We start from the raw sequence: 55377 nt of genomic DNA on the forward strand, positions 1-55377 counted from the left end.
TGTTCGCATGCCCATGGCCACAGCCATGGCATGACTGCGTTCGCCATCTGCGAGAATTGTGGTCAGGTGACGGAATTTTCCGACGACGAAATCACCGCACGGGTGCGGGAATGGACAAGGGCCAGCGGCTTCAAGCCATCGAAGACCACGATCGAGATTCGCGGCACTTGCGCAAATTGCGCCGCCGCCTGACCTAGCGCTTGCGATAGGCCTTGAGGAACATATCGACGCCGGACGTAACGGTTTTCCGCACAACTTCATCCGATGGCGGGTCGTCCATGCAGCCGAAAAGCCGGCGCTTGAAAATGCCACTGACCATCAGATCGGACAATTGATAGGTCGCAAGGTCGAGATCGTCGATTTCGAGGTCGCCTGCCGCGACACGCTTTTCCAGCCATCCCCGCACGAGGGCCTGCCCGCGCTTCGGGCCCTGCTCATAGAAGCTGCGGCTGAGCGAGGGCATGCGTTCGGCGACGCCGATGACGACCCGCTGCGCGCGAATGACGACGTCCGACGTGACCTTCATCGATAGCGCCATCCCGAAGGCGATCAGGGCCTCCCGTATGTCGCGCTCGCCCTCCAGCGCGGAGTGGACGCCGCTGAAGAACTTGTCGCGATACTGGATGCAAAGCTCCATGAAGAGCTCTTCCTTGCTGTCGAAATAGACATAGATCGTGCCCTTGGACACGCCCGCTTCGCGCGTGATGTCGTTCATGCTGGCTGCATCGAACCCCATCTGCGAAAATACCCTGTCGGCCCCTTCAAGAATCTGCTGGCGCTTGGCGGGGTCCTGCCCCGCACCCGGGCGGCCCTGCTTTTCGTTGGCCATCGCTTCTTCAAGCGCACATGCGAGAAGATGGGGCTTTGCCTGGGTCTTCGTTGAAGACATTCCTTTTCGTTTCCTCTTATTTATTTCGAACCAGCCGGTTCGATCCACTTGATATGCTCTTTCATTTGCGCTATGTCAACGATCGAACCGAACGGTTCAGTCATTCAACTATGAGTGCACTCCCAAGAAAGACGCCGAAAATGCCTGCAACCAAAGCTAAGAACGAGGCGGAAATCCGTCCGTTTCCCGCACCCGCAGCCAAGACAGAGACCCCCGCGCATGCCGAGGCTCCGCAGCACGATGTAACGACTTCCGCCCCGCCGGCGCCGCCGAAGCGGTCGCGGAAGCGCCTCATCCTGACGACGATCCTCGTCGCCGCCCTCGCCGGAGGCGCCTGGTTCGGATATGACTACTGGACCACCGGCCGCTTCATGGTATCGACGGACGATGCCTACATCCAGGGCGATATCACGACAATTGCGCCGAAAGTCACCGGTTATATCGATACGATCAACGTCGTTGCCAATCAACGCGTAAAGGCAGGCGACCCGCTGATTACGCTCGACAGTGGCGATTATACGATAGCGGAAAAGCAGGCAGAGGCCCAGATCGTCACGCAGAAGCTCTCGCTTGATCGCATCAAGGCGCAGACCGATGCCGCGCGTGCCTCGCTCAAGCAGGCAGAGGCGGGCAAGTTGAGCGCGCAGGCCGTCCTGACCAATGCGCAGGCCGCTTCCGTGCGCGCCAGCCAGCTCCACACCACCAAATTCGCTTCGCAGTCACAGCTGGACGAGGCAACGGCAGCGCTCGACCAGGCCAAGGCCAACCTCGCATCCGCTGACGCGCAGATCGCCAGCGCCACGGCCAATATTGCCGTTCTGGAGGCCCAGTACCAGGAAGCGCAGAGCGCAATAGCATCGCTCGAGCTTTCGAAGGACAAGGCCGCGCGCGACCTGAGCTTCACGGTCCTGCGCGCCCCCGTTGACGGCGTGATCGGCAATCTCTCCGCCAAGAAGGGCGATCTCGTCAGCTCCGGCCAGAGACTTGCGGCCCTCGTGCCCGTCAATGCGCTCTATATCGATGCGAACTACAAGGAAACCCAGCTTCGGGATATCGAAGTCGGGCAGAAGGTTCACGTCCGGGTCGATGCCCTGGACGGCGATGAGTTCGAAGGCACTGTCGCCTCGGTCGCCCCCGCTTCAGGCGCGGTGTTCTCGCTCTTGCCGCCTGAAAACGCCACCGGCAACTTCACCAAGGTCGTGCAGCGCGTTCCCGTCCGCATTGCCTTGCCGGAAGACGCCCTGGCGAGCGGCAAGCTGCAGGCCGGCCTCAGCGTCATCGTCGATGTGGATACCCGCACGACACCGGCGAAATAAGGCACCGGCACACAAGAAAAGCGCGGCATTGGAGCCAGGATCATGGCAGACGCAACGACGGCAGGTGGAGGCCCGGTCTCCCCGGCCATTCCCGAAGACCGCATTGATCCGAAAAAGGCTATCGCCTTTCTCGCCATGGTCTTCGGCATGTTCATGGCCATTCTCGATATCCAGATCGTTTCCGCCTCGCTTGCCGAAATCCAGGCGGGGCTGAGCGCCAGCTCGGACGAGATATCCTGGGTGCAGACGTCCTATCTGATCGCCGAAGTGATCATGATCCCCCTGTCCGGCTTCCTCGGACGGCTGGTCTCCACGCGCATCCTGTTCTCGGTATCCGCCGCCGGCTTCACCGCCGCAAGCGTTCTCTGCGCGACCGCCACCAATATCGATCAGATGATCGTCTACCGCGCCATACAGGGTTTCATCGGCGGCGGGATGATCCCGAGCGTGTTCGCCGCGGCATTCACGATATTCCCGCCTTCCAAGCGCTCCATCGTATCGCCGATGATCGGCCTCGTGGCAACGCTGGCGCCGACGATCGGCCCGACGGTCGGCGGCTATCTCAGCCACGCCTTTTCCTGGCACTGGCTCTTCCTCGTCAATGTGATCCCCGGCATCGCGGTCGCCATCGCCACCTGGAACCTGATCGATTTCGACAAGGGCGACCGCTCGCTTTTGAACAAGTTCGACTGGTGGGGCCTGGCCGGCATGGCAGCCTTTCTCGGTTCGCTTGAATATGTGCTCGAAGAAGGTCCGCGCAATGACTGGCTCCAGGACCATGCCGTCTATTATTGCAGCATTGTCATGGTCATCGGCGGCATCGTCTTTTTCTACCGCGCCTTCACCGCGGAGCAGCCAATCGTCGATCTTTTCGCCTTCAAGAACCTGAATTTCGCCTTTGGCTCGGCCTTCTCCTTCGTGCTCGGCATCGGGCTCTACGGGCTGACCTACCTTTACCCCGTCTATCTCGGCCAGATCAGGGGCTACGACGCCCTGATGATCGGCGAAGCCCTGTTCGTCAGCGGACTTGCCATGTTCATGACGGCGCCCATCGCCGGCTTCCTTTCCGGGCGCATGGATCCGCGCATCATGATCATGATCGGTTTCATCGGCTTCGGCGTCGGCACATGGACCATGACCCATCTGACCGCAGACTGGGATTTCTACGAATTGCTGGTACCGCAGCTGTTCCGCGGCGTGTCGCTGATGCTGTGCATGGTGCCGATCAACAATCTTGCGCTCGGGACGCTGCCCCCTGCCCGGCTCAAGAACGCCTCCGGCCTGTTCAACCTCACGCGCAATCTCGGCGGGGCCGTAGGGCTTGCCGTCATAAACCAGATCCTGACGGACAGGAATGCGATCCACTACGCCCAATTGTCGGAGAATGTCCGCTGGGGCAATCCCGAGGCGGAGGGTATGATGGAGACCATGTCGCGAAACTTCGCCTCCCATGGCCTTGATGGCGACCTTACCGCCTTGAGCAGGATCTCCGGCATGGTGCATCAACAGGCATCCATTCTGTCATTCATGGACGTGTTCTATATCCTCACCTTGCTCTTCGCGTCGCTCGCCGTATTTGCGGTGATGATGCGCAAGCCCGGCGCCCCTGCCGCCGGTGGCGGCGGAGGCCATTAGAGCCGTTTTCGTGCGGGCGCTTTCGAGGGCGAAAGCAGCCCGCATGATCGCGCGGCCAAATCCTCCGGCATGCGGACAAAAATCACCGCCACGCGCGGACGCCTTATCGGAAAAACGTTCGCCTTCCCAGACACATAGCTTTTAGCATAGAGCCGAATTGCTAAGCCGCCGAAAAAGTGGTTCACTCCTCTTACTGCTCAGGGAGAGTTCGCGTTCCCACTCGTTATAGGTGTGTCATCTAATTGATACGAGAGACCTATATCGGGTGCTGGCGTCGAACCAGAGCCAATGACGTAAGCTTAAAGGGGTGTAAAAAAATGATTGCCAATTCAAGGCGCTTCACCGCGCTGACCACTGCCGTACTCTTCGCAAGCACATCGATCGCATTTGCCGACGCGCCGGCCGAGCTTGTCGAAGCCGCGAAGAAGGAAGGCACGCTGACGACGATCGCCCTTCCGCATGACTGGTGCGCCTATGGCGACATGATCGCGGGCTTCAAGGCCAAATACGGGATCGAAGTCAATGAGCTCAATCCGGACGCGGGTTCGGGCGACGAAATCGAGGCCATCAAGGCAAACAAGGACAATAAGGGCCCGCAGGCTCCCGATGTGATCGACGTCGGTTTCGCCTTCGGCCCCTCCGCCAAGACCGACGGCCTGACCATGCCCTACAAGGTCAGCACCTGGGACTCCATCCCGGAAAACGTGAAGGATGCCGACGGCCACTGGTATGGTGACTATTACGGCGTTCTGTCGTTCCAGGTGAACACCGACATCGTCAAGACCGTTCCCAAGGATTGGTCGGACCTGTTGAAGCCCGAATATGCCAATGCCGTTGCTCTGGCAGGCGACCCGCGGGCGTCCAACCAGGCGATCCTCGCCGTATCGGCTGCGGGTCTGTCCACTGGCGCCGCTGCCGGCAAGGCGGCCGGCGAAGCCGGCCTCAAATATTTTGCCGAAATGAACAAGGCGGGCAATTTCGTTCCGGTCATCGGCAAGTCCGGAACGCTGGCGCAGGGCGCGACTCCGATCGTGATCAATTGGGATTACAATGCGCTTTCCGGTCGCGATACGCTGAAAGGCAATCCCCCGGTTGAAGTCGTCGTTCCGGCTTCGGGCGTCGTTGCCGGCGTCTATGTCCAGGCGATCAGCGCCTACGCGCCGCACCCCAACGCCGCCAAGCTCTGGATGGAGTATCTTTACTCCGACGAGGGCCAGCTGACCTGGCTGAAGGGCTATTGCCACCCGATCCGCTTCAACGACCTCGTCAAGAACAACAAGGTCCCGAAGGAACTGCTCGACAAGCTGCCACCGGCTGCAGCCTACGAGAAGGCCATTTTCCCGACGCTTGATGAACAGGCTGCCGCAAAGGAAGTCATCACCAAGGAATGGGACAAGGTCGTCGGCGCCAACGTCAAGTAATGATGGAGCGAGAACCCCGTGAAAGCGGGGTTCTCCGTTTCTGAACCCAAGGCGGACATGGCCCGGCACGTCAGGCGTGACTGGCCGTTTCCGCCATTTGGCAATCGAAAGTCAGCACCGGAACCATGAGTGCAGCTACTGAACTGGATGCTCCAGCCCCGCCGCCGGTACCAAGGCGCAAGCGCATGTCGCTTGATTGGCTTGGCGTCATGCCCTTCATCATTTTTGCCGTTCTTTTCCTCATCTGGCCGACAATCTACCTCGTCGCCGGTGCTTTTCAGGACAATGAAGGCGGTTTCACCCTCGCCAATATCATCAATCTGTTTCAGCCCTCGATCCTTGACGCCTACTGGATCTCGATCCGCATTTCACTGGCCTCGGCAATTCTCGGTGCGGTCATCGGCTTCTGCGTCGCGGCCGCCGTCACTCTCGGCGGGCTTCCCGGCTGGATTCGCGCGCCATTGATGACTTTCTCCGGCGTCGCTTCCAATTTCGCCGGCGTGCCGCTTGCCTTCGCCTTTCTGGCTACGTTGGGACGGACGGGGCTCGTGACCTCGCTGCTCTATAATGTTTTCGGCTTCAATCTCTATGCCCATGGCTTCAACCTTTTGAGCTTCTGGGGCCTGACGCTGACCTATCTCTATTTTCAGATCCCGCTGATGATCCTCATCATCACGCCCGCGCTGGACGGGCTGAAGAAGGAGTGGAAGGAAGCGGCGCTCATCCTCGGCGCCACCGGCCCTCAATATTGGCGCATGGTCGCCTTCCCGATCCTGTGGCCCGCCCTGCTCGGCACCATGCTGCTGCTCTTCGCCAATTCCTTCGGCGCGATAGCAACGGCTTACGCCCTCACGGGGTCTTCCCTGAGCATCGTGCCGATCGTCCTTTTCGCGCAGATCCGCGGCGATGTCCTTCAAGACCCCCATCTCGGCTACGCTCTCGCCTTCGGCATGATCGTGGTGACGGGCCTTTCCAATGCGGTCTACATCTGGATGCGCGCCCGCAGCGAACGGTGGCTGAAATGAAGGTCAATCGCTTCTGGTCCTGGCTGGCGCTGGCATTCGGCATCGTCTATTTCGTCGTTCCGCTCATCGGCACGCTTGAATTCTCCCTGCGGATGCGGCGCGGCGCCTATTCCCTCGACGCCTATTGGGTCATCCTGAGCGATCCTCGCTTCCAGGCCACCTTCGGCTATTCTGTCGTCATGGCGCTGGTGACGATACTGGTCGGCGTGCTGCTCGTGGTTCCGACCGCCTATTGGGTCCGCCTGCGCCTGCCGCGCTGGCGGCCATTCCTTGAATTCATCACGCTGCTGCCGCTCGTGATCCCGGCGATCGTCGTCGTCTTTGGCTATATCCGCCTTTACAACACATCGTCGCTCCTGCCGCTCACCGGTTCGGCGATGGGCACGAACATATTGCTGGTCTTCGGCTACACCATGCTCGCCATGCCCTATATGTACCGCGCGGTCGATACCGGCCTCGGCGCCATCGATATCCGCACCCTGACGGAGGCGGCGGAAAGTCTCGGCGCAAGCCGCATTACCATCATGTCGCGCATCATCCTGCCAAATGTACTGGTGGCGGTTCTTTCAGGCGCGTTTCTCACCTTCGCCATCGTGATCGGGGAATTCACCATGGCTGCGCTGTTGAACCGCCCGGCCTTCGGACCGTTCCTGCAGCTTATCGGCGCCAATCGCGCCTATGAACCGGCTGCACTTGCGGTGATCGCTTTCGCCATCACCTGGATCTGCATGGGGCTTATTCAGATCGTCACCCGTCTCAACAAATCGCTCGCGGCAACGCGGCGATAAATATCGGATCGATTCATGTCATTTCTAACCATCAGCCATTTGAGAAAAAGCTTCAATTCCACGACTGTCGTGCACGATTTCAATCTCAGCATCGACAAGGGGGAGTTCATCTCGCTGCTTGGACCGAGCGGTTGCGGCAAGACCACGGTCCTGCGGATGGTGGCGGGCTTCGAAACCCCGAGCGCCGGCATGATCAGCATTGGCGGCAATGATGTGGTCAATCTCAAGCCCAACCAGAGAAATATCGGCATGGTCTTCCAGGCCTACGCCCTGTTCCCGAACATGACGGTGGCGCAGAATGTCGCCTTTGGCCTGAAAGTCGCCAAAAAGCCCAAGGCCGAGATCGATGCGACCGTTCGCGAAATGCTGACCCTCATCAAGCTCGACCATCTGGCCGACCGCTACCCCTATCAGCTTTCCGGCGGACAGCAGCAGCGTGTCGCGCTGGCACGGGCGCTTGCCACCAAGCCGCAGGTCCTGCTGCTGGACGAGCCGCTATCGGCACTAGATGCGAAGATCCGCGTGTCCCTGCGCGAGGAAATCCGCTCGATACAGCGCAAATTGGGTATTACCACGATCTTCGTCACGCATGATCAGGAAGAAGCGCTGTCGATCTCCGATCGTATCGTGGTCATGTACGAAGGGCGAGCCGAGCAGGTCGGCGCTCCGTTCGAAATCTACAATCAGCCGGCGTCGCGTTTCGTCGCTTCCTTTGTCGGAACGCTCAACATGCTCGATGCGACCGTCCGCGATGCCGCCGCCGGCATCATCACCATTGACGGCTGCGACGTTGCGCTTGGGCCACGACTGAACGGCCACAAGGCAGGCGACCAGATCTCGCTTGCCGTGCGCCCGGAAGCTGTGAGCCTTGGAGCTGCCAGTGCGGCTCGCGAGGTGACGCTGGACGGCAGGATCAACAGCGTGCATTTCCTCGGCTCGGTGATCCGAATCCGCGCATCGCTCGGACAGAACACGGTGTCGTTCGATACGTTCAACAATCCGAGCGCCCCGCCGCCCGCTCCGGGCGAAGACGTCAAGGTAAGCCTTGCGGCCAAGGATCTCCTTGTGCTGGGCCACTGACCGGCGAACGGGGCCGATCCGGCCCCGATGCTTGGCGACTATCCTGCGATGGCCTCATTCAGCAGCTTGAGCGCCGCTTCTTTGGTAAGTTCGACCGGATTGCCGCCAGCAGTCGGATCGACGATCGCCATGGCCGCGATCCGTTCCTTCTGGTCTTCGCTCATGTCGAGATCCTTGATCAGACCGCCGAGAGCGTGCGGCACGTCGAGTTGCCTGCGCAGGTTCAGAATCGCATCGGCAAACCCGTCGAATCCGCCCGCAATGCCGATATAACTGGCGAGGCGTTCTATGCGGGGCTCGATGGCAGGGCGATTGAACGCCAGCACATAGGGCATGAAGACAGCATTGGTCATGCCATGATGGGTGTCGTAGATGGCGCCAATCGGATGCGACAGGGAGTGGATCGCGCCCAATCCCTTCTGGAACGCCGTAGCCCCCATGGCCGCGGCGCTCATCATGTGGGCGCGCGCCGTAAGGTCGCTGCCATCGGCGAAAGCCTTGGGCAGGTTCTCGAACACAAGCCTTATTCCCTCCACGGCGATACCATCGGCCATCGGGTGGTAGCCCGGCGCGCAATAGGCCTCAAGGCAATGGGCGAGAGCATCCATGCCCGTGCCCGCTGTGATGAAGGGCGGCATGCCGACGGAAAGCTCCGGATCGGCAATCACGATCGCCGGCAAGAGCTTGGGATGGAAGATCACCTTCTTCGTGTGGGTTGCTTCATTGGTGATGACGCCTGCGCGCCCCACTTCCGAGCCCGTGCCGGCAGTTGTCGGCACGGCGATGATCGGAGCGATGGAAGCGGCATCCGCGCGCGTCCACCAGTCGCCGATATCCTCGAAATCCCAGACCGGCCTTGTCTGCCCCGCCTGAAACGCAATGAGCTTGCCGAGATCCAGCGCCGAACCGCCGCCAAATGCGATGACGCCGTCATGGCCACCCTGTTTGAACACCGCGATGCCGGCAGTCAGATTGGCTTCCACCGGATTGGGCTTTACGTCGGAGAATACGCCATGCGGGATATTGGCGTCGTTCAGTATCTTCAATGCGGATGCCACCACGGGCAGGCGGGCGAGGCCGGGATCGGTCACGAACAGCGGGTTTGCGATGCCCGTCGCTTCGAGGACCTCCGGCAATTCCTTGATCCGCCCGGCGCCGAAACGCACGGTGGTAGGGTAATTCCATTTGGAAACAAGTTCGGTCATTGCATGTCTCTCTTGATCAGATGGCTTCGCGCAGGTGGAAGGATTTGGGCCGGGTGAGATTGCCATAGCCGATGGCGGACATGGAGGCGCCCTTGCCCGTCTCCTTGACACCGGTCCATACCAGCGCCGGATCGATATAATCGCAGCGATTCATGAATACGGTGCCCGTCTCGATCCGGTCGCCCAGCGCAGCCGCCCGATCCGTATCCGTCGTCCACAGCGAAGCGGTCAGCCCGTATTGGCTGTCATTCATCAGTGCCAGCGCCTCCTCATCATTGCGGACCTTCATGATGCCGACGATCGGCCCGAAGCTCTCCTCGCGCATGACGCTCATCTGGTGATCGACGCCGGTGAGGACTTCAGGCGCGAGATAGGGCGAGCCGGCACCATCATTGGCGACCTTCATGGACACATGCGCCTTCGCACCCTTGCGCAGCGCTTCGGCCTTCTGCTCGCGCACGAGATCGGCGAAACGGGTCTGCGCCATCGGCCCCATGGTCGTGGTAGGATCGAGCGGGTTGCCGACGACATATTGCTTCGTCAGGTCGACGAAGCCATCCACGAAGCGGTCATAGACGCTTTCATGCACATAGATGCGCTCGATACCGCAGCAGCATTGCCCGGAGTTGAAGAAGGCTCCATCGACGAGATTGGCAACGGCATGGTCGAGATTGACGTCGGGCAGGACATAGGCGGGATCCTTGCCGCCGAGTTCCAGTCCCAATGTCATGAAGGTTCCGGCCGCAGCCTTCTCGATGGCGCGGCCACCGGCCACCGAGCCGGTGAAATTGACATGGTCGATCCGGCCCGAGCCGAGCAGTTTCTCGGTCTGCTGATGGCTGAGGACGACATTCTGGAACACGCCCTTCGGCAGTCCGGCCCTTTCAAACGCCTGGGCGAAGCGCTCGCCGACGAGAAGCGTCTGCGCCGCATGTTTCAGGATGACGCTGTTGCCCGCCATGAGCGCCGGGATGATCGTGTTCACCGCAGTGAGATAAGGATAGTTCCACGGCGCGATCACCATCACGACGCCGAGCGGCACATGCTTGATATAGCGCCGGAAGCCCGGCCTGTCATTTTCCAGTACCGGCGACAGCGCCTGTTCGGCGATGCCGACCATATAGCGCGTACGTTCCTCGACGCCGCCCTTCTCGCCGCCATAACGAACCGGCCTGCCCATCTGCCAGGCGATTTCGGGCACGATTTCGTCATTCATCGCGAGAAGCGCATCAAGGGCGGCGAGGCAAAGGCGTCCGCGTTCGGCGATGCTGGTCTGGCTCCAGGCTTCCTGGGCCTGGCGGGCCGTTTCGACAATGGCCTCGACTGCCTTGTCCGTAGCAATGGGACGTTCCGCATAGATGGTGCCATCGACGGGCGAGATGATTTTGACCGTTTCGGTCATGGAAATACCCTCTGATCTTCTGCTGGGTTCAGGTTCTTCAATACCGTTCGAAGCCGCGATGCAACTCCCAATCGGTGACGCGGCGGTCATATTCGAACTGCTCCCAGCGGGCCGTATGGAGGTAATGCTCGATCACCTCTTCTCCCAGCGCTTCCCGAAGCATTTTCGACCGGCCGAGCGCTTCCGTGGCGTCGCGCAATGTCTTCGGTATTTCTTTGAGGCGCGCACCGCCATAGGCATCGCCCTGGAACGGCTTGGCGAGTTCCAGCTTTTCATCGATGCCCGCCAGCCCGGATGCGATCAGCCCTGCAAAAGCGAGATAGGGATTGAGATCGGCGCCGCCGATGCGGCATTCGATGCGGATGGCCTTCGACCCCTCGCCGCACAAGCGGAAGCCCGCCGTGCGGTTGTCGAGGCTCCAGACATTCTTCGTCGGCGCAAACGTGCCTGCCTGGAACCGCTTGTAGGAGTTGATGTAGGGCGCGAGGAAATAGGTGAAGTCATTGGCATATTTCAACTGCCCGGCCACCCACTGCCGCATGAGCGGCGACATCGTATATTCGGCGCTCTTGTCGTAGAACAGCGGCGTCTTGCCATCCGCGCTCCACAGCGAGTTGTGGACATGGCTGGAGCTGCCGGCGAGCGAATAATCGTACTTCGCCATGAAGGTGATGGCCTTGCCCATCTGCGTGGCGATCTCCTTGCAGCCATTCTTCATGATGACGTGGCGGTCAGCCATTTCCAGCGCTTCGGCATAGCGGACGTTGATTTCCTCCTGCCCGGGACCCCATTCGCCCTTGGAATTCTCCACCGGGATACCGGCATCGAACAATCCATTGCGGATGGCGCGCATGACGGCGTCTTCCTTGGTCGTCATCTGGATCACGTAATCCTGGATATAGGGCGAGGCGGTGGCCATGCCCTTCCAGTTCTTCGCCCGGGCGCTCTCATAGGTCTCGTCGAAGAGATAGAATTCCAGCTCCGAGGCGAAATAGGCCAGGTATCCGCGCTCTTTCAGCCTTGCGAGCTGCCGTTTGAGGATCGCGCGCGGCGAATGCGCCAGATCCTCATGGTGGTGATGATCGAGAATATCGCAGAGCACCAGCGCGCATTTCTCGAGCCATGGAATGTGGCGGATCGTCGAAAGGTCCGGCTTGATGACGAAATCGCCATAGCCCTGCTGCCAGCTCGCCGCCTTGTAGCCGGGTACCGGCTCCATATCGATGTCATTGGCAAGAAGATAATTGCAGCCATGGGTTTCGTCATGGGCGGATTCGACGAAGAAACTGGCATGGAAGCGTTTGCCGATCAGGCGGCCCTGCATATCGACGAAACAGGCAAGAACCGTATCGATCTCACCATTCGTCACATGACGCTTTAACTCGTCGAAACTCCAATGTCCGGGCATGATCTTTCCTTAAAACGTCAATGCTTAGAGTTGGGGAATGGAGGGGCAGCGGGCAATGCCGCCGCCCCGGTCACTCAGATGCGTTCGCCTACGGCTTTCTCGGCGGCGGCAATCTCGGCCGCACGTCTTGCAACGTCGTCGCCGATGGGCGGACCCTTGAAGCGGCGCTTCTCGAAGAAGAACCAGACGGCTGCCGTCACGATGAGGAAGCCGACGGTTATGTAGAGCGCCCAATCATTGGGCGGCTGGATGCCGAGGATGAAGATCAGCACCATCGCCAGTATGGAGAGCACCGCGAAGAGCTTGAACTTCGCTTCGCCCATGTCCCAGGGGCCCATGCGGTTCCACTTCGGTGTACCCCATGCCAGCAAGCCGAGGGCGATCGGAATGGCGAAGGAGAAGAACAGGAAGATGACCGTGCAGGACACGACGATCGTGTAGACAGGCGTCTCGCCGATCGAAACCAGCGACGAGCCCCATACGAAGAGCACGGCCAGTGTCGCGCCGGTCCAGATGGCGGCTACGGGGGTGCGATATTTCGGGCTGACTTTCGACAACGCCTTCGATGCCGGCAGGCCCTTGTCGCGCGCGAAGGCGAAGATCATGCGCGAGACGGAGGTGACCGTGGCCAGGCCGCACAGGAACTGGCAGATGAAGATCAGGAAATAGAGAATGTCCTTGATCAGCGGATTGACCTGCTCGTTCATCGCCCAGAAGAAGACGTTCCATCCTTGCGCGGCGGCAGCATCCATGTCCGGGATCATCAGCACGAAGGAGCAAAGCATGATGTAGCCGAACACGGCCGACCAGAGGACCGACGAAATCATCCCGCGCGGTACGGAATATGCCGCCTTGACCGTCTCTTCGGACGTATGGGCCGACGCGTCATAGCCGGTGATCGTATAGATCGGCAGCAGCAGGCCAAGCAGGAAGACCCAGGTCCCCGAGGTCGCGGGCCATACATTGCCGCCCGCCTCGCCGGAATAGTTCGAGAAGGTGAAGAGGCGGCCGATATCGTAGCTGTCCGCTACCGCAAGGCAGACGACGGCGAGGAGAATCGACGTTACGAAGATCAGATAGCCGGAAAAATCCGTCAGCTTTGCCGTCAGCCCGATGCCCATGTGATTGATGAGCGCCTGGGCACCGGTCAGGATGACCAGGAAGACGACGCGCACGGTCGTCGAGTCGGCTATGCCGAGATATTCGCCGAATGCGCCGATGAAGAAATAATAGGTTCCGACGTTGATCGCGCCGAGAACGGTGATGAGCCCCAGAAGATTGAACCAGGCCGTCAGCCAGCCCGTACCGCGATTGCCGAGGATCGAGCCCCAATGATAGAGGCCGCCTGCGGTTGGGTAGGCCGAGCTGATCTGTGCCATTGCGATGGCGAAGACCGCGGAAATCAGACAGCCGAGCGGCCAGCCGATGCCGATGGCCGCCCCGCCCGCGCCCGCGGTTGCCTGCGCCAGCGAGTTGATACCGCCGGAAAGAATGCAGATGATCGAAAAGGAGATGGCGAAATTGGAGAAGCGGCTCATTCGCCGCTCGAGTTCCTGGGCATAGCCCATGCCATGGAGGACCTTCACATCCTCCAGCTTGTCGGTGTCGGTATAGTCCTGGTGTGTCATCACGTTCCCCTGTAATTATTGAGTTTCAACGTCGATAGCAGCATGCCGGCGCGATCCGTGGTTCTACGATTCCCTGTCTGGCGTCTCCCGTACTCCCCGGAGCGGTTTCTTGATTATCGGTTTGAGCAGCAGCGCCAGCCGTTCGGCCCAGACCTGCTCCTCATGCGGCGTGGTGATCAGATCATTGCGTATCTCGATCATGACTGCCGACAATCTTCTGGCCGAAGCGTGCCGCTCCAGCGTGTAATAGACCCTGTCAGCGGGCGAATAGGGCTCGTTGTCGCCCACAACCAGCCCTTCGATCTGCTCAAGCCCCTCGATCAGCGGCGCAGCGATGCTGGTGTCGGCATCATGGATGATCCCGATATGCCAGGGCCGGGAGACGCCGCGATAGACCGGCGTATAGGAATGGACGGCCACGAGCACCGGCGCGGGGAAGCCTTCGCGTTCCCGCTCGCCGATCAAATCTTCTATCGCGGCATGATATGGTCGATGCGACAGCGCGATGCGCTCCTTGATCGCCGCCTCGTCTAGTTGCTGATTGGCGGGAACTACCGTCAGTTCGCTGATCGAAGGTATGAGATCCGGGGCGTTCGGCGGGCGATTGCAATCGACGATCAACCGCGAGATGCAGGATTCGACGAGAGGTGCATCCAACAGCCTCGCCAGCATGTTGCTCACGCCAAGGGCTCCCGGGTCCCATGCGATATGGCGGGTCAAGTCGATGGGCGACAGGCCGAGCGTACCGAATTTCGCAGGGATATGATTGGAAGCGTGGTCGCACAAAATGATCGCGCGCCCGCGCCCTGCGGCGTTTGACACCCGCACCGGGCTTTCTGGCAATTTGTCGGCCGTCCATGCCTCTTTCGAGACCGCCTTACCCATTTTGCTCTCTTCGACGATGTATTGCGTGTTACATCTGGTATATTTATTTCCACTCTCGTATGATTTGATACATAACGACGAACAAAGTCAAATCCGAATTGGCAGCATCTGCCGGATAGAAGCGGGCCTGGGGGAAACTTCGTGATGAATACCAGCATATCCGAGCTGATCGCAGAGAAGATCGACGCCATGCCGGCTTCGGAACGCAAGGCCGCGCAAACCCTTGTCGGCAATTATCCCCTTATCGGCCTGCGCACGGTGGCGGAATTTTCCGCCCAGGCTGGCGTGAGTTCGCCCACCATCCTTCGCTTCGTCTCCCGGCTCGGCTTTCAGAGCTATCCCGAATTTCAGGGCGCGCTGCAGGAGGAATTGGCGGCGCAGGTACAGTCGCCATGGAACCGGGCTGCAACCATCGGCGCCGGCGGCAGCGCAATGCCGTTCCCCCTGATGGAATCCGCCATCGAGAACATCCGCGAGACGTTCCAGCACATCTCGCAGCGGCAGCTTGGCGAAGCCGCTTCGGCGCTGGCGCGGAGCAAGGCAAGGCTTTACCTGCTGGGCGGCCGTTTCACTGATCCCATCGCCAATTACATGGCCTCGCATCTGAAGATCGTACGGCCGGGCGTCACGCATCTCTTTGGCCAGGAGAGCCATTGGCGCGACCAGCTCATCGATATGGGCAAGAAGGACGTGCTGGTGATCTTCGACATAAGGCGCTATCAGGACAGCCTGCTGCGCTTCGCCGAAAAGGCGCAGCAGCGCGGCGTCGAGATCGTGCTCATCACCGATCAGTGGCTATCACCCATTGCCCGTTTTGCCCGCCATGTGATCGCCGGCCGGACTGCCGTGCCCTCGCCCTGGGATTCGTCCGCCGCCCTGTTCCTGGTGGCCGAAACGCTGATCGCGGATGTGACGCGGCGTCTCGAACAGACGGGCGCCGACAGGATCCGCGACCTGGAACAATTGCGCGACCGCTAGTCATCTACCCCTGCGGGTACCAACTGCGCCGGCATGGGAAAAACAGATGTTTTCCGTTGCCGCCACGCCGCATTGATATACTAATGCTGTCCCGGACAGGTGCCGCGCGAAGCATGGCTCCAGATGCAATATTTCAGGAATAGGACGAAGAATATGCAGCAAGCTGACATCGGATTGATCGGCCTCGGTGTCATGGGCGCCAATCTGGCCCTGAACATCGCCGAAAACGGTTATCGCATCGCGGTCTATAATCGGACACCTGCCAAGACGCAGGAATTTTACGCTGGAGCAGGTTCCCTGCAGGACAATATCGTCACCTGCCAATCGCTCGAAGAGCTTGCCGCGAACATTCGCGCGCCACGGCCGATCATCCTCATGGTCAAGGCCGGCGAGGCTGTCGATGAACAGATTGCAGCGCTCAAGCCCTATCTCGAGAAGAACGACATCATCATCGACGCCGGCAATGCGAACTTCCATGATACGGTTCGCCGTCTGGCGGAACTTGGTTCCGGCGATCCAACATTCGTCGGCATGGGTGTTTCCGGCGGCGAAGAAGGCGCGCGACACGGACCTTCCATCATGGTCGGCGGTACGCCGGAATCCTATGCCCGCATCGAGCCCGTATTGACGGCGATCTCGGCTAAATTCGAGGGCGAGCCCTGTTCCGCCCTGATGGGACCGGACGGTGCCGGCCATTTCGTCAAGACCATCCACAATGGCATCGAATATGCCGACATGCAGATGATCGCCGAAGTATATGGCGTGCTGCGCGACGGTCTGCAGCTTGCCCCCGACGCGATTGGAAAGATCTTCGAAACGTGGAACAAGGGTCCGCTGAATTCCTACCTGATCGAGATCACCGCGAAGGTGCTGCTGGCAACCGACAAGCAAACGGGCAAACCCGCTGTCGATGTCATCCTCGACAGCGCCGGACAGAAGGGGACCGGACGCTGGGCCGCGATCGAGGCGCAGATGCTTGGCATTCCCGCGACCGGGATCGAGGCCGCGGTCGCGGCGCGGTCGATCTCTTCCCTGGTCGAACAGAGGTCGGTGGCCGCCAAGGCCTATGGCGACCTCGGAACGGCCAGGCTCGCCGACAAGAGCCAGGGCTTCATAGATGCGCTCGAGCGCGGCTTGCTGGCGGGCAAGATTGCGGCCTATGCGCAAGGTTTCGAAGTCATGGCTGGCGCTTCGAAAGAGCGTGGCTGGGACATTCCGCTGGCGACAACAGCAAGAATCTGGCGCGCCGGCTGCATCATCCGATCGCAGTTCCTCGACGAGATCGCAGCGGCGTTCGAAGGCAATGCCGACACCAACCTGCTTCTCGTGCCGGCATTTGTCGAGCGGATGAAGGAAGGTTCGAAGTCCCTGCGCAAGATCGTTGCGGAAGCATCGCTCGCCGGCCTGCCGGTACCGGCGCTATCCGCCGCGCTGAATTATTTCGATGGTTTCCGCCAGGCTCGCGGTACCGCCAATCTCATTCAGGCACAGCGCGATTTCTTCGGCGCCCATGGCTTCAAGCGGCTCGACCTGGAGGGCGACTTCCATGGGCCCTGGTCGAGCGCCGGCTAGGATCGTTCGACAAACGGCGACAATGCGTAAAAGGGGTGAGCCGCTGTGCACCGGCCAGCGGCTCATCATATGACGGGCTGACACGCAAAACGGAAGGCTCATCATGACCCAGTCCAGCTATCACTACCGCGCCCATGAGGCGGAGCCCGGGCAACGCTTGCTCATCGTCTTCCACGGCACCGGCGGCGACGAGAACCAGTTCTTCGGCTATGGCCGGCAGTTGCTGCCCGATGCGGGCATTGTCGCGCCGCGCGGCGATGTCTCCGAACATGGCGCGCTTCGCTTCTTCCGCCGAACTGGCGAAGGCGTCTACGATATGGATGACCTGCGGGCGCGCACGGCCGCCATGGCTCGTTTCGTCGAAGACAGGATAGAGCAGGCCCGACCGTCCAGGATCATCGGATTGGGCTATTCGAATGGTGCCAACATCCTGGCTTCGGTGATATTGTCCCGGCCCGAGCTGTTCGACGAGGCGGTCCTGATGCATCCGCTCATCCCGTGGCAGCCGGAACCCAATGCCGGACTGGCCGGCCGGCGCATGCTGATAACTGCCGGGAGGAATGATCCCATCTGCCCGCCATCCACCACCCAGTTGCTGGCGGATTATCTCGTCGGGCAGAAGGCCGATGTCGAGCTCTTCTGGCACTCGGGCGGCCACGAAATCCCGCAAGGCGAGATCGCCGCTGTCGGCCGCTTCATCGGGGACGGCCCATAGCCATCCCCCTGCCATTCACCGCGCCGAGAAGCGCAGCGAAACCGGAGCAGTGACGCTCATTTTCGCCTTGCGGCCGCGTGGCATGAGTACGCCATGCGCGCCCGCGAGGTGGCCAGCGCGCAACTCGAGCGCGAGAAAGCGATGCCGCTCCACCGGACCGGGCATTGCAAGGCTTGTGGTGTTCGCGCCGGAAAAGCCGAAACGCTCGTAATATTCCGGGTCGCCGACAAGAAGAATGGCACCATGACCGAGGCGCGCGGCCTCGGCAATTGCATGCCGCATGAGCCCGGCGCCGATACCGCTGCCCTTGATCGACGGATCGACTGCCAGGGGACCGAGCAGAAGCGCGCGGATAGGCAGGCCCAGCGCGTCATGGCCGGCCTGAATATCCCAGAGCCGCACCGTTCCGAGCAGCCTGCCGTCGGCATCGCGCGCAACAAAAGCCATGCCTTCGGAGGGCAACCGTCCACGACGAAGCTTCTCGGAGGATTTGCGCCGCCTTGCGGGACCCATGGCCCGGTCGAGCAGTTCTTCGCGTGCGGCCTCATCCTGCGGCAATTCATTGACGATGGTGAAGGCCTTCGCGCCAGGCTGGACCCGTCCTATTTTTTCTGCAGCGTTCATCTTTCGAACCATTCAAGCAAGAGATATCCGACCTATCCCGATCCCGCCTTTGGCGGATGGGGACACCAGATCCGGCATTGCCGGATCAGATGACGTAGGATCGGAGGGGCTCGAAACCGTTGAAGGCCACCGCGGAATAGGTCGTCGTATAGGCGCCCGTTCCCTCGATCAGCACTTCATCGCCGATCGTCAGCGAGATGGGCAGCGGATACGGGTTCTTTTCATACATGACATCGGCGGAGTCGCATGTCGGGCCGGCGAGAACGCACGGCTCGCTGTGGTCGCCATCGCGCTGCGTGGTGATCTGATAGCGGATTGCCTCGTCCATCGTCTCGGCGAGACCGCCGAACTTGCCGATGTCGAGATAGACCCAGCGAACATTGTCATTGTCGGCCTTCTTCGAGACCAGCACGACTTCGGCCTTGATCACACCGGCATTGCCGACCATTCCGCGGCCGGGCTCGATGATCGTCTCGGGCAGGCGATTGCCGAAATGCTTGCTCAGCGCCTGGAAGATCGCCTGTCCATAGGCCTGGGCAGTCGGCACGTCCTTGAGATAACGGGTCGGGAAACCACCGCCCATATTGACCATTTTCAGAACGATGCCTTCGGCGGCAAGCGCGTCGAATACGTGCTTGGCGTCGCCAAGGGCACGATCCCAGGCGGCAAGGTCGGTCTGCTGCGAGCCGACATGGAACGACACGCCATAGGCATCGAGATCAAGCGACTTGGCCGCACGCAGGACGTCGACCGCCATGGCCGGAACGCAGCCGAACTTGCGCGACAGCGGCCATTCGGCACCTGCACCGTCGGTAAGGACGCGGCAGAACACACGTGCTCCCGGAGCGGCACGCGCCACTTTCTCGACTTCTTCGACGCAATCGACGGCAAAGAGACGAATGCCGAGCTCGAAGGCACGCGCGATATCGCGCTCCTTCTTGATCGTGTTGCCGAAGGAGATGCGGTCTGCCGTGGCACCGGCGTCCAGAGCCATTTCGATTTCGGCGACGGATGCCGTATCGAAGCTCGAGCCGAGAGAGGCAAGCAGGCGCAGGATCTCAGGCGCGGGATTGGCCTTCACCGCGTAGAAGATCTTCGAATTCGGCAGTGCCATCTCGAAATTATGGAAATTCTCGCGCACGACCTCCAGATCGAGCACCATACATGGGCCGTTCGGACGTCGGGTATTGATGAAATCGAGGATGCGCTGCGTCGCCATAGTGGTTCTCCAATCGTGACGGCGTTTCACGGCCGTCTCAAGCATGTACGGCAATCACGGGAACGCCCGAGCTGCCGAAGGACAAAGTGCAAGAATCCGTCCCTCGTGGAGCCAGCCTTTGGAGATACTGGAAACACGCGAAGGATCATGCGGCGATGGACCACGCTGCAAGCAGCGTAAATCCGCTTTGTCTGCCTTGGCTTGGATGAACCCATCCGCACTACCGGCAATGAAGGTGTGCCTCTTCAGTAATTCCGGCTTTTGGACAGCCGAAAGACACCAGAAAGGCCCGCACCGTCGTTGCTTCAAGATGTCCTCAGCTTGGCGGTAGGCCGTCAAACTGACTGGAGGGGTTAGTTCCAGGTACCATACCGTTTCCTCACCATCATGAGGATCGGCGGACACCCACAGGCACGTGCGACTTTGGGCAAGCGCGGTATAAGTGGAAACTTGTGTCCAATCAATGACAAATATGGGGCTGGACCAAAATTTTTATTCATTGAACGGTGACGGCAAAATCACCTAGAATCCGTGAACGATGAAGACACTTCCGCCTTTGAACGCATTGCTCGACCTCGACATACCGGCTTCGGCGGAGGTGGATGGGCCACTGCGCGGCGAAACCCTGGCCGTCAAGGACATTTTCGACGTCGAAGGGCTGCCCACCGGCTGCGGCAATCCTGATATTGCGCGCGAATCGCGCCCGGCTGGCCGCACGGCCCCGGCCGTCGGGATATTGGTCGACGCCGGGGCGCGGATCGTCGGCAAGACACAAACCGACGAACTTGCCTTTTCGCTGATGGGCCAGAACGCGCATTTTCCGCATCCGGTCAACAGCAGAGCGCCGCAACGCGTCACGGGCGGATCCTCCTCCGGCTCGGCATCGGCCGTGGCAGGCGGGATAGTTGCAATTGCAACTGGTTCGGATACGGGTGGTTCCATACGGGCTCCGGCAAGCTTTTGCGGCCTTGTCGGGCTGCGCCCCACCCATGGCCGCATATCGCTCGACGGCACCATGCCGCTGGCGCCCTCGCTCGATACATTCGGCTGGTTCGCGCGCGACATCACGCTCTATGAAAAGGTCGGGCAGCTGTTCTTTCCGGGCGAGGAAACCCGCTTCAGGCTCTCCCGCCCGCTCTTCATCCCGCTCCTCGAACATCTGCTTGTCGGCGAGGCGGAGGATGCCGCCTATCGCGGCATGTACAAGATCGTCGCCGAACATCTCGGCCATGCCCGCTCGGCGCGACAGTCGACGGCCTCGATCGACGATCTTTATCTCTGCTTCCGCCAGATACAGGGTTACGAAGCCTGGGCCGCCCATGGACCATGGATCAAGGCCAAAGACCGCGGGCTCGGGCCCGGCGTCAAGGAGCGCTTCGCCTATGGTGCCGAGATCGATGCCGGCACCTACAACGCGCAATTGCAGCGCCGGTCGCTCTTCACGACGGAGTTCGCAGACCTTTTGTCCGACGATGGCGTGTTGATCCTGCCGACCGTTCCCGGCGCTGCCCCCCTGAGCGCAACGCCGTTTGAGGAGCTTCAAGCCTATCGCGAGCGCGCATTGCGCCTGCTCTGCCTGGCCGTGCTCTCCGGCTTCCCGCAGATCAGCGTGCCGCTCGGAGAAGTTCACGGCGCGCCATTCGGCATTTCGATCATCGGCCCAAGGGACAGCGACGCCGCGCTGATCCGCCTCGCACGGTCCTTGCTCGCCGGAAAGGAGCCCGGCTGATGGACACGCTGACGCGCATGCGCGCTTTTGTCGATGTGGTCGAAGCGGAAGGATTTTCGGCCGCGGCACGCAAGATTGGCCGGTCCAAGGCGCTGCTTTCCAAATATGTGCGCGAATTGGAAGACGAACTCGGCGCCTTGCTGCTCAACCGGACGACCCGGCAATTCTCGCTGACCGAGGCCGGACATACCTACTACCAGCGCGCCAATGAAATCCTGCGCGATGTCGAAAGCCTGAAAGAATCCGTGCGCGACTCGAGCAGCGACATCAAGGGACGGATCAAGATCTCGGCTCCGCGCAGCTTCGCGGATGCCGATATCGGCCAATGTCTTATCGATTTTTGCGCCGCCCACCCCGATATCGTACTCGATGTGCGCCTCGACGATCGCTTTGTCGATCTGGTGGAGGAAGGGTTCGATCTCGCGATACGCATCAGCCGCATGCAGGATTCGTCCCTGATCGCAAAGCGGATTGCGCCGTTCGGCGTCGTTCTCTGCGCCTCGCCGGAACTGATCGAGCGGGTGGGCATGCCGCAGCGGCCGGAGGATCTGGTTGCCCTGCCCTGCATCATCGATACCAATAGCCGCTCGCGCAACAGCTGGCATTTTCGCGGCGCCGACGGCAGCGCCACATCGATCCAGGTCACCGGCATAATCGAGATCAACAGCCCGCTGGCAACGCGCCGGGCCGCGCTCGCCGGACTGGGCTTCGCCATGGTGCCTGATTTCATCGCCCGCAGCGAGGTCGAGAGCGGCCGCCTGGTCAGCGTGCTCGAAGAATTCGTGCCGCGCGACGCAGGCATTTACGCCGTCTACCCACACCGGCGCTACCTGCCGGCGAAGGTGCGCGTTCTCGTCGATTATCTGTCGCAATGGTTCAAGGATTACCGTCGGGGCTGAAACCGGCGCCGATTAATGTTATATCGTCCCAATTTCGCCAAGTTCAGGTTGTCCCCTGTGGCTGATTCCAAGGTTCGCCGATGCATAAGAGACTGCCCATCTTCCTAGCTACTCTCGCCTTGGCCGTGGGCTTCTCCACGCCCGCCTATGTACATCCGCATGTCTTTGCCGAAGCACGGCTGGATGTCAGCATCAAGCCCGACGGGACAGTGGAAAAGCTCGGCCACGTCTGGCGCTTCGACGATCTTTTCTCGAGTACGGTTCTTGTCGAATTCGACAAGAATGGCGATCTGAAACTCGACCAGAAGGAACTGGCCGATCTGGCCCAGACGATCAACGCCTCGATTTCCGAGTTCGACTATTTCCAGTCCGTGGAACTCAATGGCAAGAAGATCGTAATGGCGGCACCGCCCAATATCATCGCCGACTTCCAGAACAACCAATTGCTGATCATATTCGAAAGCACGCCGAAAGAAGCGTTGAAGCTTGGCCAGAAGACCAGTTTCGGCGTCTACGACCCCACCTTTTACACCGCGATCGACTATGTGAACGACAGCGACGTCCACGTGAAAGGCATACCCGCTACATGTCAGCAGAAGGTGGTGCGGCCGAACCCGGACGAGGCCATCGCGCAGAACCAGGCCACGCTGACCGACGCCTTCTTCAACGATCCCACGGGAACGGACATGTCGAAGATTTTCGCCACCCGTCTTGAAATCGACTGCCCGCAGGGGTGAAGGAAAGCATCACATCATGACCCTACAGAAATGCGTGGCGCTGCCCAAAGGTGCAAGGCCGGGTCTCGTTATCCTGATCGCCGCGATCCTGCTGACCCTGATCGCCGGCCACGCCCTGGCGCAGACGTCATCCCTTGGCATCGGGATGAACGAAACCGCCATGCAGCCGACCGGGCCTTTCGCCAACTTCATCTATTGGATCAATGCGCAGCAACGCAGTTTCTATCTGGCCATGACCCAGTCGCTGAAAGCCATGCGCGAAAACCCCTGGCACGCGTCCGTCCTGGTCGGCCTGTCCTTTCTCTACGGCATATTGCATGCGGTCGGACCGGGACACGGCAAGGCGGTGATCTCGTCCTACATGCTTGCCAATGAGACCACCCTGCGCCGCGGCATCTTTCTCTCCTTCGCCTCGTCGATGCTGCAGGCGATCAGCGCCATTGCTATCATCGGCGTTACCTTTCTCGTCCTGCGCGGCACGACTATCTCGATGGATGACGCGACGCGGCTCATGGAGATCGCAAGCTTTGGGCTGATAGCGGCATTCGGGCTGGCACTGCTCTGGCGCAAGGTGCCGCTGCTATGGGCAACGCGCACGGTTCCGGTCGCCGCGCATGAACACGGCCATGCCGATCACCACCATGCAGGGCATCACCACGATCACGCCCACCACCATCACCACCATCATCACGGGCCCGGAGAGGTCTGCGCGAGTTGCGGCCATTCCCACGCGCCGGATCCAGCCATGATCGCCGGCGAGTTCAACTGGAAGACTGCCTGGGCGGCGATCATCGCGGTCGGACTGCGCCCGTGCTCCGGCGCCTTGATCGTACTGACCTTCTCGCTGCTGAACGGCCTCGTGATCGGCGGAATATTGTCGGTCTTCGCCATGGCCATCGGGACGTTCATCACCGTGGCCATCCTCGCAACGCTATCGGTGATGGCGAAGAACGTGGCACTGCGACTGTCAGGCAGTTCGTCGTTGTCGTCCCGGATGCAGAGCATCATCGAGATCGCCGGGGCGCTGTTTATCACCGTTTTCGGACTGGTTCTTCTCGCGGCAGCACTTCAGTACTGAGCTTCCGTCTAGCATATAGTTGCTAGTGATCCTTTCGAATCTGAAGTTCATCTGGCGCTGCTGCAATCCAGATTCGGGTCACTAGCGTTCCCGCCGCTTTTGCCGGCGCGCCCTCAGCCAGAATACGAAGAAGAAGGCAAGGACGAACAGGCCGGCAAAGACGCCTGCGGCGGCAGGCGACCAATCGGCGATCGCGAGCATCAGGTTCGGCATGAAGAAGGCAACCAGGCCAAAGCCGAAGAGAATGCACAAGGCGGCAATAGCTGCACTGCGGTTTTGAGTATCCATTATCTGTCTTTCGGCGCGAACGTGCTGTGCTTGTAAGCCTCCGTGCCAGATTTGCAAGTGCGCGAATTGGTTCCTATCCGCCCGTATCCTCATGGCGCGCGGAAATGCTCTTGGATTCGGGCGATCCCTTGAAGCGCAGGAAGATCGAGAGCACCACCAGCATCGCCGTGGAAAAGAATTCCGATTGCCAGTTCTGGAACGACTCGAACCAGAATTGCGCATCGCCGACATAGTCGAGCATGGAAACGGGTTGCCTGCCATGCATCAACGCCTCGGAATTGGCGGCCGCACGGCTTGCAACGAGGTGAGCGGCGAGGGAAAGGATGAAAAACGACGCAAGTGCGATGCCCAGCGAATATTCGTAGAGCCGGCGCAGGATCGCCGAGCCACGCACGCTCCGGGGGTAATAGGGCTTCTTCTTGCTCTCCTCGCGCTCGGGATTGTCCGGATCGAGCGATTCCGCCGACCCCTTCTGGAACAGGAATGCCGTCAGGGCAACATAGGCGGCCATCTGCAGCCACTCGCTTTCCCAATTCTCGAAAAGGGCGGACCAGAAACTGGCATCGGACAGATATTGCGCAACGCTAATCTGCGCCTGGCCGTGATTGGCCAATTGCTGGTTTTCATGGTTCCATCCGGCAATGACCATCCCCACCACACTGGCGGCGAACGCCGTCATCAGAACGATGGTGAGCCCGTGATTGCGGAAAAACCTCACATCAAGCCTCCGAAGCTGGCTGTCACGACGTATCTCGCTCATTCCATGTCTACGGCTTCACCAGCGCTGTAGAGCACCTTGGCCGGGCCATACTCCTCGGCTCCGGATACGGCGCTTCGCACCCAGGCAATGACGCCATCATGGCGTGAGGCCAGTTCCTTGGCCGCCTGGACCGCGCCCGCCTCGGTATCGAAACGTCGCGGTTCGCCGGCCGGATAGAGCGTACCGGCGTCGTCCTTGTCGAAAACCGTCACGATGATCAATTGCTGGGGGGCCATGTGTCCATCTCCTGCGAAGCTTCTCCTTAACGGGCGATGCGCGATGTTTGTTCCGCCGTGGCCTCCGGCGCCGCCGACAGGCGCTGAACTCTTTGCTGGTCCTCCGCGCTGCAAAGGGAACATTATTGCGCCAGCTTCGTTTCAGGAGCGGTCAAAAGAGAGGCGGATTGTCGCCAGTTCGAGGGGTTCAATGGAGTATCGGAACGATGTGGGATCAGGCGTTCCTGACCCGCGACAAGGCTCGAGCGAAGCCTTGAGACGCAGCGAAGAACAATTCCGGATATTGGTGCAAGGCGTTACCGACTATGCCATCTACATGCTGGATACGTCCGGGCATGTATCGAGCTGGAACATTGGTGCGGAACGCATCAAGGGCTACAAGCAGCACGAGATTATCGGTCAGCATTTCTCGCGATTCTACACTGAAGAGGACCTGAATGAAGGTCTGCCCGATATCGCGCTGGCCACGGCGTTCCGGACAGGGCGCTACGAGAAGGAAGGTTGGCGGGTTCGCAAGGACGGAACACGGTTCTGGGCCAATGTGATTATCGATGCCGTCAGGAACGATGATGGCGAGCTCATCGGCTTTGCCAAGGTGACGCGCGACGTGACGGAACGGATGAACGCGCAAAAGGAACTTGCCAAGGCGCGGGAAGCGCTGTTCCAGTCGCAGAAGATGGAAGCCATCGGCCAGCTGACCGGCGGCGTGGCGCATGATTTCAACAATCTACTCATGGCGGTTCTCGGAAGCCTCGAACTCTTGCGCAAGCGCATCTCGGCCGATCCCCGCGCGTTGGACCTGCTGGACAATGCGGTGGAGGCCGCCCAGCGCGGCTCGTCGCTGACCCAGCGCATGCTGGCCTTCGCGCGGCGGCAGGATCTCGACCTGCAGACTGTCGACCTGCCTGGCCTCGTCGACAACGTTGCCGATCTCCTCGAACGGTCGATCGGGCCGGCCATTACGATCGACATGCGGTTTCCGGCGCAACTTCCCAACGTCACGGCCGACCCGAACCAGTTGGAGCTTGCGCTCCTCAATCTTGCGGTCAACGCCCGCGACGCCATGCCGAACGGCGGCAAGATCGTCATTTCGGCGCGTGAGGCGACGGTGGCAGGCGGCGATCCGGACATGGCTGCTGGGCGCTACGCTTGCCTTTCCATCAGTGACGAGGGCGAAGGCATGGACAAGGAGACGCTGGATCGTGCCATCGAGCCTTTCTATACGACGAAAGGCGTCGGCAAGGGCACGGGTCTCGGATTGCCGATGGTGCATGGCATAATGAAACAATCGGGCGGCCAGCTGGTCTTGCGCAGCGAGCCGCAGAAAGGCACGACGGCAGAACTCTGGCTGCCGGTGGCGCAGGAGCAGGAAATCACGGCGCCGGTTCGCGCCATGGAGGTCCAGGCCACTCCTGAGAAGCGGGCGCTGAAAGTTCTTGCGGTCGATGATGACGCGCTCGTGCTGATGAACACCGTGGCCATGCTCGAGGAACTCGGCCATGAGGTGATCGAGGCATCTTCCGGCCGGGATGCGCTCGGGCTGCTGGAGCAGAACCCGGATATCGACCTCGTCGTCACCGATCAGGCGATGCCGCGCATGACCGGCACCCAGCTTCTCGGCCATATCAAGGAGAGGTCGCCCTCGCTGCCGGTCATCCTCGTCACCGGCTATTCCGAATTGCCGAAGGATTTCAGCAAAGTTCCGCTGCTTTCGAAGCCGTTCATGCTCAGCCAGTTGTCGAAGAAGCTCGCCGAAGCCCTGTCCTCGGCGGCGGCAGCGCCTGACGAAGACGCAGCGGAGGCGCCGGCATCCTAATTCGCAGGTGCCGGGGTCGGGCGGTTTTCATTGCCGCTGGGCGTCGTCGATTCCGTCTCGCCGCCGGTCGAAGTCTGCGGCGACTTCCTGGTGTCCATTTGTGGACTGGTCTCGGTCGTGGGCGTCGAGTCCTGCTGTTGCCGGGACTGGTCGCTGCAGGCGATGCAGGCCGCAAACATCGGAATGATCAGTAGATTTCGCATGTTCATCGGAAGTTCTCCGCTTCTCTGTCGCAGGGTTCCATGCGGAAACCGTCGATTATGCCTGGTGGTTCCCCGAACAGCTCCGCATGAAGCGGGAACCATCCTCTTTTGCGGCCGTTTCACCGGCAATGGAGAGAAAGGAGAACAGGATGGCCGAGGCTCCGCTTCGAATTTATCGTCTCCTGCCGGTTACGACCGAGAGCGACCCAAACTGGAACTCCGCTGGCACACAGGGCGAAGTCATCGTGCGGGCGGAATCGCCCGACGATGCCAGGGCGTTAGCGGCGGAGCTGGCGTCCAGCCATCATAAGGGAGGTTCGCGCCAGGACTTCCTCGACAACGAATTGTATAACGTCATCGAAGATACGTCCCTGCGCTATCCCGCCGAGGGCAAGCGCGGCATGGTGGCGGGCACCATTCGCGCTGCGGCCTCGTCCTCCGCCGAAATCGACGAGCTATGAACCCTCTCATCGGAGCGGCCAGAAGAACATCAATGTTGGCACCGCAACGAGCACCACGATGATCGATAGCGGTAGGCCCAACCGCGGGTAATCCCCGAAAGTGTAGCCACCTGGGCCCATGACCAAAGTATTGCACTGATGCCCGATCGGCGTCAGGAAATCGCATCCTGCGCCGATGGCGACGGCCATGAGGAACGCCTCGGGCCTGTACCCGAGCCCGGTCGCGAAACTGGAGGCGATCGGCGCCATGACCAGCACGGTTGCCGCATTGTTGAGAAACGGCGTCACCGCCATGGCGACGACCATAATGACGCCCAGTGCCGCGAATGGAGGCAGGGAATGGGCGTATGCGGTCAGATATTGCGAAATGAGGTCCGTACCGCCCGACGTTCGCAGCGCATCGCTGACGGGAATGAGCGCTGCAAGCATGACCAGGATTGGACCATCGATGGCAGTGTAGAGTTCGCGCACAGGGATGGCCTTGAATGCGACCATGGCCACCGCCGCGGCGAAGAAGACGAATGAGACCGGCGCCAGGCCGAACGCCGTGACGATGATCGCGACCAGCAGGATCGACAGCGGAATGAGCCCGCGCCGCACATTGCCGAGCATGATGGTACGCTTGGCCAGCGGCAGGCAGCCGAATTCGCGCAGCAACGCCGGCAGGACGCTGTCCTTGCCCTGGAACACCACCACGTCACCCAGGCGCAGCTTTATCTCGCCGAGCCTGTCGGTGATCCTTTCGCCCTGCCGGCTCAGCGCAAGCAGATTGACCTCGTACCTGTCGAACAGCGACAGGTCGCGCGCCGAGAGGCCGATGAGCGGAGAATTGTCACCGATGACCGCCTCGATGGATTCGAGTTCGGAACCCTGCTCCTGCTCCGGTATCCGGTCGCGCGAAAGCTTGAGCTTGCCGGAATTGACGATGGCATCGAGTGCGGCGGGATCGCCTTCAAGCACCAGCACGTCACCCTGCGCAATGATCGTATCGGGCAAGGGACTGGTTCGGCGCTCGCCGCGAATGATCGAGGTGATGCTTGCCCTGCCCTCTCCGGGCTTGCTGATATCGACCACCGTCTTGCCGATGGCCGAAGCGCCCTGCGGAACGGAGGCTTCCGCAACGTAATTGCTGATCTCGATGGCCTCGTCCGCCGACAGGCCTTCCCTCGAACGCATGGGAACCAGCCAGTAGAACAGGACCAGATAGACGATGCCGACCGCAGCCACCGTCGCGCCGACCGGCGTGAAGTCGAACATGGTGAAGCGCTCGCCCACCATTTCCTCGCGCACCCGGGAAACGACGATATTGGGCGAGGTGCCGATCTGGGTCATCAGGCCGCCCATCAGCGCTCCAAAGGCCATCGGCATCAGGAAGAGCGACGGCGAAACATTGGACCGGCGGGCAAACTGGAACGCGATCGGTATCATGATCGCGAGGGCGCCGATATTCTTGACGAAGGCGGAGAGGACCGTCACGACGATGACGAGCAGCGCCAATTGCCCACGAACCGCAACCAGCCGCGGCGCAAACCGCTGCACGGCCGCCTCCATCAGCCCGGAACGCGCCACGCCGGCACTCACCACAAGGGCGCTGCCGACGATGATGACGATCTCGTCGCTGAAACCGCTGAAGGCGCGGTCATAGGGGACGAGACCGAGCAGGCAGGCCACGAGGAGCGCGCACATTGCCACCACGTCGTAGCGAAAACGCCCCCAGATGAATGCCGCCATCATGAGAACGATGACGGCAAAGGCCAGAAACTGCTGCGTGGTCATGAGATTCCCCGTTTTATTCCAACGAAATCAGGAAAGCTCATATTTTGTTCCACGTGGGCCGTTCCTGACCTCACCGCTGATTCGTTTGCCGCGATGACATCATTCACGCCTGCACGGCGCAACATCTATCGAAAACGGTCAGTCGGCGAGCGACATGACGATGGTGCAAAGCCCCTTGCGCACGATGCTCTGGCTCGTCACCTGCCCCTGCTGGATGTTGAACATGGCATCGACCCGTGTGCCCTTGCCCTTCTTGCGGGCTACGACGCGCAATGTCTGCTCCCTGCCAGAGCCGGACGTTTCCTGATAGGCATCGACCGCGCCGAGCGACTTGTCGGTCCGGATGCCGGAGAAGCCTTCGGCGGCCACCGCCTGGGCCAATGTCTTCAAAGCCTGATCCGGCTTGATACCGGGGAAATCCATCGACGTCTTGAAGCTCATCGCCGTGACCATCGGAACGCCGGTGACCTTGAAATTGCTCTCACAGGTCTGCGCCTGCGCCAAGGAAACAGGTGCTGCAAATAAAAGTGCGAGAATAAAGCGGTTATTGAACATGAGACCCCCGAGGTTAAACTTCAGAGTGTCTACTCCTCTTCCGTTCAACTTTCGATAGGCATTGGATATTTAGCAATCTGAAGTTGTGGACAAACAGCCTCACCGCCTACAGGTGTCAGGAACTTCTAACGGATTTGAAAGTCTTTTACGGCTAGTCTCAGGGTGAGAATAGGTGATCAGGCAAGGCGGATGTTCACGAAAACCCGAAAGAATGGACCCGATCAGCGGCTGGAGGAGCGGAAGCGAACGCGGCTGCGGTCGGGAAAGATCGTTTCGGTCGATGGCCGGTTCATCGTGGAGTGCCAGTTCTATGACCTTACCGAGAACGGCGCACGCATAAGGCTCGCGCGCAAGGCCATCGTCCCCGAACAGTTCTGGCTGTTCGACGACCAGTATTGCGGCGTGCTGCTCGGCCAGTCGGTGTGGAGCGAAGGCATGGAGATCGGCATCCGTTTCATTACGCCAGCCGATGTGCCGCCCCTCGGCGAAGCGGTCCTCGAGGCGCTGTCGGGCAAATATTATTCGCTCGGCAAGCCCTAGCCGCGCGGCAGGCCCTTCATGTTCTGATTGCGGATATCGTTGGATGAGATGTAGTTGAACTGCTCGACCAGCAGGTCGCGCAGCACCGGCCTGGGGAAGCGCGTATTGACCCGCTCGATGATCGACTTCCTGACGTCGTCGAACTCCACCTTCTGCACGTCCTTGACTTCCGAATAGCGGCCATAGAACTGGCGAAAAATCTCGTCATTGATGAAGAAACTTACGGGAGCCCCCGCCGATTGATTGGCATTGCCGTCCAGGGTGTAGATCAGCTGCGAGACGATATAGCCCTGCACGGCGCCGTCGATGATGATCGGCACGCTGAATATGTCGGTCTTGCCATTGTCCAGCACAGTTTCGGCTGCGGCAGGGTTGGAAGCAGACGCCGAATTGTAGCGGACGGCGAAATAGAGCGAGCCCAGCGCAACGCCGCAGACCCACAGGCCGATGACGATGATGCGGATCATGCACCGCTTCCGCTGCGGAGCTGCTCCACCGTATAGGTGCCGTCCGCCTCATGCGTTTCGAGCGCATCGCGGATGATGCCAGTCAGTTCGCTGACAGCGCGCAGGTGCAGCTTGAGCGCATCGCAATTGCGGTCCAGCTTGCGCCGCAGGCTTTCCAGCAAAGGCTGCAGGGTCTTCAATGCTCCCTGGTCGACGATTTTGGTTGCCTTGCCGAGTGCCTTGTTGAAATCGCGAAGGCCCCGGCTCTTGCTGGCGCTGATTTCCTTGAGATCGACGGTTGAACCGTCAAGCAGCAGGTCGGTTTCGTGATCGATCACGCTTTCAAGACGTTGAATTGCCGAATATACCGGCGCGAGTGCCTGGTCCAGACGCTGAATTTCGTGCGTTTTAGTATCGTTTATTGTCATAATCATTCCTTCAAATCATCAACCGGCCGGCGTTTCGTCGTCTGTCAGGGTTGAACCCGGACCAGAAAACGCTGCGGTGCCTGCTGCGCCTCCCATCATATCGAGGCTTGCCATTTGATCGCTGCGCGCCTGAAGCATCGTGGCGATGCCCACGCCGCCGCCTTCCGCCATTTCCTTGGCGATGGCCTCGGACATCATCGACTTCCAATATTCTCCGGCAATCCCCTTGCCGAAGACACTTTCACCCTCGCTGGTGAACATTGACTGCACGAAAGTCTGAAGCATGAATGCCTCGAACTTGCGGAAGGCCGGATTCACAGCCGGCCGCGGCGCCTCCACCGCTGCGGACGCAACGGTGAATTGGGTCTGGTCCATGCCCTCGATGCGAGCGCCCGCCAGCCCGCGCAACTTCTCCAGCGAGGCCTGATAGGCGACCGGATCGGCGGCGCGGGCCACATCGAGAATGATGTCGGACGGCGGGTTGATTGCCATCGAAGCTAACCTTTTCCTTGTTCACGGTGCCGATACTAATCGTCCAAACTTGCGGGAGGCTTGACGTTCGTCATGACGTTTTCGCCCTGCCTGCCAGGCTTGCTACATATTCGTCCATCGCAGCCGCATCCCGCATTCGCTCGCTAGCGCGCGTCTCGAGACTTACCTTTTGCTCCAGGATTTCCAATGTTCGCGACGATTGCAGCAGCGCCCGCTTCCGGTCGGCAAGCTCCGCCGTCAGCTGCGCCGACAGGCGGCTATTGCGGTCAAGACGTTCGACAATGATGGATTCGGGCACGAGGTTCCCGCCGGTTTCGAAGCGGCGCGCCTGCACTTCCCGAAGGTAGGCGTTTTCATCGTCCACCGCGGTCTGATGCGCCACCAGCTCCGCGACTTCCATCTCGCAGCGGGCTTTCGCGACGCGTTGCAGCCGGACAAGCTGTTCCCTGGATTGCGCAGCTCTCATTAGAAATTCCTGAGGTAGGAGCCGATCTCCGAGGTGAACAGGCGCAACATGTCGGGCATTGCGAAATAGAGCAGCATCAGCGCGCCAGCCAGCACGAAGGGCATCGAGATGAAATAGACCGGAATTGTCGGCGTCAGCTTGTTGATGAGCCCGACGGCGATATTCACCACGATCGCGAAGACGATAAACGGAGCGGCAATGCGTATGGTGCCGAGGAAGGCGCGCGACAGCGTGTCGGTGATACTGGTGAGCGCGGTGTCGGGCTGGAATATCCCATCGACGGGAACCGCGGAGTAAGAGGAAAGCAGAGCCCGGAACACCTCCATGTGCAGGTCCGAGATGAAGAACAGGCATAGCGCCGAAAGTGTGACGAAAGTAGCGATCGCCGCCTGTGGCTCTTCGGCCTCGACAGCGCCGCTAGGCGCACCGGAATAGCCGGCCGCCATGGCGATGACGCTGGCCATGAACTGCAGGGCCCAGAAATAGATGCGGGCCAGAACGCCGATCATGCCGCCGACGATGATCTCGATGATGATCGTCCGCATCAGCACCAGGGGCGGCATGGAGGCCGCGGGCGCGACATTTTTCATGACGAGCGGCACGATCATCAGCGAGCAGGCGAGAGCCAGGAACAAGCGGATCTGCATGGGAATGCGCGGACTGGAAATCCCCGGCATGATCAGAAGGCAGGCCCCGACGCGCGCGAAGATCAGAAAGGCCGCAACAACCATTTCGGCAAGAGGGGGCATTTCAGGAGATGGTGCCCAGCGAGCGCACTTCAACGCCTCGTGCAATCTCCACATGCGACAATACGGAGAGCGTGGTGAAAAGACGCTCGACGATCATGCGGATATAGGGCCGGGCCTCCGGCGAGGCGACCAGCACGAAGCGCTCGCCCGCATCGAGATATTTCCGGATCGCCGTGGTCGCTTCCGTGCCGAATTGCTCGAGCAGGCGCGGGTCGATGTCAAACTCCATCACCTCACCCTTGGCGTCACGCTTCAGGCTCTGGTGGAATACGAGGTCCCACCTGTTGCCGAGCCGGAGCACGGAGAGAACACCATTGTCGGCCAGATCGCCGCAAATCTGCTGTGCCATGCGCATGCGCACATGTTCCACGATCATCTCCGACCGGCGCACATGCGGTGCAACTTCGGCGATCGCCTCGAGGATCAGGTTCAGATTGCGGATCGATACCCGCTCCGCCAGCAGCAGCTTGAGCACGGCCTGCAGGCCGGAATAGGAGAGGTGCGCCGGGCAGATGTCGTCCAGCAGCTTGCGGTATTCCGGACCGAGGCGGTCCAGCAGCGCGCGCATATCCTTGTAGGACAGCAACTGCGCCAGATTGTTGCGCACGATCTCGCTGAGATGGGTCAGCAGCACCGAGAGATTGTCCACGGTCATGTAGTTGTCGCGCTTGAGCTCGGCGATGAACGTCTCCGGCACCGAATATGCCTTCATTCCAAATGCAGGCTCCCGCACTTCCTCGCCGGGGACATGCGGCGGCGGCCGGTCGCCCGGTATGACGAGGACCTCGCCAACGCGCAGTTCGTGGGAAGCGACCACGGTGCCATGAATCTTGATGCGATAGGTCTTGGGCGGCAGCAGGAAATCGTCCGTCACCTTGATTTCCGGGACCACGAAGCCGTATTCGACCGCGAACTTCTTGCGCATCTTGTTCACCCGGTGCGCCAATTCGAGCTGCGAGGCCATGAGGCGGGTCGAGAGCTGCTTGCCGAGGCAAACCTCGATCTGCGCCGTATCGAGCGATGCGCGTACGGAGTTGCGGTCTTCCTCCTCGGCGCTCTTGCGCTTGGCCGCAAGTTCGGCTTGCTGCGCGGCTTCGGCGCGCGCCAGGCGGCGCGGTATCGATACGCCGAGTGCAGCCAGGCCGAACGCGAGCAGGAAGAACGGAAACGCCGGCAGGCCGGGCAGGATTCCGAGGACGAAGAGCAGGAGTGCCGCAACGAATAGCGCCTTCGGATAAGCGCCGAGCTGGCCGAAGACGGCCTTGTCGGTAGAGCCGCGCGTGCCGCCCTTGGAGACGAGGAGGCCGGCGGCGAGCGAGACGATCAATGCCGGTATCTGCGTCACCAGTCCATCGCCCACCGATAGCTTGGTGAAAACGTCCGCTGCCTCGGCGACTTCCATGCCGTGGCGGGTGACACCGATGATGATGCCGCCGAAGATGTTGACGGCCGTGATGATGAGTCCGGCGATGGCATCGCCGCGAACGAATTTCGACGCACCGTCCATCGAGCCGAAGAAGGAACTTTCCTCCTCGAGTTCACGCCGGCGATGCTGCGCTTCCTTCTCGTCGATCAATCCGGACGAAAGGTCGGCGTCGATGGCCATCTGCTTGCCGGGAATGGCGTCGAGGGTGAAGCGGGCGCCGACCTCTGCGATACGCGTGGCGCCCTTGGTGATGACGAGGAAGTTCACGATGATCAGGATCGCGAACACGACAAGGCCGATGACGAAATCGCCACCCATGACGAATTGCGAGAAACCATGAATGACCTGCCCGGCGGCGGCATAGCCTTCGTCACCATGGGTAAGGATGACGCGCGTTGTCGCGATATTGAGCGAAAGACGCAACATCGTCGCGATCAGGAGCACGGTCGGAAAGGCAGAGAAGTCGAGCGGGCGCTGGATCCAAAGCGCCACCATCAGGATGAGCACGGAGAGCGCGATGGAGAACGCCAGGCCGATATCGAGCACCATTGGCGAGACAGGCAGAAACAGCACCGTCAGGATGATGACGATGCCCAATGCCAGCCCGACATCGCTGCCGGTCAGGTAGGCTCTTGCCCCGATTGGTTTGGCGGCTGCTTGCTGCACGGAATGCTCCTGCCCTTGTTCAGGAGGCACCATAGGAAGCGAAGCTTGCGCGAAGCCAAATCACGCCGGGACTAGAAGCCTTTTTCGATGCGTGAATAGGTCAGAAGTGTCAATGTGTTGATCTGCGAACCGACGAAAGGCGCTGTCAGCGCAAGCACGGCAAGGATGACCAGGATTTTAGGCACGAAGGTGAGCGTGATTTCCTGCACCTGCGTGAGCGCCTGGAACAGGGCAATGGCGATGCCAGCGACCATGGCGGCGCCCACGGCAGGTCCGGAGGCCACGATCACGGTCCAGATGGCCTGCGTGACGATATCGAGCGCATCGGCCTCGTTCATGTCCGTGACCTAACTGATGACTATACCGGGCGTTATCGGCACCTCGGCACCGTCCTTGAGCTTGGCGATCATGCCATCGGCATAGATGCGGACGGACTCCACGACGCCGGTGATCTTCCCGTCGAAGCTCGTCACGGTCCGCCCTATGATGCCGTCGGCTTGCGCAAGCGAGGAACTCGCCAGCAACTGGTCGAGCTTCGTGTTCATCCGCACCGCCTGCTCGACGCTCGAAAACTGCGCCAGCTGCGCCACCTGCTCGGTGGCATCCATCGGCTTCGTCGGGTCCTGGTTCTTCATCTGGGCCACGAGCAGCTTCAGGAAGGTCTGGTAATCGACGCCAGGGCCCTCGGATTTGCTGGTCGTCGTCGTATCAGGTTGCGGCGTCTGCTGCGTGCCAACCGGCGTTGTCGTGGTCATAGGCCTGCCTCCTGTCGGACATCGTGATCTGTTCCGCTATTTACGGCGAGTTCGGGTTCGCCCGACATGATTTGCGCTTCCAGGGGGTAGAGGGAACGGATCGACTTGAGTGCCTCGAATATCCGGTCCCCAAAGACGAGCTCATCGATGAATTTCAGCTCTTTCAGCATGGTCTTGTTCGAAAACGTCGCCAATAGCGACGCCAGCATGTGCTTGAACGTGGCATGCGCCTCGTCCCTGCCGGCGGGATTGAGCAGCATGATCTGTGCGGCGAAATAGAGCTGCCGCAGCGGTGTCGTCGTCTGTTCGGGCTGCAGGACATGATTTTCCAGGAGGAAACTCACATCGTTCATGAACTCCAGCGCGACCTTGCGGTCGGCCCGCAGGACGGCGCCATTGACGTAAAGCTTCTCGCCGGCTCGCAACGAAATTTTCATGGGTCTAGATCCCGTCGCGTATGGTGCGGGTGATGTCGATGATACTGTCGTAATCCGTAGAACGCTCCTGCCGGATCGCTTCGAGTTCCTTCAGGATGAAGATGCCTATCGAAATCAGCGAAGCGCGCAATTCAGGCGGCAATTGATTGGCGGCGTCGCCGAGATCCTCGATGACCAGCATCCACAACTTCACCGTGAAGTGCACCGCCTCAATGCCCTTGTGAGAATAGCCACCCTCGTCCCGCGCCGCTTCGAGCATCGCAATGGACTGGTCGAAAAGAAAGCGCTCGCGCTCCCTTGCGGTCGCTACGCTATCATTGATGACATCGTCATATCGGGCTTGGTACATAAGACTTTCGAAGCGGCGTGCGCGTCGCCTTCCTCTATTTCAGATAGTTGAGCAGGCTCAGGCTCTGGATCTTCACGGTCAACGCGTAGGACGCATCGATCTGCGTGCGGAGCGCCTCCACCCTGTTGGCGGCCTCATATGGATCGACGGCTTCCAGGTCGAGCACCGAACTGTTCAGGACGTTGATCTGCACCGTCAGCCGGTCCGTGGCGCTCTTCGTCCGCGCCTGTGCCGTTCCCAGCGAGGACTGGGCGCTCGACAGGGTCGTGTTGGCGACTGTCGTCGTTTCGATAGCCGTGTCGATCACCGCGTCGAACGCGCCCTGCGCAAGGCCGATATTGCCGAATTCGGCCACCATCGTGTAGCTCATCATCAGCTTGCGGAAGCCCTGGTCGTTCGCTCCCACCGATGTGACAGCGAGTTCTGTAGGTGCAATCCTGCTCCTGACCATCGTGTCGGAAGCGGATGACCAATTGTCCGACCAGGAAGCATCGTCGAACTCCGCCGCAAATGCAGTATCGAGATAGGCCTTCATCTGGGCGCCGTCGATATTGGCAACCTGCGGATCGGTGACGGGAAAACCGAAATGATCCTCGAAGGACTGGAGCACCGCGACCCTGGCGGCGCTGCCTGCGGCGTCGTAGTCCGCCATGGGCTTCACATCGGTATTGACCCCGGCGAAAACATATTCGCCGTTGAAATTTGTATTGATCAGCGATGTCGCGGCCTGCTGCATGCCTTTCGCCGTCGAGACGAGGATGTCATGACCCTGGCTGGAGCCGCGCATGGCGACGATCGAGCCGAGAAAATCCTGCGCGCCCTTGACCGCATTGGTCAACGCTCCCTGCGATGTGGTCATGCGCTGCATGAGAAGCTGGTTCGAATCCGTCAGGACCGAGAGCCGATCATGCTCCTTGCGCAGCGAAATGGATTGCCCCGTACGGCTGCCAAGGGTAAGGCCCGTATCGGCGACAAGGCCGGTGGTCGCCTCGGTTTGCGCCTTGACCAGATCAGCCTGCGCCCGGGCGATGATGCTGCGGGTCGAGTTGGCGAGGACGTAGGAGGAGATCGATTGTGTCTTCATCTTAGGACGCCGCCTGGAAGAGTTCTTTGAACATCGCATCGACTGTCGACAATATCCTTGCCGACGCCTGGTAGGAGTGCTCGAGATCGAGCAATGACTGCAGCTCGCTGTCTATGTTCACGCCGCCCATATTGGAGATGGCGTCGGTGGCGCGTGTCGCCAGCACCTTGTCATATTCATGCGTCTGGGTAGCCGACTGCCGCTTCGCCTCGATCGAACTCAGCGACGCAGCGGCGAAATCCAGAATACTGCGATTGTCGCCCGCACCGGCCGTTTCGTCGAAGGCCCTCGGTGTGCCGATTGCGGTAATCAGGTTCTGCAACCTGTCGGAATAGCCGGCCGAACCATCCGGATTTTTCACATAGGCCGGGTTGGCAGGGTCCGTACCGCCATCGCGCAGCAGTGCCGGATTGCCGCCTTCGGAAACGATATAGGCGGAGGCAACCTTTATGCTGCCGGCAATGCCTGGCGACAGCACGCCGTCCACCGGCATCGCTGGCGCGCCGCCATAGGTAAAGAGGCCGGGTATCGTCGGCACGCCCGGACCCGATTCCGCAAACATGCTCACGAGGCCCCGCGCGATCTCGTCGAGCTGGCTCTGATATTGCGGTGCCGTCTGGTCCCGCAGTTGCAGCAACCCGCTCAGCCTGCCCGTGCCGAATGGCTGGTCGAACGTGCCATGGGTCAGCGGTACGCCATCCACATAGACCTGATTGCCGGAAGTACCGGGCGCGAATGCACTGGCCGCGACGAAACTCACCGTCCGGGGCGACTTTTCGAACAGGGTGACGCCGTTTTCCGCGAAGATCACGACGTCATTGTCGCCACGTTTCAGGGTGGTGATCCCGATCTCGCCCGAAAGCTGCTTCAGCAAGCCATCGCGTTCATCGAGATCGTCGGAGACATCCTTGCCGGCGCGCGTGCCATTGATGACGCGATTGTTCACCTCCTCGAACTTGGCGAGGAGCGAGTTGATATCGTTCACGGAATTGGCGATGTCGGCATCGGCGTCGAGCCGAAGCTTCTGCGTCTCCTGCGTCCCCCTGTTCAGGGCATCGGCGAGCGACACCGCCTTTGATACTGCGGATTCCCCCAGCGACGTATTGCCGGGCTGCGAGGCGTAGATCTGCAGCGAGTCCCGAAGATCGCCGAGAAGCGCGCGGGGCGAGCCCGCATTGTTGTTGGCCGAGTAGATGCCGGAGAGGCGGTCAAGTCCGGCCTTCAATGTTTCGGATGTTCCAAGCTGCCCGTTGGTTTCGATATATTTGGACAATAGGGCTTCATCCGCCGAGCGCGTGATCGACAGATAGGTGAGCCCGCCCGCCCCGCTGGCGACCGAACCTATCCGCCTCGAGAAATTGGGATCATTCGCCCCTGCAATGTTGCGAGACACCAGCGCGGTCTGCTTCGACACAGTATTGAGCGAGCTCTGAGCTGTGAGAAGTGCCGAGGTAAGCGACATGCCCTTTGTCCAATCAGCTTTTGAAGTTCAACTATCTTTTGAGATTGACGAGTACATCCATGAGATCAGCACCCGTCTGGAATACCTTGGAATTGGCCGTGTAGTTTCTTTGCGCTTCGATCATGTCGGTCAGCTCCTGCGCAATGTCGGCGTTGGATTCCTCGAGAGCTCCCGATTTCAGCGTGCCGAAGCTGCCCGAATCCGGGAAACCGATCTGCACGTCGCCGGACTCGGCGCTCGTGGCGAAGACATTGCCGTTCAGCACCTGGAGATTGTCCGGGCTCGGAACATCGGCGAGCGCGATACGATAGATGGCGCGCGTGGTGCCATTCTTGTAATTGGCGACGACCACGCCATCCGCGCCGATGGTGACGTCTTCGATGGGGCTTGGCGAATTGCCGTCGATCTTGACTGCGATCGGCGTGTAGTCACCCGCCAGCTGCTTGGTATTGGAGAAGTCGATCTCTAGTGGCTGGCCGTTCGGCACCGTGACCGAAATGGACTTGTCGGCTGAAGCCAGCTTGCCCGTCACGGGATCGAAGGCATAATTCTCCGTCGTCAGCGGCGCCGGCGGCGTATAGGGGAAACCGCCCGAGGCAGCAGCGTTTGCCTTGTCATAGACGGCGACTTCCCAATTATTGTCGGCAGTCTTGGTGAAATAGACGTCGAGGACAACGACATTGCCGAGATTGTCATAAGTCTGAACCGACGATTTCGCCGTGAATTGCGCGGATGCCGTAGTGTTCGTCGGTGGCCTGTCGGCTGCCGCAACGATCGAAGCGCCTGCGGGCAGATTGGCGGTGAAGATGCCTTCGCGGCTTGGCTCGGCGATGAGATCGTTCTGTGCAAGGCTGATGCGCTCGAGGCCCTGGTAGCCATTGACGACCGGATTCACGTTGCCGTTCGTGATCGGGTAGCCCATCAGATAGAATCCGCCGGTATTGTAGAGAAAGCCGTTAGGGTCTTCGACGAATGAGCCGGCGCGGGTCAGAAACGGCGTCCCGCTGCCATTGCTGACCAGGAAGAAGCCGTTGCCCTTCACCGCAAGGTCTGTCGACGAAGTGGTGAAACGCAGGCTGCCCTCGTCGGATATGTGATTGCGCACCGTCGTTTCGACGCCGCCTGAATTGTAGGCGCCGCCGGAACTTGGCAGAACGAGCGAGGAAAACTCGGTGGAGGCCCGCTTGTAGCCGGCGGTGCTGGAATTGGCGATATTGTCGGAAACGGTCGAGAGCCTGTTGGCCTGCCCGTTCATCCCCGATACGCCTGTCCGCATCATTCCATAGAGGCTCATTTCCCGTCTCCTCGAGCGTGATTCCGTCCGAAAATGTTAGGCGTCGTTACTTGTGCGAAGCTGACGTTTCAGACGGAACGCAGGTCTTGCCTTCCGGCGTTCTGCCGATCCGAAGGCCCTCCGTGCATCAATCGAGATTGATGCAGTAGCCAAGAAACCGCTTGGAATCGATTGGATCGTAGCCGAGCTCGCTGCGAAGCTTCTTGCGCAGCTTGCTGATATGGCTCTCCACCACGCTTTCCTCGACTTCATTGTCGAAGATGCCGTAAATGGCGTTGAATATCTGCGCTTTGTTGAGACGCCGTCCGCGATTGGCGATGAGATATTCCAGTATCCGCCGCTCACGCCGCGGCAATGAAAAATCCACGCCGTTTATTTGCGGATCGCGTCCATCCGAGAACACGCGGATCGGCCCGACCTGCATGCCGGAACCGCCATTGCCGTGGCGGCGGCGGATCGCATTGATGCGCGCCAGGATCTCCCGCACGTGCATCGGCTTGCGGACGACATCGTCCACGCCGGCCTGGAACAGCTCCAACGTATGTTCGAGGGATTGCGTATCGTTGACCGCTATGACCGGTGCCGCGCAGCGTTCACGAATCTTGTGTGGAAACTTGCTGCGGTCCGAACATTCGCCAATGAGAAAGGCCTCGACCGCCATGATATCGCTCTCCTGAACGCTGGTGACCCACTCACCAAATTCATCCGGAGCGAACCCGGTTGTTGTTATGCCCTCACGGGCGAACCACGCAGAATACCCACTCGTCACCAGACTTCGTTCGTCGACGACTACGATCACAACCCCACCTATCGAATCAATTAGTTAACCCCAAGCAACACACAAGTACCGGCCAGTGGGAGTCGCCGACAATACCCAACTTGTGGCACCCAAGAAATTGGGAGGTCAGGAAGCGAAATCAGGATGAGTTTTGGGAGAAAACCGGCGCAGGGAATCGGTCCGGGCGCGTGGCAGGAGTCTAGCAATTTCTGCAGCAAACGATGAATTCACGTTTTATTACTGGATATTACTTGAATCACTTATCGCAGAAGATTCGCGCGTTCGGAGTCCAGTTTCCGAAGCCGGTTACCACCATGTTCTCCACGACCCTGCACACGTATTTTTTCTGCGCGGGGTCATTGTCCGGTCCCGCATGATATCGGGCCACGGCCATTGTCCAGTTTCCCTCCCTCTGCCGAAGCTGCTTGAGGAAGCGAGCGGCGTAATCGACATTGGTCGCAGGGTCGATCATGGCGTCGATCGAGGCGAAGGCGCCGGCATGAAAATGATGGTTGATCTGCATGCAGCCGAGATCGATCAGCCTGGCGCCGCGGCGCTGCGCTTCGAAGAATTGTTCCCTGGCCGCAGCGGCCGAATTCGGAAAGAACGACGTTCCCTCCACGTTCAATGCGAAGGGCTGAAGCGAGCTCTTCCGGCCCGTCTCCGTCAGGCCGACTGCATAGAGGATGCCGATCGGCACCCCGTACCGCGCGGCCGCACGGTGCATGTGGGCCTCACACAGATTGGCTGCGCTCGCATATTGCGGTGCGAGGAGCAGGCTAGACCACGATGCCGCGAGAACTGCCAGGCGCCTGAGCATCACCGACCACCTGCCGCGCTTTTGCATTGGGTGCTGCCTCCTCCCATTGGCGCTTCGCCGACGCCTCATTCTTCTCGCTGCCCCCGAAACCCGCCTGTGCTTGTCCGCCTGCGCGCCCGTCAGCCTGCCCGTCGCCGGCCATAGGGGAATGCCCGCCCTGGAACGTGCTGGCGGTGCCTGACCTGTCGCTGATGGAGATCGTCACCGCCACGGATTCGTCCGATAGCGCGCTATCGTGCAGGGCCTTGACCAAACCCTCATGATCTCGCGCCAGATGGGCAGCAGCATCCGCGCTTTCTGCGGTGATATGGATGTGCAGGCCCTCCGGCCCCAGCCGCATGCGGGCGACCACCGTGCCGAGTTCAACAGGCTGGAGCTGGAGCACCAAGGTTTTCGACGGACCCGTTATGCGCTCCGAGAGGACGTCCAACTTCAATATCCGGATGTCCTGCCCGATGCCGGCCGGAGGTGGAGGCGATGGCGGCACTCCGCCCTTCACCGGCTCCTGGCCCGCCAATTGTGCAGGCGCGGTCATCCCTTGCGGAGCTGCAGGCTTCAGATCCGCCTGTGCCGGCCGTTCCTGCAATGCCTGCTTCTCGTCCGGCTGTTCTTGCGGTCCAGCAAGCGGCAATGGCTGGTCCTCCCGCACAGCAGGTTCTGCAGGCGCCGGAACTTGTGTCTCTACCGCCTGACCGTCGGACGGCGGAACGTCGCGCGCTACTGATCTTTCAGACGCGAACTGCCTCACCTTCGCGTCGCTACCGCCGACAGCGACGACGCCTATCTCTGGCTGCACCGGCATTTCGTCAGCCTCGACGATTGCCTTGCCAGCAAGCGACGAAACGAGGCTCGCACGGATCGTGGGGCTTTCTGCAGGGCCGGAATCTTCGACAAGCCGAGGCAGTTCCTGCAGAAGTTGCTCAAGCGCCCGCATCGGCGGTTGAAAGACTGTCGTCTGGGTGTCGGGAGCCTTGGCGAATTCGCGTTCCAGCGGTGTTTCCGTATCGCGTTCCTTTGCCCGCTCATCCGTCGGGGACGGGGCGCGCATCTTCGAGTGAAGCCTCATGCTTCTGGCTTCGACCAATTGCTGGAAGTCGTTGTCCGGCATGTTCTCATTGACGAGTGCGTCGTCTTTCAACAGGGCGTCCTTGCCGGGCTCGCGAAGCAGGGATTCGGTCGGGCGTACCATTTTGGGGCCGATATTCATCTGCGGGTATTCCCAAGAATGGCATCGATCGCATCAAGCTTTTTTCTCGCCTCGATGATCCGGTTGTCTTCCGCCGGCGCCTCATACTCGGCAGGCCGCGCCTCGGCCGCAATCGCGGAGCTCTCCCGAACCCTGGGCTGAGCCGGTTCTGCCGGCGGCGCGACGGCGACGGGCTGGGCCGTTATCTTCGCAGCCATCGCCCTGGCGGCGTCGAGCAATTCCAGATCACGCTCGTGGAGGTTCTTCCTCGAAAGACCGTTCAATATCCTGCCGGCTTCCGCAGTTTTGTCGGAACCGACATTGGCGACCGAGAGATAGAGCTGCGCCTGCGTATCGTCCGCCTTGAGCGCAACCGCCAGGTCGCGGGCCTTTTCCGCAGCGAACCGGGCACGCGCAAGATCACCATTGACGATGGAGCCGCGCGCAATGCGCAGATAGAGCGGCAGCTGGGCTCCACGCCAGGCCAGCGAAGCGATATCGTCGATCTCATGGTCCGTCATCTTGCCTTTCAGCTTGAGGATGGCCTCCACGAACTGACGAAAGAAGTCTTCCGAATAGGGCGAACGTTCGAACCGCTGCAAATAGTTGCGGGCGAGGCCCCGCACCTTGTCGCTCTCCCCGAGGCGCGCCGCTATCACCAGCTCCCGGCGCAGCGCCGCCTCTTCCAGCAATGTGCCGGGCGCATTGAGGCGGATATAGTCCAGGCGGCGCAGCGCGGTCCCCGCATCGATCGCAGCCATGTGGTCCGCCGTGACGAGATATATGGATGCGACGAGTTCGCTTGGAATCCCCTCCGGCAATTGCTCGAAATTGTCCAATGCGCGCACGGAATCGCCGTCCGCATAAGCTAGCGAGCCTGCGATCAGCTTCTGATCGACCTGCCCGGGCTGCAGCCTTCCGATGACGTTGCGGACGATCGCCGGATTGCCGCCATTAAGGAGATAGACCAGAAGCGCATAGACGTTTTCAGGCTTTTGCCAGACATCCGGCCTTGCGCGTTGCAGATCGTCGGCGATGTGCCCAAGCACGCGATTGAGCATTAGCAGTGCTTCGGGCTTACCGGATGCAACCTGGTCCTGCAGCATCCGCATCGACCGGACGAGCAAATAAGGCTCCGGCGCGGCCAGTTCGGAGCGGGCGGGCGCAATGCCGACACCGAGAAGCCCAAGGAAGAGGAGCGTCACATAGCGCGCCCTCATGTGCCGGCGGCCTTCAGGAATATGTCGATGCGCCTGTTCTGCGCCGCAAACGGGTCGGCCGGCACCTTGGGATCACGGTCGGCATAGCCTTCGACGCGCAGGATGCGTTTTGCATCGAGGCCGCCCCTCGTCAGCATGTAATACGCCATATGCGCCCGGGCCGACGAAAGGCGCCAATTATCATAGGTGTCGCTCTTGAACGGCCGTGCATCCGTGTGGCCGCTGATGATGACATCGCCCTCGCGGCTCTGGATGATCTTGCCGATCTCGTCGAGCACCTGGACGACACGCTTGTCCGGCTTCGCCGATCCGATCGCGAACATCCCGTAGTCGATCTTGTCGGTCAGCTGGATCAGCACGCCATCCCTGGCCGGCACGACGCTTATATCCGGCGCCCTGCCCTCGCCCGCAGTGTCGGTCTTGCTCGCTATCTCGGCCGCAAGCCGGCGCGCAATCTCGGCCTGCGACAGGTTCTGTGCCTTGTCCGCTTTGGCCGGCGGTGTTTCCCCGGCCTCCAGCCGCTTTGCGAGTTCCTCCGGGCGCGGTTCGCTGGCTTTGGCGAGCGCGGTTTCCGTCTGCTTGTTGGCCGATGGCGGCGGAACAGGCGGGCTTTCCGTCAGCGGGAAGATGTCGTCCTGCCGCCGTTCCGACCAGTAATTCGGATTGAAGGGGTCGCGATAGGCTTCGCCGCCCTCGGCTCCCGTCAAGGGACCCGCAAGGTTCTTGCCGCCCGCACCAGCGACGGAACGATTTTGCAGCACACCGCTTTCGGCAGCGATTTCCGACAGGACCGCATAGGGATCCTTGAATATTTGACGCTCTTCACGCTCCGGCTGGGTTTCCGTATTCCTGTCATTGCGCGAACTCTTGGTGTCCGGATCGTCAGCGTCCAGCCGTTCGAACCGCACCTTTCCTTGTTCGCTCTCGGTGTCCTCGATGCCTTTCGGCCTGGAACTCCTGTCCATCAGCTTCACGGGATTGAAATAGCTGGCGACGGCGGCTTTGGTTTCCTCATTGGCCGCATTGATCAGCCACATGACCAGGAAAAATGCCATCATCGCGGTCATGAAGTCGGCATAGGCGATCTTCCAGACGCCGCCATGATGGCCGTCCTCACCGTCGCCGCGTGCTCGCCGCACGATGACGATCTCGCGGTGCGTTTCCGGATCGATATTCATGTCCCTGCCCGCCGAATGGTTTCGAGCAACCGGCCGAGGCGCGTTTCTATCGCAACCTCGTCAAGATTGAGCGAGAGCTCAGCCTGGTCTTCTTCGACAAACTTGCAGTTCAGCGCCATCATGTCGTCACGCTTGCGCAGAGCCACCAGAAGATGTGCCGGCCCCCGCACCTCAAGCGCCAACCCCTCCTTGCCGCGCACCAACCGCATGACTTCGTCGGAAAAAACCTCGACGATCTGGCCGCGCAGATGATCCTCGACAAGCGGCGCAAGCACCTGGGCGGCGCGAGCGGCCATATCCTCCGCGACACGCGAAAGCCCCTGTTCCATCTGTTCCGCGAGCCTGTTGGCCGTCTGCTCGAGGAATAGCGTTTCCGCACTGGCAAGCTGCGTCTCGAATTCGCGGCCCAGCCGGACTTTCTCCGCCTCGAAAAGCGCCGCCGCCTCGGCGCGTCCTGCTTCACGCCCGGCTTCGAACGCTTCCTTGACGTTCGCCTCATGATCGATCTGCTCGACGATATCGTCGGGACGATGGTCATCGGTCGCGGCGAAGCCGGCGGTTTCCCTCGGCAGCGTGAACACGGCAATGCGCTCGTCCGGAACGCGTTTCGGCGTGAAATCCGTGAGGATGTTGGCAAGGGAGCGGGCGGATGAGCTCATCATGCGGCCTCATGCACCCATTGCTTCAGGATAGCCGCGACACGTTCCTCGTCCATGTCGATCATCTGTTCGAGCCGGTGTTGCGCCGGCGCTCGCATGCGTTTGCGCAGTTCCGTCAGATCGTCATAGGGAGCGCTCTGCTCGTCGCTGTTCGCCGCGACCGGCAGATTGCCGGAGGGCGCGAGGTTCAACGACCCGCTGCCGGCTTCCACGGCGAGGCGGAGATCAGCCTCGGGGGTCCGCATTTCCCGCATCAGCGGGCGGACGCCAAACCAGATGATCAAGCCGACGGCCGCAATCAGCGCCACGGCATTGATGACCGCGCCGCTCTGCCGGAAGATCAATTCCGAAACTGGCGTCGACGTTGGCTGCAGTTCCTGGTTTTCCGCTTCGAGGAAGTTGACGGCCGTCACATTGATGACGTCGCCGCGCTTCTCATCGAGCCCTGCCGCCGTCGAAACGAGCTGCCTGATGCGTGCAATCTGCTGATCGACGAAATCGGCCGGCGCGGGCGTTACGCCGGCGGTGGCCAGGAGGCGCGCCTGATCGACCACCACTGCAACGGAAAGCCGCTTGATCTGATAGCTGTCGCTTGTCGTCGAGATCGTCTTCGAACTCAGCTCGTAATTGGTCAGTTCTTCGCGCTTTTCCGTCTTTTCGGAAGCCTTGTCGCCATTGCGGCTGACGATTTCCTCCTGCGGAATGTTCTGCTCGACGCCGGTTGCGTTGTCGCTGGACGTATTTTGCGAATCCCCGCTCTCCTTCACCACACGCACCGAGCGCTCCACCCGCGATTCGGGATCGAAAACGGTCTCGTTGATCTGCCGGCGGTCGGTGTCCAGCGCCACCTGCACGCTGGTCTGGAAGTGCCCGACGCCGAGATAGGGCGCCAGCGCCTTGCGGATATTCTCGTCCACCGACGAGGAAACGCTGTGCTCGAGCGATGCCGACATGACCGCGCCGGCATTGACGCCATCTTCCTTGGAGGCCAGCAGCCTGCCATTGGTGTCGAGGATCGTGACTTCCGACGCGGTGAGCTGGGGAACGGCAGCAGCGACGAGCTGGCGGATGGATTGCGCCGATTCGGTCGCGAAATCGCCTTCGGTGCGCACGACGACCGATGCCGAAGGCGCCTGATCCCCGCGCCGGAAGCTGCCCTTTTCCGGCAGAACGATGTGTACGCGCGCCGCCTTTATGCCCCTTATCGCCTGGATCGTCCGCGCAATCTCGCCTTCCAGTGCGCGAACACGGGTGATTTCCTGCATGAACGACGTCAGGCCGAGCGAGCCCATATTGTCGAAGAGTTCGTAGCCCGCATTGTTGCTGGTCGGCAGGCCCTTCTCGGCCAGATGCATCCGCGCCTGATCCGCCGTGCCGTAGGGAACCAGCACCGAGGTGCCGTCCGACTTCACGTCGAAGGGAATGCCGGCCTCGCCGAGCGCCATGCCCATCCGATTGACGTCGTCGCGGCTGAGGCCAACATAAAGCGTCTCATATTGCGGGCGGTTGAGATAAAAGCTCGACAGGAGTATCGCGCCAAACAATGTCACGCCGATAAGCCCGAGCGCGATCAATCGCCTTGCACCGAGCTTCCCCAGGGCCGAAACCAATTGCTCGACCGTCTGCCTGATATTCTTGTCCATCAAATCCCACCGCATCGACCTGACGGCACCATAAGCGGCGAAGCTTGCGCGAAGTTAGTCTCGGGCACCGCGCATAAAAAAGGCCACGCGCGAAGCGTGGCCAATTTGTTCGAAGGATTATCGTTATTAGCCGCGGAAGAGCGACAGGATGCTCTGGTTGCCGGAATTGGCAATCGACAGTGCCTGGACACCGAGCTGCTGCTGAACCTGGAGAGCGGACAGACGAGCCGATTCCTTGTTCATGTCGGCATCGACCAGCGCGCCGATACCGCGATCGACGGCATCCGAAAGCGCGCCGATGAACGAGGTCTGCAGGTCGATGCGGGTCTTGGTGGCGCCGAGTTCAGCCGCACCATTGGCGAGGCCCTTGGCGGCAGCTTCGACACCGCCGAGCATGGCGTTGAAATCGACGTCGGTCAGGCCGGCCGTCGTGACGTCGAGCGTCAGCACGGAAACGTTGCCGGCGCCGACAGCGAATTCCTTGTCGAGCAGGCCGGCATTGGCGGCGTTCGTGTCGATGAGACGAATGCTGGCGAAATCCACTTCGATCGCGCCGGTCGTGATTGCGCCGGCGGCGTCACGATTATACGACGAGATGATGCTGAGCTTCGTTGCACCGCCGGCAGCCGGAGCCGAGTCGGTCTGGAGCAGGTTGGAACCGGCATAGGATGCGCCGCCGATATTGTCGGTGAGCTGCGCCTGCAGCTTCTCGATTTCGGTCTGGATCTTGGCGCGGTCGTCGGCGCTGGCGTTCTTGGAAGAAAGAACCTTTTCCTTGATCTGGTCGACCACGGAAACGGCGCTCTTGATTGCGGTATAGGCCGTATCGACCTTGCCGCCGCCGAGACCGAGAGCTTCCTTGATGACCGAATTGGCCTTGTTGTCGGAGCGCATCGTGGTCGCGATGGACCAGTAAGCGGCATTGTCCGAAGCTTCCGAAACCTTCATGCCGGTTGCAATACGGTTTTGAGTCGTTGCAAGGCTCTGGTTGGTTGCCGAAAGGGTCTGAAGCGCGGTCATTGCCGACGCGTTGGTAAGAATGCTGGACATGAAAAAAGCCCCTGTAGGAGAACTGTAGGGACATACCGGATCGGCCGGTATGACGGAGCGGCATGATGCCTATGCCCTCAAACGGGCACCCGTCATGTGTGGAAGGATTAATCCATAAATATTACAGTTTCAATAACGTCTGCGCATAATTTTCCGCGCTTGGTTACCGGCTACGAATAGGACCGGATCAGGCTGCCGATCAGGATGTTCCAGCCGTCGATCAGAACGAAGAAGAGAATCTTGAACGGAAGCGACAGGACGGTCGGCGGCAGCATCATCATGCCCATCGACATGGTCAGGGTCGCCACGATGAGATCGATGACGAGAAACGGCAGGACGATCAGGAATCCGATCTCGAAACCGCGTCGCAACTCCGAAATCATGAAGGCAGGAACGAGAATGCGCAGATCGACGACGCCATCCGGCTGCGTGCGGAAGGATTCGTCCGCCAGATCCTCGAACAGCCGAAGATCCTTGTCGCGCACCTGCCGCAGCATGAACTCGCGGAACGGCGTCGTGATCTCCCTCACCGCAACATCCTGGCTGATCTGGTTGTTGACCAGCGGCTGCACGCCGTTCTGCCAGGCGCGATCGAATACCGGCGCCATCACATAGAAGGTCATGAACAGCGCCAGGCTGACCATCACCAGGTTTGCAGGCGTCGTCTGCAGGCCGAGACCGGCGCGCAACATCGAGAATGCGATGGCGAAGCGGGTGAAGCTCGTCACCATGATGAGAATGCCCGGCGCGATCGACAGAACGGTGAGCGCCGCCAGCATCTGCACGATCTGGCCGCTCGTCGAGGCACTTCCACCCGGGATCAACCCCTCGAGGATCGCGGATTGCGCTGCGGCCTGATTCGGCAAGGAAGCGAGGAGAACCAGAGCAACTGCCACGACAAGACGTTTCATCATTCCATCACCAGCGCCCAGATATAAACATTCGTGACCACGCCGTCGGTGCGCATCCTGGCCCGTTCCTTCAGATCCATGCGCAGATATTCAAGGCCTGCCGGCCCGCGCAGTTGCATCAGGTTGACGGTGCGAAGAAACGCCATGAAATCGGCTGCGACTGCCGTGCTGAGTTCGTCCGGGACCTGTGCATCCGGCGCAATCACCAGGCCGGCCTCGAGTCTGATCCAGACGTCCTGGGGAACCTTCACATTGGTCAGGATAGGCTTGAGGACGACGACATTGCCGGCCGGCGCCGCTTCCGCTGCCGGTTCACCCGCAACCGGCCGCTCCTTGCTCGCCGGGGGTACAAGGCCAAGCTCCCCGCCAAGGAACCAGCCGCCTGCCGCCGCAACGAGCGTCAGCACGGCCACCACCGCGGCAAGCACCGCCACCGACGGAGCCTTTGACACTGGAGGTTCGGAAACTGCGCTCATCTTCAGATCGGCGAAACTGCGTCGAGCAGTTGCTGTCCCCATGCGGGCTGCTGCACCTCGCTCTGGCGACCTCGACCGCCATAGGAAATGCGCGCTTCCGCGATCTTGTCATAGGAGATGGTGTTGTCCCTTGAAATGTCCCTCGGCCGAACGACGCCGGCGACGTTCAAGACGCGCAGCTCATTATTGACCCGGATTTCCTGCGACCCGCGAATGATGAGATTTCCGTTGGGAAGGATGTCGGTGACGATGGCCGCCACCGAAAGATCGATCTTTTCAGAACGCTCGATCTTGCCTTCGCCCTTGGATCGGCTATCCGAACTGAGATCGAGATTGCCGCCAATGTCCGATGCCGTGATTCCGCTTCCGGAAATATCGGCCGTACCGCCGTAGATCGACGATGAAACGCGCGACCGGTTGGACTTGTTGTCCAGCGTGGCGCGGTCGTTGATGGAAATGTTCACGGTCAGCACGTCGCCGGGGTTCTCGGCACGCGGATCGCGGTAGAAGCTCACCTGCCGCTCCTGCCAAAGCGAATATTTCTGCGGCCGGGGCGGTGCCGGATACTCGGAAGGAGCGCCGGCGCTGTATTTATGACCAATTCCCGCGCCAACCGGCGACATTTCGGGCGGCCGATTGAAATCACGCGGGTTGGTCGCACAGCCATAGGTGCTCAAGAGTGCGAGGCACAGGGATGCGACAGCCGCTCTGTTCATTGCGCGGAACTTTCTTTTTCATTGATCACCTGCGAGCCCACGATGACGCGGGCCAGCAGGGCGGATTTTTCTGCGGGCATTTCGTTGAGGATGACGCTCGATACGCGCGGATTGAGCTTCAGGAGCAGCGCCGCGGCGGCCTCGTCACCGATGAGGGCCATCTGCGCCGCAGCAGCATCCGGCCGCATCTTCGAGATGATCCCGACAAGGGAATCTTCAGCCTTGTCGATGAATTCATCGCGCCGCTTCAGCCAGACCTCGTATTCCTTGCGCTTCTCGTCGAGAAGTTCGACGCGCCGGTCGACATCCTCGCGCAATTGCTCCAGTTCGCGTGTCTGCATGGCGTAGCGCGCATCGGCGGCCTTGTCGCTGATATTGCCGCAATAGCGTTCGATCTCCTGCCGGCCTTCCTCGGTTGCGGACAGGTCCTGCGACAACGCATAGGTGGCGGGCAGGACCATGACGAGGCAGAAGGCCTGTGCAGCGACAGCCAGCTTGACGAGACGAGCAGGGCGAACCCTCATTGGACGACGAGCTCCGCATGGAGGGCGCCTGCCGTCTTGATGCCCTGCAGGATCGCGATGATGCCCTGCGGCTTGACGCCGATCTGGTTGAGGCCCTTGACCAGGCTTTCCAGATCGGTCCCGCCAAGGAGGCCGATCTTCGAGGTCTGCGTCGCATCGATTTCGGTGTTCGGCTCTACCGCAGTGACACCGCGCTCGGAAAACGGTTCCGGCTGAACCACGGTCGGCGTTTCGGTCACGCGTACCGAGAGGCTGCCATGGCTGATCGCGACGCGGGAAATGCGGACCTTCTCGCCGATAACCACCGTACCCGTACGCTCATCGACGACGACCCGGGCAATCTCGTCGGTCACCACCGGCAACCCTTCGATCTCGGCCAGGAAACGTGTGGCGGAAATATTGGCCGGCTTGCGCAAACGGATGGATTTGGAGTCCCGTTCCTTGGCAACCGCCTGTTTGTAGCGGCGCTTGGCGAAGGCGTTGATCGTGTCGGTAATCCGCACTGCCGTGGTGAAATCCGGCTCGCGAAGCTCGACGACGAGCTCGTCCTTGCCGAAATTTCCCATGACTTCCTTCTCGACCAGCGCTCCATTCGGAATGCGTCCGCTGGTCGGAACGCCCTCGGTTACCGACTCTGCCTGCCCCGAGGCGCTGAAACCCGAAACGATCATGTTGCCCTGCGCCACGGCATAGGTCTGGCCATCCGCAGCTGCGAGTGGCGTCATGACCAGGGTCCCGCCCGCCAGCGAGGTAGCATCGCCAAGCGAGGAGACGGTGACGTCGATTCGCGATCCCCGCCCCGCGAAAGGCGGCAGGTTCGCCGTGACGATGACGGCCGCGATATTCTTCGACCGCGAAGCTCCGACGGGCGGGCTGATGCCCAGATTATCCAGCATTGCGCGCATCGACTGTTCGGTGAATGGTGCGCTGCGCAGGCTGTCGCCGGTGCCGTTCAGTCCGATGACGAGGCCATAGCCGACCAGCTGGTTGTCACGCACGCCCTGAATATTGGCGATGTCCTTCAACCGCGCGATGGCACCGCCCTCGCCGAGAGGCGATGCCGCCCCGCCCCAGCGCCCCTCGTTGAGCTCCTTCTGGAACGCGGCGCGGGCCTGCGCCGCCGTGCTGTATTCCTTGGAATTGGCCGAGGATTCGGCGGCATGAAGCTGTAGCGGTGCCAAGTGAATGGCAAGGCTCAGAGCGATGGCGAGGCTTCGTCTCATTGCAGACCGACCTGGATGCTGCCATCGGCCATGACCGTTCCGGACACGATGAGTCCGCTGTCGACATTGCGGACCTTCACATAATCGCCCGCCCGTCCCGGCTCCATCGAAACGCCCTTGGCGGTGATGACCAGCGAACCCGTATCGTAGACGATCGGCACCGCGACCCCGCGGCGGATCAGATCCGGCTCGTTGACGGCAGCGGCAAGGATTGGCTGGCCGGGAAGCAGCGTCTTGCGGGCGATCTTGCCGGTGATCTGGTCGCGCGACAGGACATAGTTGGAGGCGGCGCTGGACTTGATGGAGAAGATTTTCTCGCGCAGGCCGGCGTCGGCGATGGGTTGGCCCGGATAAATGATCTGAGCGGGCACGATGAAGGAAATGCGTTCCGCATGGGCTTGCGGCGCAACGACCATGCCGGCGGCAACAGCGGCTGCCCACATCGATTTCCTCATGGTCGCCAGGCTCATGATCACCTCAACGCAGGTTCTTCGAAACGACCGAGGCCATTTCATCAGCGGCCTGGATGACCTTGGAATTCATTTCATAGGCCCGCTGCGCCGTGATGAGATCCGTGATCTCCTTGACCGGATCGACATTCGAGCTTTCGAGATAGGCCTGTTTCAGCGTACCGAAGCCCGGATCGCCGGGCACGCCGACCACAGAATCGCCCGACGCCTCGGTCTGCCGGAACAGATTGTCGCCCAGTGGCTCCAGGCCGGCCTCATTGGCAAAGTTTGCAATCTGAAGCTGGCCGAGATTGAGGAGCTGCGTCTGGTCGGCCATCTTCACGAAGACCTGGCCGCTCTCCGTTATCGTGGTCTGGATGGCATCGACGGGAACGACGATGTTCGGCTCGACGAGATTGCCGTCGAGCGTCACGAGCTGCCCAGTCTCGTTGATGTTGAAGGCGCCGGCGCGGCTGTACAGCGTCTCGCCCGCCGGGTTCTGGATCTGGAACCAGCCCCTGCCGGTGATTGCCACGTCATAGGGGTTTCCGGTCTGGGTCAGCGAACCTTGCAGATGAAGATTGCGAACGGCTGCGGTCTGCACGCCAAGCCCCACCATCGCGCCTTCCGGTATCAGGCTCTGGTTCGCCGAATTCGGCACGCCAGCCGTGCGCTCGGCCTGGTAAAGCAGGTCGGAAAATTCCGCCTTTGCCCGCTTGTAGCCGGTCGTATTGATATTGGCGATATTGTTCGCGATGACTTCAAGGTTGAGCTGCTGGGCATTCATGCCCGTTGCCGCAATGGTGAGCGCTTTCATTCTGGTTCCTCAGATGGGCATGCGGCTGATTTCAAGATAGGCTTGTACGATCTTGTCCCGGATGGCGATCGCGGTCTGCAGCGACTGCTCGGCGTCCATGACCGCATTGACGACATCGCGGGTCGGCACGTCGCCGGTCATGCTCTTTACCGAAACGGCTTCGGCGGTCTCCAGCTTGCTCGTAACCGAGCCGGCGAGTTCGCTGAGCACATTGTCGAAGGACGGCTGCCCCGAAGCGACCGGCGCGGCGGTCGCGCTCTGGTTCACCGTCTCGGACAGACGCGACAGGGCATTGCGGGTGGAGACGCTCAGTAACTGGTCTATCATCACGAATTCCTCAAGAGATCAACGGTCATAGCGATGAGCTCCCGCGCCTGCTTGACCACTTGCAGGTTGGCCTCATAGGAGCGGTTGGCCTCGCGCATGTCCGCCATTTCGACGACCATGCTGACATTCGGGTATTTGACATATCCCCTGGCATCCGCTGCCGGATGGCTGGGATCATATTGTTCGACGAAATCGGACGTATCCTTGCCGACTTCGGCGATCTTCACCGTTTCGACGCCGGTGGCGCGGTCGAGTTCGGTCGCAAAGGAAACTGTCTTGCGGCGATAGGGATCGCTTCCTGCCGTTTTGCCCGTCGACTGGGCGTTGGCGAGGTTTTCCGAGACGATGCGCAAACGGGTCGATTGGGCCGAAAGGCCCGATGCCGCAACCTTCAATGCCGCCTGCAGGGGATCCGACATCAGCTCAACCCTTCACCGATGACAGCATCATGCGATGAAACGCCTTGACGATGCTGGTA

The 55377-nt window shown here is 60.6% G+C and carries 61 protein-coding genes and 1 pseudogene (2 of these 62 cut by a window edge); 17 read left to right on the top strand and 45 right to left on the bottom strand.

Features of this window, described 5'->3' with window-relative positions; genetic code table 11:
* Nucleotides 1-192: the final stretch of a Fur family transcriptional regulator gene (locus OSJ75_RS19195; RefSeq protein WP_250018489.1), read on the top strand. Its footprint begins 207 nt before the window's first position; the window shows 192 of its 399 coding nt (coding positions 208-399); its start codon lies off the left edge, out of view; the stop codon is at nt 190-192.
* Nucleotide 193: 1 nt separating this feature from the next.
* Here OSJ75_RS19195 and OSJ75_RS19200 read toward each other — a convergent pair whose 3' ends face one another.
* Nucleotides 194-889, bottom strand: coding sequence for a TetR/AcrR family transcriptional regulator (locus tag OSJ75_RS19200; RefSeq protein WP_250018488.1), 696 nt, complete (start codon nt 887-889; stop codon nt 194-196).
* A 140-nt stretch (nt 890-1029) separates the two neighbouring features.
* On the opposite strand from OSJ75_RS19200, the gene OSJ75_RS19205 reads away from it, so the two are divergent.
* The 6 genes from OSJ75_RS19205 to OSJ75_RS19230 all read left to right on the top strand — a co-directional run bounded on the left by OSJ75_RS19205 (nt 1030) and on the right by OSJ75_RS19230 (nt 8154).
* Nucleotides 1030-2205 carry an HlyD family secretion protein gene (locus OSJ75_RS19205; RefSeq protein WP_250018487.1) on the top strand — a complete coding sequence of 392 codons (1176 nt, stop codon included), beginning with the start codon at nt 1030-1032 and terminating at the stop codon, nt 2203-2205.
* Nucleotides 2206-2244: 39 nt separating this feature from the next.
* On the top strand, nt 2245-3840 hold the full coding sequence (locus OSJ75_RS19210) for a DHA2 family efflux MFS transporter permease subunit (protein ID WP_416362590.1): 1596 nt from the start codon (nt 2245-2247) through the stop codon (nt 3838-3840).
* 317 nt (nt 3841-4157) lie between these two features.
* Complete coding sequence (locus OSJ75_RS19215) at nt 4158-5261, top strand: ABC transporter substrate-binding protein (protein ID WP_250018485.1); 1104 nt, start codon at nt 4158-4160, stop codon at nt 5259-5261.
* 125 nt (nt 5262-5386) lie between these two features.
* A complete protein-coding gene (locus OSJ75_RS19220) occupies nt 5387-6286 on the top strand; it encodes an ABC transporter permease (RefSeq protein WP_250018484.1) in 900 nt (299 codons plus the stop codon).
* The gene (locus OSJ75_RS19225) at nt 6283-7074 is read left to right on the top strand and encodes an ABC transporter permease (protein WP_250018482.1); all 792 of its coding nucleotides are present in this window, start codon (nt 6283-6285) and stop codon (nt 7072-7074) included. Before OSJ75_RS19220 ends, OSJ75_RS19225 begins: the two co-directional genes overlap by 4 nt.
* 15 nt (nt 7075-7089) lie before the next feature.
* Entirely contained in the window at nt 7090-8154 is a 1065-nt protein-coding gene (locus tag OSJ75_RS19230; protein WP_267229142.1) for an ABC transporter ATP-binding protein, read from the top strand.
* A gap of 38 nt (nt 8155-8192) precedes the next feature.
* Here the strand turns inward: OSJ75_RS19230 and OSJ75_RS19235 are convergent, their stop codons facing one another.
* The 5 genes from OSJ75_RS19235 to OSJ75_RS19255 all read right to left on the bottom strand — a co-directional run bounded on the left by OSJ75_RS19235 (nt 8193) and on the right by OSJ75_RS19255 (nt 14682).
* Nucleotides 8193-9359 carry an iron-containing alcohol dehydrogenase gene (locus tag OSJ75_RS19235; protein ID WP_267229144.1) on the bottom strand — a complete coding sequence of 389 codons (1167 nt, stop codon included), beginning with the start codon at nt 9357-9359 and terminating at the stop codon, nt 8193-8195.
* A gap of 16 nt (nt 9360-9375) precedes the next feature.
* On the bottom strand, nt 9376-10761 hold the full coding sequence (locus tag OSJ75_RS19240) for an aldehyde dehydrogenase family protein (protein ID WP_267229145.1): 1386 nt from the start codon (nt 10759-10761) through the stop codon (nt 9376-9378).
* 37 nt (nt 10762-10798) lie between these two features.
* The gene (locus OSJ75_RS19245) at nt 10799-12169 is read right to left on the bottom strand and encodes a glutamine synthetase family protein (protein ID WP_250018474.1); all 1371 of its coding nucleotides are present in this window, start codon (nt 12167-12169) and stop codon (nt 10799-10801) included.
* A 74-nt stretch (nt 12170-12243) separates the two neighbouring features.
* Nucleotides 12244-13797: an amino acid permease gene (locus tag OSJ75_RS19250; protein WP_250018472.1), complete on the bottom strand. Its 1554-nt coding sequence runs from the start codon at nt 13795-13797 to the stop codon at nt 12244-12246.
* A 63-nt stretch (nt 13798-13860) separates the two neighbouring features.
* Nucleotides 13861-14682 (bottom strand): N-formylglutamate amidohydrolase, encoded by an 822-nt coding sequence (locus OSJ75_RS19255; protein ID WP_267229146.1) that lies wholly within the window; start codon nt 14680-14682, stop codon nt 13861-13863.
* 144 nt (nt 14683-14826) lie between these two features.
* Between OSJ75_RS19255 and OSJ75_RS19260 the strand changes: the two genes are divergently transcribed.
* From OSJ75_RS19260 to OSJ75_RS19270, 3 genes are all read left to right on the top strand, one after another.
* Nucleotides 14827-15660, top strand: coding sequence for a MurR/RpiR family transcriptional regulator (locus OSJ75_RS19260; RefSeq protein ID WP_250018470.1), 834 nt, complete (start codon nt 14827-14829; stop codon nt 15658-15660).
* Nucleotides 15661-15783: 123 nt separating this feature from the next.
* A complete protein-coding gene (gndA, locus tag OSJ75_RS19265; RefSeq protein ID WP_323748395.1) occupies nt 15784-17232 on the top strand; it encodes an NADP-dependent phosphogluconate dehydrogenase in 1449 nt (482 codons plus the stop codon).
* Nucleotides 17233-17335: 103 nt separating this feature from the next.
* Nucleotides 17336-17947, top strand: a complete 612-nt coding sequence (locus OSJ75_RS19270; protein ID WP_267229148.1) for an alpha/beta hydrolase — start codon at nt 17336-17338, stop codon at nt 17945-17947.
* 15 nt (nt 17948-17962) lie between these two features.
* Here the strand turns inward: OSJ75_RS19270 and OSJ75_RS19275 are convergent, their stop codons facing one another.
* The gene (locus tag OSJ75_RS19275) at nt 17963-18571 is read right to left on the bottom strand and encodes a GNAT family N-acetyltransferase (protein ID WP_267229149.1); all 609 of its coding nucleotides are present in this window, start codon (nt 18569-18571) and stop codon (nt 17963-17965) included.
* Nucleotides 18572-18656: 85 nt separating this feature from the next.
* Entirely contained in the window at nt 18657-19790 is a 1134-nt protein-coding gene (odc2, locus tag OSJ75_RS19280; protein WP_267229150.1) for an ornithine/lysine decarboxylase, read from the bottom strand.
* 538 nt (nt 19791-20328) lie between these two features.
* Here odc2 and OSJ75_RS19285 point away from each other — a divergent pair.
* The 4 genes from OSJ75_RS19285 to OSJ75_RS19300 all read left to right on the top strand — a co-directional run bounded on the left by OSJ75_RS19285 (nt 20329) and on the right by OSJ75_RS19300 (nt 24233).
* Nucleotides 20329-21519, top strand: a complete 1191-nt coding sequence (locus OSJ75_RS19285; RefSeq protein WP_267229151.1) for an amidase — start codon at nt 20329-20331, stop codon at nt 21517-21519.
* Nucleotides 21519-22418, top strand: coding sequence for a LysR family transcriptional regulator (locus tag OSJ75_RS19290; protein ID WP_267229152.1), 900 nt, complete (start codon nt 21519-21521; stop codon nt 22416-22418). Before OSJ75_RS19285 ends, OSJ75_RS19290 begins: the two co-directional genes overlap by 1 nt.
* An 80-nt stretch (nt 22419-22498) precedes the next feature.
* Nucleotides 22499-23155 carry a DUF1007 family protein gene (locus OSJ75_RS19295; protein ID WP_267229153.1) on the top strand — a complete coding sequence of 219 codons (657 nt, stop codon included), beginning with the start codon at nt 22499-22501 and terminating at the stop codon, nt 23153-23155.
* Between the two features lie 16 nt (nt 23156-23171).
* Nucleotides 23172-24233: a nickel/cobalt transporter gene (locus OSJ75_RS19300; protein ID WP_267229154.1), complete on the top strand. Its 1062-nt coding sequence runs from the start codon at nt 23172-23174 to the stop codon at nt 24231-24233.
* 81 nt (nt 24234-24314) lie between these two features.
* Here the strand turns inward: OSJ75_RS19300 and OSJ75_RS19305 are convergent, their stop codons facing one another.
* The 3 genes from OSJ75_RS19305 to OSJ75_RS19315 all read right to left on the bottom strand — a co-directional run bounded on the left by OSJ75_RS19305 (nt 24315) and on the right by OSJ75_RS19315 (nt 25517).
* Nucleotides 24315-24521 (bottom strand): hypothetical protein, encoded by a 207-nt coding sequence (locus OSJ75_RS19305; RefSeq protein ID WP_267229155.1) that lies wholly within the window; start codon nt 24519-24521, stop codon nt 24315-24317.
* A 73-nt stretch (nt 24522-24594) separates the two neighbouring features.
* Nucleotides 24595-25239, bottom strand: coding sequence for a DUF6766 family protein (locus OSJ75_RS19310; RefSeq protein WP_250018568.1), 645 nt, complete (start codon nt 25237-25239; stop codon nt 24595-24597).
* A gap of 38 nt (nt 25240-25277) precedes the next feature.
* On the bottom strand, nt 25278-25517 hold the full coding sequence (locus OSJ75_RS19315; RefSeq protein WP_250018458.1) for a hypothetical protein: 240 nt from the start codon (nt 25515-25517) through the stop codon (nt 25278-25280).
* A gap of 232 nt (nt 25518-25749) precedes the next feature.
* Here OSJ75_RS19315 and OSJ75_RS19320 point away from each other — a divergent pair.
* Nucleotides 25750-27333 (top strand): annotated as a pseudogene (locus OSJ75_RS19320) (ATP-binding protein); the annotation flags it as partial.
* On the opposite strand, the gene OSJ75_RS19325 reads toward OSJ75_RS19320, so the two are convergent.
* A complete protein-coding gene (locus tag OSJ75_RS19325) occupies nt 27330-27542 on the bottom strand; it encodes a hypothetical protein (protein ID WP_250018456.1) in 213 nt (70 codons plus the stop codon). The pseudogene OSJ75_RS19320 and the gene OSJ75_RS19325 sit on opposite strands and share 4 nt — an antisense overlap.
* A gap of 143 nt (nt 27543-27685) precedes the next feature.
* On the opposite strand from OSJ75_RS19325, the gene OSJ75_RS19330 reads away from it, so the two are divergent.
* Entirely contained in the window at nt 27686-27997 is a 312-nt protein-coding gene (locus OSJ75_RS19330; protein ID WP_267229157.1) for a hypothetical protein, read from the top strand.
* 6 nt (nt 27998-28003) lie between these two features.
* Here OSJ75_RS19330 and OSJ75_RS19335 read toward each other — a convergent pair whose 3' ends face one another.
* Together OSJ75_RS19335 and OSJ75_RS19340 are read right to left on the bottom strand one after the other, a co-directional pair.
* Nucleotides 28004-29773, bottom strand: a complete 1770-nt coding sequence (locus tag OSJ75_RS19335) for an SLC13 family permease (RefSeq protein WP_267229158.1) — start codon at nt 29771-29773, stop codon at nt 28004-28006.
* 138 nt (nt 29774-29911) lie between these two features.
* The gene (locus OSJ75_RS19340; RefSeq protein WP_250018453.1) at nt 29912-30328 is read right to left on the bottom strand and encodes a hypothetical protein; all 417 of its coding nucleotides are present in this window, start codon (nt 30326-30328) and stop codon (nt 29912-29914) included.
* A 189-nt stretch (nt 30329-30517) separates the two neighbouring features.
* On the opposite strand from OSJ75_RS19340, the gene OSJ75_RS19345 reads away from it, so the two are divergent.
* Nucleotides 30518-30868: a PilZ domain-containing protein gene (locus OSJ75_RS19345; protein WP_267229159.1), complete on the top strand. Its 351-nt coding sequence runs from the start codon at nt 30518-30520 to the stop codon at nt 30866-30868.
* Here OSJ75_RS19345 and OSJ75_RS19350 read toward each other — a convergent pair.
* The 31 genes from OSJ75_RS19350 to flgB all read right to left on the bottom strand — a co-directional run.
* Entirely contained in the window at nt 30865-31335 is a 471-nt protein-coding gene (locus OSJ75_RS19350) for a hypothetical protein (protein WP_267229160.1), read from the bottom strand. The genes OSJ75_RS19345 and OSJ75_RS19350 overlap by 4 nt on opposite strands.
* Nucleotides 31332-31742: a flagellar protein FlgN gene (locus OSJ75_RS19355; protein ID WP_267229161.1), complete on the bottom strand. Its 411-nt coding sequence runs from the start codon at nt 31740-31742 to the stop codon at nt 31332-31334. The genes OSJ75_RS19350 and OSJ75_RS19355 overlap by 4 nt, the downstream gene beginning before the upstream one ends.
* Before the next feature lie 18 nt (nt 31743-31760).
* Entirely contained in the window at nt 31761-32234 is a 474-nt protein-coding gene (locus tag OSJ75_RS19360) for a rod-binding protein (RefSeq protein ID WP_416362587.1), read from the bottom strand.
* A 70-nt stretch (nt 32235-32304) separates the two neighbouring features.
* Nucleotides 32305-32700: a hypothetical protein gene (locus OSJ75_RS19365; protein WP_267229162.1), complete on the bottom strand. Its 396-nt coding sequence runs from the start codon at nt 32698-32700 to the stop codon at nt 32305-32307.
* Nucleotides 32700-33449 carry a flagellar biosynthetic protein FliR gene (gene fliR, locus OSJ75_RS19370; RefSeq protein ID WP_267229163.1) on the bottom strand — a complete coding sequence of 250 codons (750 nt, stop codon included), beginning with the start codon at nt 33447-33449 and terminating at the stop codon, nt 32700-32702. The genes OSJ75_RS19365 and fliR overlap by 1 nt, the downstream gene beginning before the upstream one ends.
* Nucleotide 33450: 1 nt before the next feature.
* Entirely contained in the window at nt 33451-35574 is a 2124-nt protein-coding gene (flhA, locus tag OSJ75_RS19375; RefSeq protein ID WP_267229164.1) for a flagellar biosynthesis protein FlhA, read from the bottom strand.
* Between the two features lie 38 nt (nt 35575-35612).
* Complete coding sequence (locus OSJ75_RS19380) at nt 35613-35879, bottom strand: flagellar biosynthetic protein FliQ (protein WP_250018446.1); 267 nt, start codon at nt 35877-35879, stop codon at nt 35613-35615.
* Nucleotides 35880-35888: 9 nt separating this feature from the next.
* A complete protein-coding gene (flgD, locus tag OSJ75_RS19385) occupies nt 35889-36296 on the bottom strand; it encodes a flagellar hook assembly protein FlgD (RefSeq protein ID WP_267229165.1) in 408 nt (135 codons plus the stop codon).
* Nucleotides 36293-36733, bottom strand: coding sequence for a flagellar biosynthesis repressor FlbT (gene flbT, locus OSJ75_RS19390; protein WP_267229166.1), 441 nt, complete (start codon nt 36731-36733; stop codon nt 36293-36295). The genes flgD and flbT overlap by 4 nt, the downstream gene beginning before the upstream one ends.
* Before the next feature lie 4 nt (nt 36734-36737).
* The gene (gene flaF, locus OSJ75_RS19395; protein ID WP_267229167.1) at nt 36738-37082 is read right to left on the bottom strand and encodes a flagellar biosynthesis regulator FlaF; all 345 of its coding nucleotides are present in this window, start codon (nt 37080-37082) and stop codon (nt 36738-36740) included.
* 34 nt (nt 37083-37116) lie between these two features.
* A complete protein-coding gene (locus tag OSJ75_RS19400; RefSeq protein WP_267229168.1) occupies nt 37117-38166 on the bottom strand; it encodes a flagellar hook-associated family protein in 1050 nt (349 codons plus the stop codon).
* Nucleotide 38167: 1 nt separating this feature from the next.
* Complete coding sequence (gene flgK / locus OSJ75_RS19405; RefSeq protein WP_267229169.1) at nt 38168-39628, bottom strand: flagellar hook-associated protein FlgK; 1461 nt, start codon at nt 39626-39628, stop codon at nt 38168-38170.
* Between the two features lie 31 nt (nt 39629-39659).
* Nucleotides 39660-40922, bottom strand: coding sequence for a flagellar hook protein FlgE (locus tag OSJ75_RS19410; RefSeq protein WP_250018440.1), 1263 nt, complete (start codon nt 40920-40922; stop codon nt 39660-39662).
* 127 nt (nt 40923-41049) lie between these two features.
* Nucleotides 41050-41721, bottom strand: a complete 672-nt coding sequence (gene ftcR, locus OSJ75_RS19415; RefSeq protein WP_250018439.1) for a flagellar transcriptional regulator FtcR — start codon at nt 41719-41721, stop codon at nt 41050-41052.
* A gap of 235 nt (nt 41722-41956) precedes the next feature.
* A complete protein-coding gene (locus OSJ75_RS19420; RefSeq protein ID WP_416362588.1) occupies nt 41957-42427 on the bottom strand; it encodes a transglycosylase SLT domain-containing protein in 471 nt (156 codons plus the stop codon).
* Nucleotides 42428-42479: 52 nt separating this feature from the next.
* A complete protein-coding gene (locus OSJ75_RS19425; protein WP_250018437.1) occupies nt 42480-43727 on the bottom strand; it encodes a flagellar hook-length control protein FliK in 1248 nt (415 codons plus the stop codon).
* Nucleotides 43724-44926, bottom strand: coding sequence for a chemotaxis protein MotC (locus OSJ75_RS19430; RefSeq protein WP_250018436.1), 1203 nt, complete (start codon nt 44924-44926; stop codon nt 43724-43726). The genes OSJ75_RS19425 and OSJ75_RS19430 overlap by 4 nt, the downstream gene beginning before the upstream one ends.
* The gene (locus tag OSJ75_RS19435; RefSeq protein WP_250018435.1) at nt 44923-46104 is read right to left on the bottom strand and encodes a MotB family protein; all 1182 of its coding nucleotides are present in this window, start codon (nt 46102-46104) and stop codon (nt 44923-44925) included. The genes OSJ75_RS19430 and OSJ75_RS19435 overlap by 4 nt, the downstream gene beginning before the upstream one ends.
* Nucleotides 46101-46766, bottom strand: coding sequence for a hypothetical protein (locus OSJ75_RS19440; protein ID WP_267229171.1), 666 nt, complete (start codon nt 46764-46766; stop codon nt 46101-46103). The genes OSJ75_RS19435 and OSJ75_RS19440 overlap by 4 nt, the downstream gene beginning before the upstream one ends.
* A complete protein-coding gene (gene fliF, locus OSJ75_RS19445) occupies nt 46763-48406 on the bottom strand; it encodes a flagellar basal-body MS-ring/collar protein FliF (protein ID WP_416362589.1) in 1644 nt (547 codons plus the stop codon). Before fliF ends, OSJ75_RS19440 begins: the two co-directional genes overlap by 4 nt.
* Nucleotides 48407-48532: 126 nt before the next feature.
* Nucleotides 48533-49456 (bottom strand): flagellin, encoded by a 924-nt coding sequence (locus OSJ75_RS19450; protein WP_250018432.1) that lies wholly within the window; start codon nt 49454-49456, stop codon nt 48533-48535.
* 170 nt (nt 49457-49626) lie between these two features.
* Nucleotides 49627-50367, bottom strand: a complete 741-nt coding sequence (fliP, locus tag OSJ75_RS19455; protein WP_267229245.1) for a flagellar type III secretion system pore protein FliP — start codon at nt 50365-50367, stop codon at nt 49627-49629.
* Nucleotides 50367-50843 carry a flagellar basal body-associated FliL family protein gene (locus tag OSJ75_RS19460; protein WP_267229173.1) on the bottom strand — a complete coding sequence of 159 codons (477 nt, stop codon included), beginning with the start codon at nt 50841-50843 and terminating at the stop codon, nt 50367-50369. The genes fliP and OSJ75_RS19460 overlap by 1 nt, the downstream gene beginning before the upstream one ends.
* A 2-nt stretch (nt 50844-50845) precedes the next feature.
* Nucleotides 50846-51559: a flagellar basal body L-ring protein FlgH gene (gene flgH / locus OSJ75_RS19465; RefSeq protein ID WP_267229174.1), complete on the bottom strand. Its 714-nt coding sequence runs from the start codon at nt 51557-51559 to the stop codon at nt 50846-50848.
* Entirely contained in the window at nt 51556-52083 is a 528-nt protein-coding gene (locus OSJ75_RS19470; protein ID WP_323748397.1) for a MotE family protein, read from the bottom strand. The genes flgH and OSJ75_RS19470 overlap by 4 nt, the downstream gene beginning before the upstream one ends.
* Nucleotides 52080-53306, bottom strand: a complete 1227-nt coding sequence (locus OSJ75_RS19475) for a flagellar basal body P-ring protein FlgI (RefSeq protein WP_267229175.1) — start codon at nt 53304-53306, stop codon at nt 52080-52082. Before OSJ75_RS19475 ends, OSJ75_RS19470 begins: the two co-directional genes overlap by 4 nt.
* Nucleotides 53303-53776 carry a flagellar basal body P-ring formation chaperone FlgA gene (flgA, locus tag OSJ75_RS19480; protein WP_267229176.1) on the bottom strand — a complete coding sequence of 158 codons (474 nt, stop codon included), beginning with the start codon at nt 53774-53776 and terminating at the stop codon, nt 53303-53305. The genes OSJ75_RS19475 and flgA overlap by 4 nt, the downstream gene beginning before the upstream one ends.
* Nucleotides 53777-53783: 7 nt before the next feature.
* Nucleotides 53784-54572 carry a flagellar basal-body rod protein FlgG gene (gene flgG, locus OSJ75_RS19485; RefSeq protein ID WP_267229177.1) on the bottom strand — a complete coding sequence of 263 codons (789 nt, stop codon included), beginning with the start codon at nt 54570-54572 and terminating at the stop codon, nt 53784-53786.
* Between the two features lie 9 nt (nt 54573-54581).
* Complete coding sequence (locus OSJ75_RS19490; RefSeq protein WP_250018426.1) at nt 54582-54899, bottom strand: flagellar hook-basal body complex protein FliE; 318 nt, start codon at nt 54897-54899, stop codon at nt 54582-54584.
* Complete coding sequence (flgC, locus tag OSJ75_RS19495) at nt 54899-55321, bottom strand: flagellar basal body rod protein FlgC (RefSeq protein ID WP_250018566.1); 423 nt, start codon at nt 55319-55321, stop codon at nt 54899-54901. The genes OSJ75_RS19490 and flgC overlap by 1 nt, the downstream gene beginning before the upstream one ends.
* Nucleotide 55322: 1 nt before the next feature.
* Nucleotides 55323-55377 carry the final stretch of a flagellar basal body rod protein FlgB gene (flgB, locus tag OSJ75_RS19500; RefSeq protein WP_267229178.1) on the bottom strand. Its footprint extends 326 nt past the window's final position, so 55 of the gene's 381 nt are visible here — the last part of the coding sequence; its start codon lies off the right edge, out of view — the gene reads right to left on this strand; it ends in the stop codon at nt 55323-55325.

The organism is Phyllobacterium sp. 0TCS1.6A, assembly GCF_026420825.1.
GTDB lineage: Bacteria > Pseudomonadota > Alphaproteobacteria > Rhizobiales > Rhizobiaceae > Phyllobacterium.

Coding starts and splice junctions, on each gene's coding strand:
- OSJ75_RS19200 (WP_250018488.1), bottom strand. CDS start 889: ATGTCTTCAACGAAGACCCAGGCAAAGCCCCATCTTCTCGCATGTGCG.
- OSJ75_RS19205 (WP_250018487.1), top strand. CDS start 1,030: ATGCCTGCAACCAAAGCTAAGAACGAGGCGGAAATCCGTCCGTTTCCC.
- OSJ75_RS19215 (WP_250018485.1), top strand. CDS start 4,158: ATGATTGCCAATTCAAGGCGCTTCACCGCGCTGACCACTGCCGTACTC.
- OSJ75_RS19220 (WP_250018484.1), top strand. CDS start 5,387: ATGAGTGCAGCTACTGAACTGGATGCTCCAGCCCCGCCGCCGGTACCA.
- OSJ75_RS19225 (WP_250018482.1), top strand. CDS start 6,283: ATGAAGGTCAATCGCTTCTGGTCCTGGCTGGCGCTGGCATTCGGCATC.
- OSJ75_RS19230 (WP_267229142.1), top strand. CDS start 7,090: ATGTCATTTCTAACCATCAGCCATTTGAGAAAAAGCTTCAATTCCACG.
- OSJ75_RS19235 (WP_267229144.1), bottom strand. CDS start 9,359: ATGACCGAACTTGTTTCCAAATGGAATTACCCTACCACCGTGCGTTTC.
- OSJ75_RS19240 (WP_267229145.1), bottom strand. CDS start 10,761: ATGACCGAAACGGTCAAAATCATCTCGCCCGTCGATGGCACCATCTAT.
- OSJ75_RS19245 (WP_250018474.1), bottom strand. CDS start 12,169: ATGCCCGGACATTGGAGTTTCGACGAGTTAAAGCGTCATGTGACGAAT.
- OSJ75_RS19250 (WP_250018472.1), bottom strand. CDS start 13,797: ATGACACACCAGGACTATACCGACACCGACAAGCTGGAGGATGTGAAG.
- OSJ75_RS19255 (WP_267229146.1), bottom strand. CDS start 14,682: ATGGGTAAGGCGGTCTCGAAAGAGGCATGGACGGCCGACAAATTGCCA.
- OSJ75_RS19260 (WP_250018470.1), top strand. CDS start 14,827: ATGAATACCAGCATATCCGAGCTGATCGCAGAGAAGATCGACGCCATG.
- gndA (WP_323748395.1), top strand. CDS start 15,784: ATGCAATATTTCAGGAATAGGACGAAGAATATGCAGCAAGCTGACATC.
- OSJ75_RS19270 (WP_267229148.1), top strand. CDS start 17,336: ATGACCCAGTCCAGCTATCACTACCGCGCCCATGAGGCGGAGCCCGGG.
- OSJ75_RS19275 (WP_267229149.1), bottom strand. CDS start 18,571: ATGAACGCTGCAGAAAAAATAGGACGGGTCCAGCCTGGCGCGAAGGCC.
- odc2 (WP_267229150.1), bottom strand. CDS start 19,790: ATGGCGACGCAGCGCATCCTCGATTTCATCAATACCCGACGTCCGAAC.
- OSJ75_RS19285 (WP_267229151.1), top strand. CDS start 20,329: ATGAAGACACTTCCGCCTTTGAACGCATTGCTCGACCTCGACATACCG.
- OSJ75_RS19290 (WP_267229152.1), top strand. CDS start 21,519: ATGGACACGCTGACGCGCATGCGCGCTTTTGTCGATGTGGTCGAAGCG.
- OSJ75_RS19295 (WP_267229153.1), top strand. CDS start 22,499: ATGCATAAGAGACTGCCCATCTTCCTAGCTACTCTCGCCTTGGCCGTG.
- OSJ75_RS19300 (WP_267229154.1), top strand. CDS start 23,172: ATGACCCTACAGAAATGCGTGGCGCTGCCCAAAGGTGCAAGGCCGGGT.
- OSJ75_RS19305 (WP_267229155.1), bottom strand. CDS start 24,521: ATGGATACTCAAAACCGCAGTGCAGCTATTGCCGCCTTGTGCATTCTC.
- OSJ75_RS19315 (WP_250018458.1), bottom strand. CDS start 25,517: ATGGCCCCCCAGCAATTGATCATCGTGACGGTTTTCGACAAGGACGAC.
- OSJ75_RS19325 (WP_250018456.1), bottom strand. CDS start 27,542: ATGAACATGCGAAATCTACTGATCATTCCGATGTTTGCGGCCTGCATC.
- OSJ75_RS19330 (WP_267229157.1), top strand. CDS start 27,686: ATGGCCGAGGCTCCGCTTCGAATTTATCGTCTCCTGCCGGTTACGACC.
- OSJ75_RS19335 (WP_267229158.1), bottom strand. CDS start 29,773: ATGACCACGCAGCAGTTTCTGGCCTTTGCCGTCATCGTTCTCATGATG.
- OSJ75_RS19340 (WP_250018453.1), bottom strand. CDS start 30,328: ATGTTCAATAACCGCTTTATTCTCGCACTTTTATTTGCAGCACCTGTT.
- OSJ75_RS19345 (WP_267229159.1), top strand. CDS start 30,518: ATGTTCACGAAAACCCGAAAGAATGGACCCGATCAGCGGCTGGAGGAG.
- OSJ75_RS19350 (WP_267229160.1), bottom strand. CDS start 31,335: ATGATCCGCATCATCGTCATCGGCCTGTGGGTCTGCGGCGTTGCGCTG.
- OSJ75_RS19355 (WP_267229161.1), bottom strand. CDS start 31,742: ATGACAATAAACGATACTAAAACGCACGAAATTCAGCGTCTGGACCAG.
- OSJ75_RS19360 (WP_416362587.1), bottom strand. CDS start 32,234: ATGGCAATCAACCCGCCGTCCGACATCATTCTCGATGTGGCCCGCGCC.
- OSJ75_RS19365 (WP_267229162.1), bottom strand. CDS start 32,700: ATGAGAGCTGCGCAATCCAGGGAACAGCTTGTCCGGCTGCAACGCGTC.
- fliR (WP_267229163.1), bottom strand. CDS start 33,449: ATGCCCCCTCTTGCCGAAATGGTTGTTGCGGCCTTTCTGATCTTCGCG.
- flhA (WP_267229164.1), bottom strand. CDS start 35,574: ATGGTGCCTCCTGAACAAGGGCAGGAGCATTCCGTGCAGCAAGCAGCC.
- OSJ75_RS19380 (WP_250018446.1), bottom strand. CDS start 35,879: ATGAACGAGGCCGATGCGCTCGATATCGTCACGCAGGCCATCTGGACC.
- flgD (WP_267229165.1), bottom strand. CDS start 36,296: ATGACCACGACAACGCCGGTTGGCACGCAGCAGACGCCGCAACCTGAT.
- flbT (WP_267229166.1), bottom strand. CDS start 36,733: ATGAAAATTTCGTTGCGAGCCGGCGAGAAGCTTTACGTCAATGGCGCC.
- flaF (WP_267229167.1), bottom strand. CDS start 37,082: ATGTACCAAGCCCGATATGACGATGTCATCAATGATAGCGTAGCGACC.
- OSJ75_RS19400 (WP_267229168.1), bottom strand. CDS start 38,166: ATGAAGACACAATCGATCTCCTCCTACGTCCTCGCCAACTCGACCCGC.
- flgK (WP_267229169.1), bottom strand. CDS start 39,628: ATGTCGCTTACCTCGGCACTTCTCACAGCTCAGAGCTCGCTCAATACT.
- OSJ75_RS19410 (WP_250018440.1), bottom strand. CDS start 40,922: ATGAGCCTCTATGGAATGATGCGGACAGGCGTATCGGGGATGAACGGG.
- OSJ75_RS19420 (WP_416362588.1), bottom strand. CDS start 42,427: ATGCACCGTGCGGCCGCGCGGTACGGGGTGCCGATCGGCATCCTCTAT.
- OSJ75_RS19425 (WP_250018437.1), bottom strand. CDS start 43,727: ATGAATATCGGCCCCAAAATGGTACGCCCGACCGAATCCCTGCTTCGC.
- OSJ75_RS19430 (WP_250018436.1), bottom strand. CDS start 44,926: ATGAGGGCGCGCTATGTGACGCTCCTCTTCCTTGGGCTTCTCGGTGTC.
- OSJ75_RS19435 (WP_250018435.1), bottom strand. CDS start 46,104: ATGAATATCGATCCGGAAACGCACCGCGAGATCGTCATCGTGCGGCGA.
- OSJ75_RS19440 (WP_267229171.1), bottom strand. CDS start 46,766: ATGATGAGCTCATCCGCCCGCTCCCTTGCCAACATCCTCACGGATTTC.
- fliF (WP_416362589.1), bottom strand. CDS start 48,406: ATGGACAAGAATATCAGGCAGACGGTCGAGCAATTGGTTTCGGCCCTG.
- OSJ75_RS19450 (WP_250018432.1), bottom strand. CDS start 49,456: ATGTCCAGCATTCTTACCAACGCGTCGGCAATGACCGCGCTTCAGACC.
- fliP (WP_267229245.1), bottom strand. CDS start 50,367: ATGAAACGTCTTGTCGTGGCAGTTGCTCTGGTTCTCCTCGCTTCCTTG.
- OSJ75_RS19460 (WP_267229173.1), bottom strand. CDS start 50,843: ATGAGCGCAGTTTCCGAACCTCCAGTGTCAAAGGCTCCGTCGGTGGCG.
- flgH (WP_267229174.1), bottom strand. CDS start 51,559: ATGAACAGAGCGGCTGTCGCATCCCTGTGCCTCGCACTCTTGAGCACC.
- OSJ75_RS19470 (WP_323748397.1), bottom strand. CDS start 52,083: ATGAGGGTTCGCCCTGCTCGTCTCGTCAAGCTGGCTGTCGCTGCACAG.
- OSJ75_RS19475 (WP_267229175.1), bottom strand. CDS start 53,306: ATGAGACGAAGCCTCGCCATCGCTCTGAGCCTTGCCATTCACTTGGCA.
- flgA (WP_267229176.1), bottom strand. CDS start 53,776: ATGAGCCTGGCGACCATGAGGAAATCGATGTGGGCAGCCGCTGTTGCC.
- flgG (WP_267229177.1), bottom strand. CDS start 54,572: ATGAAAGCGCTCACCATTGCGGCAACGGGCATGAATGCCCAGCAGCTC.
- OSJ75_RS19490 (WP_250018426.1), bottom strand. CDS start 54,899: ATGATAGACCAGTTACTGAGCGTCTCCACCCGCAATGCCCTGTCGCGT.